The organism is Vitreoscilla sp. C1, assembly GCF_002951955.2.
GTDB lineage: Bacteria > Pseudomonadota > Gammaproteobacteria > Burkholderiales > Neisseriaceae > Vitreoscilla > Vitreoscilla stercoraria.
Map to the genome: position 1 here is coordinate 1,147,367 of NZ_CP019644.2, position 57,671 is coordinate 1,205,037.

Consider the following 57,671-nt stretch of genomic DNA (forward strand, 5'->3'; position numbering starts at 1 on the left):
AGCGTCAACCGTCCTTATGCCAATGGTGGTTTTACGCAAGTTTTCCCACACATGAACCATTATCTCACCACATGGTTGGCACATTTGACAACGCAATATTTGCCACAAGATGCGGTCATTTATGATTTGTTTGGCGGCAATGGCAATTTGAGCTTGCCTTTGGGCAAACAAACTTTGGTCGTGGATCAATATGGCGACAATACTCCTGAAAATACCGAGACTCAAACATTTGTTTCACAAAACCTGTATGCCAAAGATGCTTTAACACATTTACAGGCCGCTATTCCCACACATTTGCAGCAACCAACGTGCTTAATTATCGACCCACCACGTTCAGGCTTGAAAAACTTAAAAGACTTTGTCGCCGCATTCCAACCCAAAGCAGTGATTTTCATCGCTTGTGAGCCGACCAGTTTTGCTCGTGATATGGTGACTTGTTTGGATGAATATGAATTGGTGCAAGTGGATTTGTTTGATTTGTTTCCAGCCACGCAGCATTACGAAACAGTAGGCGTGTTGGTGCGCAAAGACATACAAGTGACAACGATATAAATTTAAGATATAAACAAGCGTCCTGTAAATGTTACAGGACGCTTGTTAACTACTTTAAAATCTCATCTAAATTTTCAAACATTATATCGATAATAATCGTCTACGTTATATCCAAGCTCTATAAGATTATTATCGTTTGTATAACCAAGCTCATGTTTTAGCGCCTCAATATTATGTATCCAAATTTTCTTATTCTTAACATATACTTCCCCATTATATCCGAGATAGTTCTCATATCTTATATAGCCATGTTTAATGGCTCGTTGTTTACTTTCTTCATACATAAAAATTTCCTCAACATTAAAAATACACTAAACCGCCGCCAAAGCCTGCTCTAAATCCGCCAGCAAATCCTCAATGTGCTCAATACCCACACTCAAACGCACCAAATCGGCACTCACGCCAGCGGCCTGTAACTCTTCATCGCTCAATTGGCGGTGTGTGGTGGTGGCAGGATGACACGCCAAAGATTTCGCATCACCAATATTGACCAAACGGGTGAACAATTGCAAAGCATCAATGAAACGTGCACCAGCTTCACGACCATCTTTCAAACCAAAACTGAGCAAGCCCGACGCTTTACCGCCAAAATCACGCTCAATCAAAGCTTTGTAAGGACTGTTATCCAAACCCGGATAATTCACCCACGCCACTTGCTCATGGTTTTGTAAGAATTGAGCCACTTTCAAAGCATTGTCACAATGGCGTTCCATGCGCAAAGCCAAAGTTTCCAAACCTTGTAAAATCAAAAATGTATTCATCGGGCTGATAGCCGCACCCATATTGCGCAGCGGCACCACACGCGCACGAGCAATAAACGCTGCTGCACCAAAATGCTCGCTGTAATTGACGCCATGATACGACGCATCAGGCGTGGTCAATTGTGGAAAACGCTCAGCATGCGCCGCCCAATCGAATTTGCCGCCATCAATGATCGCACCACCAATACTGTTACCATGACCACCAATATACTTGGTCAACGATTCCACCACAATGTCCGCACCCAATGCCAAAGCAGGACACAACAATGGCGTGGCAACGGTATTGTCCACCACCAATGGCAAGCCTTGTGCATGTGCCGCATCAGCAAAAGCAGGAATGTCCACGACATTGATGGCAGGATTGCCAATGCTTTCGCAATATACCAATTTGGTTTTGGCATCGGTCAATGCTGCGATGTCTTCAGGACGGTTAGGATCGACAAAACGAACTTCCACGCCTTGGTGTGGCAAAGTATGCGCAAACAAATTGTAAGTGCCACCGTATAAGGTTTTGGTGGCGATGATGTTGTCGCCTGCGCTGACCAAAGTTTGTACCGCATAAGTGATTGCTGCCATGCCTGAGGCCACACACAAAGCCGCAATGCCGCCTTCCAATTGCGCCAAACGCGCTTCTAAAACCGCAGTGGTCGGATTCATGATGCGGGTATAAATATTGCCCGCGACATTCAAATTGAATAAATCTGCGCCATGTTGGGTATTGTCAAAAGCATAACTGGTGGTTTGGTAAATCGGAACTGCTACGGCTTTGGTCGTTGGATCGATTTCATAACCTGCATGTAAAGCAGCGGTTTCATGACGCATTTTGTTTCTCCGTATTATGGTTTTGGTATATTTTGACGTACAAAATCTAACCATACTGAAGAATAAAAAATGTCGCAATAATAAAAAGTTATATGTTTAGACCAAGTCAATGAAATTTTATATAACCCAAGATAAATAAAAGCGTCCTGTAAATATTTACAGGACGCTTATTTCATTATGAATATGAAAAATAATTATTTGGTTGTATCGCGCGTTTGTTTGTCACCCGGTACACCTAAGCCAGACCAACGCATGATGTTGGCCACTTCAAACTCGTTCAATTCGTAAAAACTGCCACGTTTCAAACGTGCTGGCAAACCGATAGGACCAAAACGCACACGCACCAAACGGCTCACCGTCAAGCCCAAGTGTTCGAATAAACGACGTACTTCACGGTTACGGCCTTCTTTTAAGACCACGTTATACCATTTATTGGCACCTTCGCCGCCTTGTTGGAAAATGCGTTCTACTTTGGCAAAGCCGTCTTCTAATTCCACGCCTTCGGTCAATTCTTGCATTTGTTCGGTGGTCACTTCACCCAACACGCGCACAGAATACTCGCGTTCTACTTCAAACGATGGATGGGCAAAGCGGTTCACCAATGCGCCCGATGTGGTGATGATGAGCAAACCACTGGTGTTCACATCCAAGCGACCAATCGCGACCCAACGGCTAGAAGCGGCTTGTGGTAAACGGTCAAATACCGTCACACGGCCTTGTGGATCGTCACGGCTGACAATTTCGCCTTCTTGTTTGTAATACAACAAAATGCGTGGCAAACGGTCTGGCCATTTCAATTTAATATTGTTACCGCGCACTTCCACATGGTCTTGTGGACCGACTTTGTCGCCCACTTGTGCCACTTTACCGTTGATTTTCACTGAACCTTGTAAAATCCACTGTTCCATTTCGCGACGTGAACCCACACCAGAGGCTGATAAGGCTTTTTGAATGCGAACTGGCTCAATTTTTTCAAAATCCAAGCGTTTTTCACGGAAAAAACGCACTTTTTCTTGAATCTCTTGGTTTGGTTGACGCACCGCCAATTTTTTAGCACGCTCTACACGCACTTTAGGATTGCGCATTGGGCGTGGTGTTTCGCTGCGAGTGACATGGGTCGTCGTGGCATTGCCGCTTTGTGGGCGAGCTTCTGCTTTGTGATTGGCAGGTTTGCCAGTTTGTTTTTGGTCTTGGCGTTGTGCGCGTTCGTAACGCTCTACTTGTAAGCGCTCACGTTCGGCTTTGGCAGCTTTCACATAGCCGGCTTTTACAGCGGCTTTGCTGTTACTGTTATTGTTGCTGCGTTTGCTGGTAGTGCTCACGCCGTCACGCATTTGGCGCTTGGTCAAAGCTGGTTTGGCCATATTCATCTCCTAACCCTCTAATGAGGTTCTTCTGCGGCTTATTCAGCGGCAGGGTTGCTGGTTTCGGGCACAATCAAATGCCCTAATTCGGTTAAAGGCGGTAATTCGCCTAAATCTTGTAATTGTACATCCGCCAAAAATTGGCCTGTGGTTGCCCACAAAGCAGGTTTACCCAAACTGTCTTTGTGACCAATGCACTCTATCCAACCACGTTCAGTCAAAGTTTGTATGACTTGGCTAGAGACATTGACACCACGTATGGCTTCAATGTCGCCACGGGTGACAGGTTGTTGATAAGCAATGATGGCCAAAGTTTCCATGACGGCGCGGGAATATCGTGGCGGTTTTTCAGCATGCAAATGCTCCAAACGCTCTGTGACTTCTGCCACAGCATGAAAACGCCAACCTTCAGCCGTTTTCACCAATGCCAAACCACGATCACGCCAGCGTTGTTGTAAGACTGCCATAATGACATCTAATTGCTGTTGATGGAGCATCGGCTCGGTTTGCTGGCGTAATTCACGCTCTGTAATGGCTCGGTTTTGCGTCAATAGCAAAGCTTCAAGCAAACATTCTGCTTGTAAAGCCATTATTTGCGTTCAGCTTCACGACGAGCACGCTCTTCATGCAGCTTTGTCTCTGCCACACGTGCATCTGCCAACCATTTAAGCCATTCATTTGGCAATTCCAACGTGATTTTGCCCATGTAGCCACTGCGAAAATCAGTCAATACAATCTCAGAAGCTTTTTGGTAATCGATGCGACCACCACCTAAAATCGTACCACGGCGACGGGCAATGGTTTCTAACCATGTTTCCTCACGCCATGTGTCTAGCTCCGCATCGTCTTCATCAATTTTATAACGTGCTGCCAATAAGTCGCGATAATGTTTGTGTTTGCTTAAATATTTAATCAATTCCAAGCTGACTTCTTCTTCATCCAAAGCGTTGCGACCGACTGCACCACTTGCCGCAAGATTGTAGCCACCTTCAGGCACAATAATTTTAGGCCACAACATGCCTGGAGTATCGTATAACCAAAAATCATCAGCTAAAAACAGGCGTTGTTCGGCTTTGGTAATGCCTGGCTCATTGCCTGTTTTAGCCGATTTTTTGCCTATCATGCTGTTGATTAAGGTCGATTTGCCTACGTTAGGAATACCACAAATCAACACACGCAAAGGCTTGTCTAAACCATTGCGACTAGGTACCAATTGGCGGCTCGCTTGAATCACTTTGGTGACATTGCCACGTTCCGATGCATCCAAAGCAATCGATTGGGTTTGAAATTGGCTGTTGTAATAATCTAACCACAACTGCGTACGCGCATCATCCGCCAAATCTCGTTTGTTCAAAATTTTAAGCTTGGGTTTGCGAGCAGAGATGCTTTCGAGCAAAGGATTGGCACTAGAGCCAGGCAGACGGGCATCCAACACCTCAATCACCATATCAACCGACTTCATGCGGTCAATAATCGCCTTTTTGGCCTTGTTCATGTGACCGGGAAACCATTGGATAGCCATAAATCACTGCTTTCGTATCAAAACCGATTATTATACCTGAATTGGTTTGGCTTCGGCAAAAGACTATAACTGACGGTGGCGTATTAAAACTTCATTTTTACTGGCCGCTTTGAACGACAACGCCAATTGTTCTACGATATAGACAGAACGATGTTGCCCACCTGTACAGCCTATGGCAACGGTAACATAACTGCGATTCTCTTGTTCAATGCGTGGTAACCATTTATTGAGATATGCTGTGATGTCATTAATCATGTCTTGCACCACAGGGTTGGCTTTAAAATAGATGGCTACTGGCTCATCTTTCCCTGTTAAAGCGCGTAATGAGGCTTCGTAATGAGGGTTGGGTAAGCTTCTGACATCCAAAACAAAATCAGCATCGCTGGGTATGCCATATTTAAAACCAAACGATTGAAACACGATTTGCAAATTGCTTTTAGGCAAATTGACCCATGCTGTAATGTATTGGCGCAATTTAGGTGTGGACAAAGCACTGGTGTCTACAACATGCGCATGTTCACGCAAAGGATACAACCATTCTCGCTCGTATTTTAAAGCCTCGGCTAAGGTACAATTATCATGGGTTAAAGGATGACGGCGACGGGTTTCTGAAAAACGATTGAGCAGTATTTCGGTTTTGGCTTCCAAATACAATACATCAAATTGACGCACTGATTTTTTAATGGCCTCTAACATGGGTAAGAAATGTTCCTGACTCATGCCAGCGCGCATGTCCAAGCAAATGGCCAAATGTTTGGTGTCTGATTTGGATTGATACCACATCACCAAATGTGGTAATAATTCCAATGGCAAATTATCAACACAAAAAAAACCCAAATCTTCCAATGACTTTAAAGCAATGGATTTGCCAGAACCGGACAAACCACTAATCAGAATGACTCTCATCGTTCAATTGATCCTCTTTCAAGACTTGGGTATGACGCTCAATAAATTGTTTGGTGCTGTCTAAACCACGACTTTGCAAAATAAAATTGCGTACAGCCGCTTCTACCAAAACCGCCAAGTTTCGACCTGCCGCAACAGGAATGCTGACTTTGCGAATGTGGACATTCAAAATGTCTTGTTTTTCGCTTTGTATGCTCAATCTGTCCAAACTTTGCATCAACTGGTCATCGGCATTGACCAAGTTGATAATCAGTTTTAAGGGTTTTTTAGGACGAATGGCTGTTTCACCGAAAATGGCACGAATATTCAGGACGCCCAAACCACGAACTTCTAAAAAGTCTCGCAATACAGGCGGACAACGCCCTTCTAAGGTTTCAGGACCAATGCGGTACAATTCCACTGCATCGTCCGCCACCAAACCATGACCACGCGAAATCAACTCCAGTGCCAACTCACTTTTACCCAAGCCTGATTTGCCCATCAACAGCACACCGACTTCAAATACATCTAAAAACACACCATGCATGACGGTTGAAGCTGCCAAAGCGCGCTGTAAATAAATGCGCAAGACGTCCATCAAGTAGGGACTTTCTAGCTTAGATGTCAATAAAGGCACGTTGTGGGTATGGCAATAATCACGCAATAAAAAAGGTACGGGCAAATCATTGGCCACAATCACCACGGCAATGGTTCGACCAAACAATTCATTCAAACTGGTACGAACTTTACTGGCTTCCAAATCATTTAAGTAATTCACTTCAGCACTGCCCAAAACCTGCACTTGGTTTGGATGAATGAAATTCAAATGACCGACCAAAGCCAGTAAAGGTTTATCCGCCTCAATGCTGATGCGATTGTCTATGCCTGCAGTGCCTGCAGCCCATGCCAATTTTAATTTGTGTTGGTTGTCTTGATACAGGCGGCGTACTGAAATACTGGGCATAGAAATCTCGCTTATTCGGCCATCAAAATGGCTTGAATGGTTTGGGCATCTTTGGCTTGCAGCAATTGCTCACGCACGGTTTTGGATGAAAAACGGGTGGCCAAATGGGACAATACTTCTAAATGGATGCTGTTGGCACCTTCAGGCACCAATAAAGCAAAAATAAGATTAACTGGCTTGGTATCAGGTGCATCAAAACCAATTGGCTCTTGGGTACGGATAAAAGCACCAATCGGTTGGCTTAAGCCAGCATAGCGACCATGTGGGATGGCAACGCCGTGACCGAGCGCGGTAGAGCCCAGTTTTTCACGGGCAAACAAACATTCAAAAACATTGCCTCGGGCAATGTCAGCACGATTTTCAATCAACAAGCCAATTTGTTCAAACAAACGTTTTTTACTGCTAACGGGCAAATCTAACACAATGTGGTCTAGAGGTAGGATGTCACCTATCACATTCATTACCATGTTTTTTCACTTTCTTAACAATGCGGCCTGAATTCTATGCGTTTCAGGCCGTATTGACAATGTTGACTTTTAACGCAAAAGCATGCTCAAGACCAGCAGTAATGTAAAACCAAGCCAATAAAGATCATCAAACCGATGCGATTGTTTTTCAAAAACACTTCAAAACACTTTTGTCTGTCACGATGTTTAATTTGTGTGTATTGCCAATACTGATGCGCCACACACGCCATTAAAGCCAACCAATATGGCCAAGTTGCATCAATCTGAATGCCCACAATCACCATCAATAAAATGAAGATAGCATGACATAACATGACCGCAGCAACATCATAATCACCAAAAGTGATGGCTGATGTTTTGATATTTAATTTTAAATCATCTTCTTTGTCTGCCATCGCATAACACGTATCGTAAGCAATCGTCCAAATCACATTGGCGCTGAACAACAACCATGCCAAGGCAGGAACGGCATTGGTTTCCGCCGCAAACGCCATAGGAATACCAAACGAGAAAGCAAAGCCTAAATACAATTGAGGAATGGGGAAAAAGCGTTTGGTAAATGGGTAAGTGATTGCCAAAAATACCGCAGGCAAACTCATCCACCATGTCAATGTATTTAAAGGCAACAAACACAATCCTGCTATCAAACACAATGCAGCTGTCAAAAGCAAGGCTTCTTTTTGAGTCACTTGACCTTGCGCAAATGGGCGTGCCTTAGTACGTGCCACTGCGCCATCAATATCACGGTCAGCATAATCATTAATCACACAGCCAGCACTGCGCATTAAAAATGTACCCAAGGTAAAGGCGAAGACAATTAACCAATCTGGGTTTCCATCAGAGGCAATCCACAACGCCCAATAAGTCGGCCACAACAACAGCAGCGTGCCAATGGGTTTTTCCACGCGCATCAAGCGCCCATACACTTGTAACTTTTGCTTCCAAGTCAAAGCCTTTGTAGAATCATTCATAATTTTTCAAAGAAGGTAAAAAACTTTCGGTCAATAATAAAGGTGAGCCGTCCTGTAAATAAAAACACGAACGGCGTGAGACGATGGTTTGATTGCTGGGATTGGCTGGATGCTCAGGCGATAAATAAGCATATTCAAATTCAGTGCGCTTAAGCGGCAATTGGTATAAGCGCATGCCTAATGGCTGCGTGCCACATTGCACAATTTCATGCCACGGATGCGCATCGTGAGCACAGACACTGCGCGCCCACACCACAGCATGATTTTGTAAAGACAAACACACTTCGCGGCTAAAACCACGGTGGGTGCCAATGCAATCTTGTTCATCATGCCACACATCATCCACACCCAAATGCAACACTTGCACTGAAAAATCCGCATGCAGCTGTTGTAAGGCTTGGGTGAGAGGAATGGCTGGTAATAATGTGTTCAGATAAGTCATGTTATCATCAAGCTTAAAGCCTTGACATGATAACCAAATATTCAATGGGTTCATGACAAACATTATGCCTTGCACATCAATTAAAGCAAACCTTTTTGGAGCAAATATGGACTTGATTTTATGGCGACATGCCCAAGCCGTTGATGGCACACCAGACATCCGTCGCAAGCTGACCCGTAAAGGACAACAACAAGCACAAGACATGGCTGCTTATTTGGCACCTCGTTTGCCTAAAAACACCGTTGTATGGACTTCAGAAGCCGACCGCAGCATTGAAACAGCCGCTTTTTTAACCGACCATACCCATGTCAAAAGCGAGCTCAATCCTGATAGCCATTACCAAGATATTTTGCCTTTATTGCTGGCGCAACACAAAACCAATTTGCTGGTCATCGGTCATCAACCGTGGTTGGGGCAAGTGTGGGAACATTGTATGAACGGTGGCGTACAACACAATGATTATTGGACAATTAAAAAAGGCGGGTTTGTGTGGTTGCGTGTGCAGATGAATTTAGAGCGTTTGGACACCACATTGGTGGCGTCTTTAACACCTGCTTTTTTAAATCATGGATAAATTTGGACAGCAATGATGGCAAAAAAGCGTCCTGTAAAGATTACAGGACGCTTATATGGTTGATTGGCTTAAATCAATCGATTAAGCCATCAGTTCACGCCAACGGGCAATTTGTGCACGCACTTGGTTCGGTGCCGTACCACCCACATGGTCACGCGCATTCAAAGCGCCTTCTGGTGTTAAATATTCAAACACATCTTCGGCAATCAAATCACTGAATTGTGCCAATTCTTCAAACGCCAATTCGCTCAAATCCACACCTTTGCCATCGGCAAAACGCACTGCCAAAGCCACCACTTCGTGGCTGTCACGGAATGGCATGCCTTTTTTCACCAAGTAATCAGCCAAATCGGTGGCCATCGCAAAGCCTTGCATCACTGCCGCACGCATGTTGTCCGCTTTCACCGTCACACCGCGCATCATGTCAGCGTAAATGCGCAAAGTGTCGACCAAAGTGTCAACCGTATCAAACAAAGGCTCTTTGTCTTCTTGGTTGTCTTTGTTGTAGGCCAAAGGTTGCGATTTCATCAATACTATCATGCCCATCAAATGACCTACTACACGGCCTGATTTGCCACGCACCAATTCTGGCACATCTGGGTTTTTCTTTTGTGGCATGATGGATGAACCCGTACAGAAACGGTCAGCAATGTCGATGAAGCCCACGCGCGGGCTCATCCACAAAATCAATTCTTCGCTCAAACGCGACAAATGCACCATCACCAAGCTGGCAGCTGCGGTAAATTCAATCGCAAAATCACGATCTGACACCGCGTCCAATGAGTTTTGACAAATTTGCTCAAAGCCCAACAATTCAGCTGTAATCGTGCGATCGATTGGGTAAGTGGTGCCCGCCAATGCTGCCGCGCCCAAAGGCATGCGGTTCACACGTTTGCGGCAATCGACCATGCGTTCAAAGTCGCGACCTAACATTTCCACATAAGCGAGCATGTGATGACCAAAACTCACTGGTTGAGCGACCTGTAAATGCGTGAAGCCTGGCATCACCACATCCACGTTTTCTTCAGCCAAATCTAACAAAGATGTTTGCAAAGCACGAATCAAGTCTTGAATCACAGTAATTTCATCGCGCAACCACAAACGAATGTCGGTTGCCACTTGGTCATTGCGTGAGCGGCCTGTATGCAAACGTTTGCCCGCGTCACCAATTTTGTCGGTCAAGCGACGCTCAATATTCATGTGCACGTCTTCTAAATCCAAAGACCACTCGATGCGACCATTTTGGATGTCTTCTAAGATTTCAGCCATGCCTTGCTGAATATCAGCCAAATCTTGCTCAGACAAAACGCCTACTTTTTGCAACATTTGCGCATGTGCCAAAGAGCCTTGAATGTCCCAAGTGGCCAAGCGTTTGTCAAAATCAATAGAACCCGTGTATTTTTTCACCAATTCAGAGACAGGCTCGTTGAAACGACCCGACCAAGTTTTGTTATCATGCATGCTGTTATCCTGCGAAAGTTAGCCAAAATGGGCATTATACGCCAACCTGCTGTGTTGTTTGCAGTGCCTGACTTCAGAAATTTGGGTGTGATTTTAAGAATCTTTTTTTCAGTAAGCATCTTGGTCTTGCTCACACCCTTATTACGTTCTGATTTTCAACGATATTATTTTGAAAATGTCTTGTCATCGAGCTCTTGGATTGCGCCATTTGTCATCATTACCGTGACCAGTTTGGTTTTGTGTAATCGTTGGTTGATGGCCAATCGTTATGGTGTGTTTTTAACATGGGGCGTGAGTTTGTTGTCTTTTATGTTTTGCGCCAAAATTTTTGAGTTTCCACGCCAATATTGGTTGGTAGACATGCTCTTGGTGTCCATTTATATGTGGGGCTTGATGCATTACCAAGGCTTGTTAGAAAAATCGCTGTCGCCGGCTTTGAGCGAAGCGAAATTGGCGGCCTTAACAGCACGTATTCGCCCACATTTTTTGTTTAACAGCCTCAATGCCGCTATCGCTTTGGTGCGTAGCAGACCGACGGATGCTGAAATGGTCTTAGAAAATTTGGCGGATTTGTTTCGGGCGCAATTGAAAGATGCCAATCAATCGAGCACTTTGGGACGGGAAATTGAATTGGCGCAAGGCTATTTGGACATTGAAACCATACGCATGGGTGCGGAACGCTTAAAAAGCAAATGGACTGTGGATGCACCTGAACATGCTGAAGTGCCACATTTGCTATTGCAGCCTTTATTGGAAAATGCGGTTTACCACGGCATTGAAACCAGCCACAGGCCGGGTGAAATTGTCGTCAATATTCGCATGCAAAAAGATTGGATTTACATCCGCATTCACAATCCCATTCCTGAAAATCCAATTCCACACAAACGCAAAGGCAATCAGATGGCCATGGGTAATTTGGCGGAGCGTTTGCATCTGATGTATGACGCCGATGCGGTTTTGAAAACAGGCAAACAAGGCAATTTGTTTCGGGTAGATATTCGTTTACCGTATCGCAAGGCTTTGCCTCGTTATAAACCACATGAATGATAAAACCAATTGAATAAGCGTCCTGTAATATGTTTACAGGACGCTTATTTTTAATCTCATCACGTTTAACGTTTTTTCTTACGACCTGTCAGCATGGCACCGACCAAATCTGTGCGCGTCCACACACTCATCAACATCACTGCCGCAATATGCAAAACCACCAAAATTTGTAAGACAGTGACCAACCATTCGTGTAGGTCAGCTGGCCAAGAATCCAAATAAAAGGGAGACTCCATGGTTTGTGACCACCCTGTAAAGCCCAAACCCAAAACAACCGCTATTAACGCAAAAATCATCAACGCACCCATAGGATTGTGTCCTAGATGCTCATCAGCTTGCTTGTTGCGGATGGCTTGAAAATGGGCTTTGAATTTGCTTGGTGTCGGAAAAAAATCTTTAAAGCGAGCATAAGGGCTACCAATAAAGCCCCAAACAATGCGCAGCAACATCAAGATACAAGCGGCATAGCCCAAATATTGGTGCCACTGCCCACCTTCTTCCAATAAAAACAAATTACAAACCACAATCGCCACCATGCTCCAATGGAATATGCGAATGAAAATATCCCAAACCAAAACTTTTTCTGTGTGTATTTGTGTCATGTTGTGCACCTTGTTTTGTTATGACAAACATTTTAACAAGACCTGCCTGATGCGCAAACTGAAATAGCCAGCATGCAAATTCAAGATGCTGCTGCAAATATGTTAAGATGGCGCTTGTTAAGCATTAAAGGAATCACCATGGCGAATTCGCGCCTTATTTTCGGCTTTCATGCCGTCAATGCCCGTTTGTGGCAAAACCCAAAATCTGTGATTGAATTGTACGTTTTAGAAGGCAAACAAGACGCGCGCATGCGTGATGTGTTGGAAAAAGCTGGCGTTGAAAACGTGCGTGTGATTTTGGCCAATATGGACCGTTTGAACACTTTGAGCAAAGGCGCTCGCCACCAAGGTGTAGTGGGCTTTATCGATGCGTCTAAAAACCATGTTGATTTAGATGATGTATTGGAAAACTTGAACGAGCCGCCATTTTTATTGATTTTGGATGGCATTACCGATCCGCATAATTTAGGCGCGTGTTTGCGTGTGGCCGATGCGATGGGCGTGCATGCGGTGATTGCACCGAAAGACAAATCAGCTGGCTTGAATGCAACTGTCAGCAAGGTGGCGTGTGGTGCCGCTGAAGTGGTGCCCTACATCACCGTGACCAATTTGGCACGCACGATGCGCCAATTGAAAGACGAAGGCATTTGGATTGTCGGCACGGATATGGAAGGCGAAGCCGATTTGTACCATTACGATGTGCCGCAGTCGGTGGCGTGGGTAATGGGTAACGAAGGCGAAGGCATGCGCCGTTTGACGCGCGAGCATTGCGATGCTTTGGTGTCAATTCCGATGTTTGGTACGGTTGAAAGCTTGAATGTGTCGGTAAGTTCTGGCATGGTTTTGTCTGAAACCCGCCGCCAACGTGAATTGAAAAAATAAGTTAGCAATATCTAAAAGGCGTCCTGTAAATGTTTACAGGACGCCTTTTTTTAATGGATTAAAGTTGTAAAAGCTCTAAAACACAGCTTATTCGCCCACATTGAATTGTTTGCTTGGATCTGTATCTTGTTGAATCACCCAATGTCCGCCAACTCGAAACGATGCTGCCGAAGCATAGGTGTCTTCCATGAATTGGAAATACGTGATTTGACCATTTTCAACTATGGCTTTGATGGCAAAAGGTGAGGTAAAAGTGTTGTTGGCCACCACCGATGTATATGTGAATTGGCCAAATACCGCCACCAAACTGTCTTCGGCAATCATGTCTGAAACTTGAAAATCATCCACTCGCCAATATGTGCCAACATTGGAAAAAGTATCAATGTAAATTTGGCGGCCTGTTGACGTACCTGCCCATGGCTCAATTTGCTTCAGTTCTGGACTGTTAAAATTCAAAGACACGTAAGTAGCGTCTTCAGCCACCATTTGCTCGGCACCATTTTGAACCAGTTCTTTGGATGAATTGAGCAAAAATGCCAAAACCACATCTTTCGGGGCCTTGGTTTGTTGGGCTTTTTCAATGGCGGCTTGGGCTTCATTCATCATCATGACCTGTCATTTCAAATATCCAATAAGTTTTATTAGTCAACCATGGTTTACAAAAGGTTCAAATACAAATCAGATGCTTTGAAAATTTACAAATCATAATCTACGACCAAAGGTGCATGGTCAGAAAATTTTTCGTCTTTGTACACGTGGGCAGACTTGACTAAAGCGGCTAAATTTGGCGTGGTGATATGGTAGTCAATGCGCCAACCCACATCTTTGGCATATGCTTGGCCACGATTGCTCCACCATGTATAGCCTGGCTCCAATGGATACAATGTGCGCCAAGTATCGACCCAACCGACTTCATTCAAAAGTTTGGTTAACCAAGCTCGTTCTTCGGGTAAAAAACCTGAATTTTTTTGGTTGCCTTTCCAGTTTTTCAAATCAATATTGTGGTGGGCAATATTCCAATCGCCACACACAACCACATGCCGGCCTTCTACTAACATATTTTGCAAAACAGGCAAGAAAGCATCTAAAAATTGGTATTTGTATTCTTGGCGAATTTCAGCACTGGTTCCCGACGGCAAATACAAGGAAATCACACTCAAATTTTTATCATCAAAGTCAGCACGAATAAAGCGACCTTCGTTGTCAAATTGTTCGATACCCAAACCATATTGCACACGGTCTGGCGTTTGTTTGCTGTAAATGGCAACGCCGCTATAACCTGCTTTTTCGGCACAATGCCAAACGCCGTGCATTCCATTCGGATTTTTTAATTGATCGGTGAGCTTGTCCTCTTTGGCTTTCAATTCTTGTACACACACAATATCTGCATTAGTGGCTTGTATGTATTCAATAAAACCTTTAGAGGCGGCAGAGCGTATGCCGTTGACGTTGGCGCTGATGATTCTAAACACGGGCTTCCTCGGGTACAATATGCAAAATGACGGCTTTTGCCGTCTGTCTTCAGCCCTATTGTACCGATTTAAGGATTATTCATGTCAGATTTTCGCCAAGACTTTCTCAAATTTGCGTTGGAACAAGAAGTATTAAAATTCGGTGAATTCACCACCAAAGCCGGCCGTCAATCACCGTATTTTTTCAACGCGGGTTTGTTCAATGATGGCAATGGTATTTTGCAATTGGCGCGTTTTTATGCAGATGCGATTATTGCCAGTGGTGTTGAATTTGACATGTTATTCGGTCCTGCTTATAAGGGCATTATTTTGGCAGCTGCAACCAGTATGGCTTTGGCGGAGAAAGGTATCAATGTGCCAATTGCTTACAACCGCAAAGAAGCCAAAGATCACGGTGAAGGTGGCGTATTGGTGGGTTCGCCCGTTAAAGGTAAAGTTTTGATTATTGATGATGTAATTTCTGCGGGCACATCTGTACGTGAATCAGTAAAATTGATTGAAAATGAAGGTGCAATACCTGCTGGTGTCGTGATTGCATTAGATCGTATGGAAAAAGGTACAGCTGAAACTTCGGCAGTACAAGAAGTACAACATCAATATGGTTTACCAGTGGTATCAATTGCCAATTTAAAAGACTTGTTGGCAATGTTGGGTGGTGATGTATCTTTGCAGACTTATTTGGATTCTGTGCAAGATTATCGTGATCGATATGGTGTTGATTATTGATTTTTTAGTTTTTTAACCGACTTTTATAGTCGGTTTTTTTGTTTATATTTTTTAAAATGATATTTATCATATTGTCATTATGTTAAATTAAGATTTAATAAAACACTCCTTATTTAGAAAATTAATTTCACGATAATTCTCCTACTTTCAATAAAACAAAAAGTAGAATTTTCTCATATCTATTACTATGGCCAAATTTAAGAACGATATACAACAACACTGGCTGTGGTTTTACATCTCAAAGCCGCAGCCAACTAACGATGACAAGCTGCCATTAATGACTGTTTGATTCTTGCGGGAATTAGCATTGCCCTTCATGAGTACAATACAACTTAGACTTGTTAATCCCATAAAGCACCTTTTCACCAAGAAACTTTAAAAGTAACTAATAATTATATTATTTATATATGCAATATCTATATTCATAGTAATTTAGATATAAATCGTAGGCTATTATTCTAATAAAAATCTATTATAAAAATGATGATATTAGGTTTTTTTATGTTCCAATCATATTCAAATCAAGCTCATTTTTTAAAAACGCTCATACTGATATTTAAGATTGAAATATAAATATATATAAAAATTACATTATTTTTTTGATATAAAAAATAACACTAAAAGTAAAATTTTTAGTTGATTTTTTACAAATCATTCTCGTATGCTCTTACCCAAACTAAAAAGAATTTAACAGATTACAGGACGCATTTGGCTTAAGTTCAAAGCATTGCGTAATCATAAGAATTTCAAATGATAACAATACAAGGAGAGAGTAATGAGATTGAAATATTTAACCATGGTAGCAGCCATTTCAATAGGTTTGAGTGCTTGTGGTGGTGACAGTACTACTGCTAGCAATCACAAAACTGATACCAGTAATGCCAGCTCAACCAACAACTCAAGCAGTTCTCAACGAGGCTTAACCATTGCCGCTTCTGGCGGCACATTCCAAGATGCGTTACGCACCATTTATTTTGAGCCATTTGCAAAAAAAATTGGGCAGCCTGTTTTGGAAGACAATGCTGACTCGGGCAGTTATGGTATTGCACAAGCCAAAGTACAAAGTGGTAATCCAAATTGGGACATCATGCAGATGGAAGCCGAAGATTTGGCACGTTCTTGTAGTGATGGTTTATTAGAAAAAATTGATTGGGACAAACTTGGCGGCAAAGAAAAATATTTGCCTGCGGCTGTGAGTGATTGTGGCGTGGGACAAATTTTCTGGTCAACCGCATTGGTTTACGATGCTGAAAAAATCAAAGATGCACCACAATCTTGGGCGGATTTTTGGGATGTTCAAAAATACCCAGGCAAACGTACCATGCGTCGTACGGCCAAATATGCTTTGGAATTCGCGCTCTTGGCGGATGGCGTTAAAAATGAAGCGCTTTATCAAGTATTGCGTACACCAGAAGGTGTTGATAGAGCATTTAAAAAATTAGATGAATTGAAACCACATGTTGTTTGGTGGGATGCTGGTGCTCAGCCTTTGCAGTTTTTGGCTTCAAATGAAGTGGTCATGGCTGCAGCTTACAATGGTCGGATTGCCGGTTTGAATCGTGAAAACAACCGTCATTTCAAAATTGTGTGGCCTCAAAGTATTTATTCGGTAGACAGTTGGACCATTTTAAAAGGCGCATCTAACAAAGATTTGGCAATGGAATTTTTGGCCTTTGCAAGCTTGCCTGAAAACCAAGTTAAACTGCCTGATTACATGGACTATGGTATTGCCAACAAAGAGGCAGCTAGCCAAATCAAACCTGAAATAGCCGTGAATTTGCCGACCACAGAAGACAATCTCAAACAAGCTATTGAATTAGATGCTGATTTTTGGATTGATAATTCGGAAGAGTTAACACAACGCTTTAATGCTTGGGTGGGTAGCTAAGTGATCATCGCCACTTACCCCAATAGATTACATTGAAGTAAGTGGCCTTAAAATTACAATCGAATAAGGCATACACATGTTAGAACAAGATAATATTTCATTTTGGGTGAAATCAGCCGTTTCCAATGGTCATTATCAAGATGCTCAAATACCGCCACCTTTGCATGGGCAAAGTCAATTTGATGTTGCCATTATTGGAGGTGGTTTTACAGGCTTATGGTTGGCATATTATTTGAAAAAAGCCCAGCCGGAATGGAGTATTGCTATTTTTGAAGCCAATCAAATTGCATATGGAGCATCTGGACGCAATGGCGGTTGGCTTTCATCGCATATGCCGGGTTTAAGTTCTGTATTTCAAAAATCGGGATCTTCTTTGGATGATGTGCGTTTGTTTCAGAAAGAAATCACTCGAACGGTGGATGAAGTCAAACACATTTGTCAGCTAGAAGATATTGATTGTGATTTATATGAAGGCGGAATGTTAACTATGTCGACCAATCGCGCCCAAAGTTACCGTTTACGTGAAACTTACAAGCATGATTTGGATTTAGGCTTTGATACTGATGATATGGTTTTGCTCACAGGGCTACAAGTGAAGGAAAAAATCAACGTTGCCCATGCTGATTCAGGTCTATGGTATCGCAAAGGTGCTCGTATTCAACCTGCAAAATTGGCATTTGGCTTGAAAAATGTCTTGTCTCAGTTGGGCGTATTCATGTATGAAAATACTCCAGTGAGCGGTTTCAGTCCCAAGCATGTTCAAGTGGCTGGTTTTCATATTCAGGCCGACCATGTGATGTGTTGTACTGAAGGATACACTGAAGCATTGGTGCACTCTGGTAAAGTGGTGCCAATGAACTCCTCTGTCATTGCAACAGAAATCTTACCAGACTCATTTTGGCAACAAGCCAATTGGCACGGTCGTGAATTATTCAGTGATGCATCACATTTGTTTTTTTATGCGCAACGCACTGAGGATAATCGTATTGTCATCGGTGGTCGTGGCAAGCCTTATCAATATAACTCTCAGACAGTGGGTCATGGTGAATTGGATCGCCCTACTTTAGATTTTTTATATGGTCGTTTAACGCAATTGTTCCCATATTTTCCAATGAAAATTGAGCACTCTTGGCGGGGTTCATTCGGTTTAACCAGAGATTGGTGTCCAAGCGTTAGTTATGATTCTAATACCCAAATAGGCAGTGTTTATGGTTTTGGCGGCAGCGGTGTAGCAGGAACCAATTTGGCAGCAAGAACTTTGTGTTCACGCATTTTGAAACAAGATACGGCATTGAATCGTTTGCCTTGGAATAATTTCATCAATCCCAAATGGGAACCTGAGCCTTTGCGTTGGACAGGAATTCATACGATGTACAAATTATTAAAAATTGCAGATGCCAAGGAACATACTCAAAAACCTGATAAAACGACTTGGTTAGCGCGACAAGTGTATGGTTTTTGTGGCATTAAGTAAGATAGTTACACTATATCATGGGGTTACTATTTTAAAACTGCTAGGTTTTATATCAACAATCTGACTCACAAATGACCGCTTAAGCGGTCATTAATGCCGAACCAATCGTGAAATGGTTACCATCCTTAAAAATATACGAGACAGATGTTGCAGCTATCCAATCACTTCACATACGATTGGCATAGTGTGGTCAATGCAAGACTTCAACATGATCGAAACTAAATTCTTAGACAATATCAATATTGAATCATGACACGAATTTTTTTACCATGATTCTGACTTTACAAAAGAAATGACTACATCCTTAAAAAAGCATTTTGTCAGTTTTAAACCACGATATTGCTCCTTTTAATGTTTACAGGACGCTTGCTGCAATACAAAAGCCTCACTCTTATACAAAGAATGAGGCTTTTATCATCATGCTAAATCAAACCTCAGTTTGTGTTTGAGCCGTCACAGGAGATGGCACTGATACCTCTTTGGCTTTAGCACCTTTAATAAAGATGGCCAAACCTGCCAACAATGCTGGAATCATCAATAAAGTGAACATGGTTTGTAATGAATACCCTTGTGTAATCATATAACCACCAGCAAATGCACTTAAAATTGCACCGAATCGACCAATACCATTCATCCAGCTAGCACCCGTAGCACGCGCTTCGGTTGGGTAGTAATTGGTTGCCAAAGCCGACATACCCACAGAGCCGCCATTGAAACAAAAGCCCAAAATCCATGCACAAATAGATAACAATACCAAATTGTGACCAAATTGACCCAATGCATAAGTAGCTGCCGCGCCCACCAACATACCACTAATCAAAACGGCATGTGGTTTGAACTTATCCATCGCCCAACCAAAGAACAAACTACCAATAGGTCCTCCAATTTGAAAAATAGATGTCACTATTGCTGCTTGTGAAATGGTGAAATCATTCATTTTGATGATGGTTGGCAGCCAACTGCTGCACAAATAAATCAAGAACAAGGCAGTGAAATAGCTTAACCACAACATGTAAGTGCCCAAGCGGTACTCTTTAGACATCACAATACCCAACGCACTTTTTTGCTTGCTTGCAATCGGTCCAACAGTATAGGTGTGTTTTTCTGTGGCGGTATTGGGAATCATACGGTTGACAATGGAGCGGATGGTTTTAGGATTGCCTTTTTTAGCAACCAAAAAAGACAAAGACTCAGGCATTTTTAAAATCATGAATGGCAACAATACCAACGGCAAGATGCCACCTAATACAAACACACTACGCCAGCCAAACTCAGGAATCATCCATGCCGAAATAAAACCACCTCCTGCTGCACCCAATGAAAACCCTGCATAAGCGATAGTCACAAAAAAGGCTCTGCGACGCACAGGGGCATATTCAGCAGCCAAGGTAGCGGCATTGGGCGCAGCAGCACCCAAACCCAAGCCTGTTAAAAAGCGGAAAATCACCAATTGAGTCACATCTTGCGCAAAAGCCGTTACCAATGTCATCAGTCCAAAAAAGAATACACTGATAATCAAAACCCACTTGCGACCAAACCGATCAGACAAAGGTCCTGCAGTCAACGCACCGATGGCCAAACCAAATAAAGCCGCACTCAATACCGGTCCCATGTCTGTGGCAGACACACCCCATTCTTGAATGATTTGTGGCGCAGACAAGCCCATGACCACCACATCAAAACCGTCAATGGCAATGATGGCACAACAAAAAAAGACCACCAGTTTTTGTAGCCCACTGATTTTTTCGGCATTGATGACCTCACGGACATCAATCACATTCTGATTATTCATCGTTACTACTCCTTTTCTCCATTTGTAGATGCGGCTTAAATTTTGGTATTCATTGCCACTTTTTTAATGATTTGATTGTGTTGTGATACCACCAAACCTTTTGTTGCTTGCAAGTAAGTTGAAAACTCAGGATCACTGTCACGAGCCGTGCTACGGCGCTCATAATCTGCCAAACTTTCGTATTCCCAAATGTGTACAAATTGGTTTAATGTACCGATGGTGGTGGTATAAAATCCAACAGGTTGCCCCAAATGCTTCATCAATAAAGGCATCGCCAATTCATTGAAATGTTTTAAAAACTCATTCATGCCACGTGGTGCAATGTGATAAAAGCGTAAATCAACCACTGGATATTTTTGTTCGTTCATGTTTTTTTTATTCCTTATGGTTCCAATTTAAGCTTCAACAGAAGCGTCCTGTAAGTGTTGAATCTGCGCTTTATCGGCAATCACATTGCCAGTGACATAGCCATAAGTCATAATCGGCCCCAATGTAATGCCAGCACCTGGATAATTGCCACCCATCACGCTCTTACGGTCATTACCCACTGCATACAAGCCTTCAATCACTTGGTTGTCAGCATCCATCACCTCACCCACAGCCGTGGTTTCAATGCCATTAAACGTACCCAAATCGCCCATATACACTTTCACCGCATAAAACGGTCCTTGAGAAATAGGTGCCACGCATGGATTGGGCTGGTTTTCAGGATCGGCCAAATAGCGATTGAAGGAAGTAGTACCCCGATTGAACTGTGGGTCTTCACCATGAACGGCATGTAAATTGTAGTTTTCAACTGTTTGGCGTAAACCTTGTGCATCCATGCCGATGGTTTGTGCCAACGCTTCTAAAGTTGCGCCTTTAAACAAATAACCTTGTTTGATGAATTTGCCATGTGGCAAAGGTGCAGGCTTCACATAACCCAAGCCATATTTCGCCAAGGCTTTGGCATCGCAAACCAACCACATAGCGGTTTCTTTTTCACCCGCACACGCCCGCATCAAAGCCGCGCCGACATCGTGATAAGATTCAGATTCATTGCAAAAACGCTGACCATTTTTCAATACACCAATAATGCCGGGTTTGTAACGGTCCAATAAATGTGGAAACACGCCAAAGCCTCCATTTTTCATTGGCACACGCGATACAGGCATCCATGCTGAATTGTCTGCATACTCAGTGCTCACACGACCTCCCGCACTTTCAGCCAAACGCAAACCATCGCCGGTATTGCCTGTTGGCACAGGTGAGAAGTGTTCACCACCACTGGCAACATGTGGATACATTTTTTTCAGGCGTTCTTTATCATGCGAGAAACCACCGCTGGCAATCACCACACCGTGCTTGGCGAATATTTTGCGGTTTTGGCCATTTGATTTGACTTCCAAACCAACCACTTTGCCTTGTTCAATGATTAACTCTTTGGCTGCGGTATTAGTGAAAATCGGAATATTCAAATCAAATGCGGATTTGGCCAAACGAGCGGCCAAGGCATTGCCTGAAGTGACATTGGTGCCACGTTTATACAGAGCCAATTCTTTGGTGTGTATGCCCAAGCGTTTGGCAACATACACAAATGACACTGGAGATTTGGTCACATTGAAGAAATGCTTTAAATCAGCATTGGATGAATTGAACATCATGCCCATAAAGGTGATTGTTTTTAATGGTGGGCGCAAACGTGACATTTCATCACCCAATTCGCGAATATCAAACGGTGCAGCCAAAATCGAACGACCAATGTCTACACCACCTTCCACAGTAGGATGGTAGTCAGGGTATAGCGTGGGTACAAACTTCACTGAAGTTTCACGCTCAAAAAATTCAACCATTTTGGGGCCATTTTCAAAAAAAACAGCTGCCGCTTCGGCATCAAAATATTCACCCGCTTCATTTTGTAAATATTTGACTGCCGCTTCACGACTGTCATTGATACCTTGTTTTTGGGCATGTGGGTTATTGGGCACCCATAAAACGCCACCCGAAAATGCTGTGGTACCGCCATAAACCGCCTCTTTTTCTACTACAATCACATTCAAGCCACGTTTGGTAGCGGTAATAGCGGTAGACAAACCACCAGCACCCGAACCAATAATGACCAAATCACACAACGCATCCACGCCCAAAACATTGTTTTGCAATGACATTACACTCTCCTTTTGATTTTTTATTAAGCTTTAATAAGATTGTGCTAAGGTTAGGGCTAATGCTGCTCTGTGCAAATAGGGATGACTGTCGCTTTGTGCGATGTACGTCACGCGATAACGTTATTCGTGCAAAGACCAAAAAAGACCACGCCCAGCGTGGTCTTTTTGCTTGTCATCTATCTGCCTTTACTGCAAAGGTGAAACCTTAGTTGGAAATGCCATCAAAGATGCCATGTCATTGGTCAACCATTGTGGTCCACCTTTAGGTGGCCAGATGCCTTGTGCCACAGTATCAGCGCGTACTTGACAACGTTGATTCACCGATTCATACGGCCAAATATTCACAATACGAGGCTCGCCATCCAAACTGCTCATCACCACCGTTAATTTGGATACCTCAGTACGATCAGGCAATGCCGCCTCCCACGCAGCATGCACGTGTGGCAAACCACCATGCTTCATGTGGTAGGTGCGAATTTCATAAGCAGGTCCAAATGCCCCCACCTCCACTTCTGGCAAAAATGGAAAACCTTGGTAAGAATCCACACTGACATGTTCCAACCATTCTTTGGCATAAAACGGATCGGCGGCTTGTTTAAAGCGTGCTCGCTCTTGTTGCAAATCGTCTAAAGTTTTAAATTCACGCAATACCAATACCTGATTTAAAACACCAATATCGCTGTACCAAACCCCTAATAAGCGGCCTGTAAGTGCTTCATCCACAAATTTTTCTACACCCACTGCCACATCGGCAGCTTTACCCATTTGAATATCCAAAGTTGCTAATTCATAAAAATGCATTGTGATTCCCTTTATTATCAAGCGGTCAATGTGCCCGCAGCATGTTTGGCAATACGCCAGCCAAAAACCATACCAGGTCCAATTGTCGTACCAGGTCCGGGGTAAATACCTTTAAAAATCGATGCCAAATCATTGCCACACGCATACAGTCCGGTAATCACATGGCCTTGTTCATTCAACACACGCCCAAACTCATCGCCAGCCAAACCCACACTACTGGCACAATCGATTGGTTTGACTGCCAACGCATAAAACGGCGCACGCAAAATCGGACCAATACACGGATTGGGTTTCATTTTTTCATCGCCATTAAAGCGATTCATCTTGCCCATACCACGCCCAAACTCTTCATCCAAGCCTGTAATGGAATAAGCATTGTTGCGAATGACGCTTTGCTCCAACTCGCTGGCATCAACATTGATTTTTTCTGCCAACTGACGGATGGTTGGCGCTTGCACCAAATAACCTTGTTTCAAATACGCATTCAATTTTTTAGCACCCGGCATCACCAAGCCCAAACCATATTGGTGAATGAAATCATCATCACACACCAGATAAGCGGGCAAGCTTGGGGTTTTTTCATTGGCAGCCAATTGCCCAATACAAAAGTCATGGTATGAGTCTGTTTCATTCACAAAGCGTTTGCCAGACGCATTCACAGCAATCAAACCAGGTTTAGATCGATCTAAAATCAAATGCGGCCATACCGCCAATTGCCCATTTGCCTTTTGTAAGGTCGAACACGGAAACCACAACACAGGATGGGTTTCGTTGTCTAATTGGGCACCCATGCTCAAACCATGGCTCACACCATCACCCGTATTGGATTTGGGTGCCAACGAATAATCTCTTGTGCCGATAGGAAAGTATTTTTGGCGCAATTTCTGATTCCACGCCACCCCACCAGTTGCCAAAACCACCCCTTTTCTCGCCATGACACGCTGGATACCGTCTTGGGTATCCATTAAAGCACCAACGACTTTGCCATTCTCCATTAACAATTCTTTCAAAGGCGATTCATACCATATTTCGGTTTGGTATTTTTTCAAGCTGTATAACAATCGTCCGACCAAAGCATTGCCCATGACCAAACGTGTACCGCGTTTGTATTTCAAACGGTCTTTTAAATACGGAACCACCACTTTCAACGTGGTTTTGGCATTGCCAAATGAGCTTACAGGACGCAATAAAGCCGTTAATTCATTGCGATTGACCATCATGCCACCCAAACCCATAAATTCAGGACGCGGTGGCAACACGCGGTCAAAATCCTCACCTAACACTCGCGCATCAAATGCCACAGGTGCCAAAGCACGCCCGCCATACGCTTCACCAGGTTGGTTTTTAATATAATCTGGGTGTGCCAAGGCTGCTGCAAATTTCACCTCGGTTTTGCTGTCCAATTCAGACACCATAGCGGGACCCGAGCGCAAAAATGCCTCACGCAAATGTTCACCACCACGCTCGCCCATCACGGCTTTTAAAAATGTGCGTGCGTCTTCCACTTTATCAGGTACACCTGCCTTCACACTCAGATGTGTACCTGGCACCCAAGTCGTTCCACCAGAAGTGGCAGTGAGTCCACCTACTTGGGTTTGCTTTTCGCACAACAACACATCTAAGCCTTCCATGCGACCCGTTAATGCTGCAGTCATCCCTGCTGCACCAGCACCGATTACCAACAAATCTACTGTTTTGTGTTCCATTTTTTATCCTTAAGCTTGGGCTACAATGTGATTTGCCGCCACAAAGCCAAATGTCATTCCCGGTCCTAAAGTAATCCCACCACTGGGATAATGCCCACCCATCACACTGTTCATGTCATTACCCACCGCATATAAACCTTGAATCGCACGACCTTGAATATCTAAAACTTGTGCATATTGATTGGTTTTCAAACCAGCAAACGTCCCCAAACTGCCAGGGACAATTTCCACAGCATAAAAAGGACCTTGAGCAATGCTTGCCAAACAAGGATTAGGGCCAACCGAGGCATCACCTTGTGCACGTTGATACAAATTACTACCACGCCCAAACTCTGGGTCTTGACCAAATTGCACATGCTGGTTATAAGTGCGCATAGTCGCTTCAAATTGCATGGACTCTATGCCACATTGGTGCGCCAAACTCGCTCAAGCTGTTCGCACGCTTTAAATAACCGTTTTGCAACCAAGGTTTTAGTGAAAGTGGGAATGGTTTCACCGCGCCCAAACCATATCGACGGATAAAGACATGGTCACAAACCAACCATGCCACTGCACGCTGATGAGGCTCAATCGCTGCCAACATGTCTTGGATAAAAGTGTGATACGGTCCGCTTTCATTGGTAAAACGTTTGCCTTGTGCATTGACCGCAATCAAACCAGGTTTGCCTCGCTCGACCAAATGCGGAAAACGTCCCCAACTGCCATCTGCCTGTGGTACCAAAGAAACCGGAGCCCAAGCACCTGCTGCAGCTTGAGTGTCATCGACACTGCCACCTCTGATTTCACCCAAACGCAAACCGTCTCCAGTATTACTCAGTGGCGCAGCAGAATGGTGCGGCGTGCCATTTTTCACATGCTTAAACAATTGCGCTTGGCGCGCCTTATCATGCGCAAAGCCACCTGCGGCCAACACCACAGCTTTGCGAGCGCGAACAGTGACTTGCCCTTGTGTTGTGGCGTTTGAAATCTAACAGTTTGAGATAAGCCGTCCTGTAATGCCTCGATGGCACACGCTTGAGCATTGCGTAAAAACCGCACATTCACACGCAAAGCCGATTCCAATAAACGTGCCACCAAAGCGTTGCCATTGACCAATTGCTGACTGCGACCATGCCGCAGCCAATCCTGCCCATATTGACCCAAACGTTTGCCGACATAGTAAAACGACTTCACCGAACGAAAGCTGTTAAGAAAATGCTTCATGTCCACACCAGAGGCGATACCCATACCCCACAATGTGGTTTCATAAATAGGACGACGCAACCAAGCCAAATTTTGACCCAATTGGCGCGCATCATATGGCGCTGCGACCACCGAACGCCAACCGTTTTTCGCACCTGACAACTCACCAAAAAAATCAGGCACTGCATTGCCTGGCAAAAATTTGACCGCAGTATGTTGTTCAAAAAATGCCAACATTTTCGGCGCTTCTACCAAGTAATGCGACAACATGTCTTTTTGATAACGTTCACCCAAAACCGCTTGCAAATAAGCTGTGACATCAGCTTCGTTGTCACCTGTGTTTTGACCTTGGGCATGTGGCGCAAATGGAATCCACAACCAACCGCCTGAGTAAGCACTGGTGCCACCCAAAACATTGGTTTTTTCTGCCACCAACACTTTTAAACCCGCATGAGCTGCGGTCACTGCTGCTGCCAAACCGCTGGCACCTGAGCCAATCACAATCACATCAACCTCTTGCGGCATTGGTGAATTCAGGGCGGTTACCATCATGATGCCCCTATCGTCGATTCGGTTAACAACATTCGCGCCTGATGAATCGCCATTTGTGCTCGCTCTAAAGCAGAGTATTGCTGCAGCAATTGCGCATTGGGAATTTCCAAACCTATGGTTTTGCTTGGGTCAATGGCTTGCACCAAACCCAGCAAATCCAATTGACCATTGCTGGGCAATAAGCGACCTGTACGCGCCACAGACATCAAACCCTCATCGCTGGCATCGTATTGAGCCAAAGCATCACACAACTGAATATAATGAATGTATTGATTAGGCAAAGCGGTCACTTCTACCAAAGCGCTATTGGAGCGAGCCAGATGCAAAGCATCAATCAAGATGCCAGCATTGTCAGCTTGGCTGTACTCGACTATTTCACGCGCTTGCGCTAAATTTTTCACCGCAGTCCACGGCATGAATTCCAAGTCAGCGGTCAATTGATGTGATGCGGCCAAAGCACAAAACTGAGCATAATGGTCTTTTAAGCGTCCTGTATCGGTATCGTCCCCTGCAACCAAAATATGCACCGCTCCCAAAGCTTGAGCACGTTCCAAAAATGGCTTAAATGTTTCATCGGCATAGTTGTCTTTCAAACGCACAATTTCCACATCAGACACTTTAATGCCTGTGTCTTTTAATGCCGCTTGCACTTCTTTCAGGACGCTTGCATCATCATAAATGGGATAATGTGGCTCACCTGCGGCAGCAGGCAACAATCGCAAACCCACAAAATCGTAACCTGCCTGAGCGGCAATGTTCACCGCCTCCACAGCACTGGCTTCTTGTATGGTCAAAAATGATAACGAGAAAGAACGGTTCATATATTGGCCTCTTCTTGCTGCAACAAAAATTGCACCATCAAATCGCGCACTTCTGCAAACATGTCCAAACCAATCATATTGTTACAACCAATAGCGCGCGCCGCTTCAATAAAGGGCGACACTTCAGGCTGGGTAATCACATCGCCTGCGAACATGCCAGATTGCAATTTGTCCACTTGAAATGGCAACGCATCGCCTGCTTTAATACCAGTTGGCGTGGCATTGATCACCACATCAAAACCACTTGGGTCCTCGCTACCGACAACGACTTCGGCCAAATTCAGGCTTTGCAAACGCAAAATCAAGTCATCACGGCGATGAACATCTTGTTCATGAATCGCCAATTTGGTCACCCCTGCTTTAAGCAATGAATAAGCAATCGCACTGCCTGCACCCCCTGCGCCTGCCAACAACACATTTTTGTCTTGAAGTTCACCGCCTTTTTTCAAAATGGCCGTCACATAGCCTTGCCCATCAAACATATCGCCATGCCAACCGTTTTCAGTTTTGCGTATGGTGTTGACCGCTCCTAAAAATGCGGCTTCTTCAGACACCGTATCGCACCAATTTTTGTAAGCAATTTTGTGTGGCACCGTCACAATCACCCCATCAATGTTTTGTACTGTTTTGACATGCTTTACAAAGTCTTCCAAGTCACTCGGTGCCACGTGAGCAGGAATACATGCGCCATTAAAGCCTTGTTGTTGCATCCATTCGGTCACACCTTGCGGGGACTTCACTTGTGCAATCGGATCTCCCACCACATAATACAAACGCGTTGCACCATTTAATTTGATTGCCATGATTTCTCCTCTACTCGCCTAAGCGGTTTTATTTTGTAATTAGGTTTCTCATTCAAATGCTGTATTGCCATAACACAATACTTTGCTAGCAATACACAAACTTGCCATCAAAGCAGGCTCCATGAAGCTTAGAAAGATATCGTCAAAGTGCCAAACATCACTTCCAACCTCATCAAAACAAGGTCAAAACAGATTAAAATAGCAACACCACTTTTCATAGGTGAGCACAATCAAATAAATCCGATATTCGGATGGGTGTTACCCAGTTCGCACATTCTGTGATTGGGATGATTGGCATCCAACATCCAGCTCATTTTTTCAGTTATTGCAAAACATATTCAAAAAATGACCAAACACGCTGTCAATATGGTTACAGACCGCCTGAAATCAGGCTGATTCAAAGCATAAAAAAACCACTACCGAAGTAGTGGCAAAACTGCCATCAATGACAGAAGAGATCTAGACCATGGTATAACCACCATCAATCGGCACCAAAGCACCATTCATAAATTTGGCTTCATCTGAGGCCAAGAAAATCGCCAAATCCACCACTTCATGTGCTTCACCAAATCGATCCAATGGAATTTTATTCGTTGGTCGGGTTTCCAACATTTTAGCCGTCATAGGTGTGCGAATGGTGCCTGGACAAATAGCATTAATTTTAATGCCCTCTTTGCCATAAATTGCCGCCAAATGTTTGGTGTAGCCAGAAACAGCGTGTTTGGAAGCGGTATAAGCAGCGCCGCCCATTTGCGCCACAATGCCCGCCACCGAAGAAATGTTCACAATGGCACCTTGTTGGCGCTCTAACATGTGTGGCAATACCAAATTGCTCAATTGGTAAATAGATTTCACATTCACCGCAAAAATTTTGTCCCACAACTCTTCAGAAGTTTCCAAACTGTTGGTGTAATAATCAAAAATGCCCGCATTATTGACCAATATATCAATACGACCATAAGTTTTTACCGTGGTATCCACCAATTGTTGTAAATCTTCAAATTGGGTCACATCCACCACAACCGCAATGGCATCACCGCCTTCGGCTTGAATGGCTTCAACCGTCGCTGTTGCAGCTTCTAGATTCATATCAGCCACCACCACTTTGGCACCTTGTTGGGCAAACCCAATGGCTTCCGCTTGTCCCATACCCGCACCTGCACCTGTAATAATCGCTACTTTTTGATTCAATCGCATGCCTATTCTCCAATGAATGCACCATCTGGCTCGATGATGCTGTTTTCTTATAACTGTTATAACCCATTACTGATTTTTAAAGAATGCTGTAATACTTAAGCTAAAAAAGCTCAGATTCAAGCATTCATTGTCATCTGTGTAGATACTAAGTAAATCATCACAACAAACCAACATGCAGTTATCATTGGCTGTCCGATATCCGCACATTTGTTGCCGATATCGTGCATAGCGCCACCAAAATAAATATAAAAAAATCAATATAGGAAAATCACAGATGAGAAATATGGAATTAAAACATAAGCATACTCACGAAACCATTCGCCACGATGACTTTATTGCAGGTTTGGCCAAGGGCTTGGAAATATTGGAATGTTTTGGCTATGACCGCCAACGTTTAAATGTCACACAAGTCGCAGAAAAAACCTCATTGACTCGAACAGCCGTCAGACGACACTTAAAAACCTTAAAATATTTAGGTTATTTGGACACAGATGGTACTTTTTTCTGGCTCACGCCACGGGTGATGAAGTTTTCAGGTGCTTATTTGCGTTCTGCTCATTTACCCAAAATTGCAGAGCCACTGCTGCATTCATTGTCAGCACAAACCAGCATGTGCCATGCAGTAGTGATTTTAGACCAAAGTGATGTCATTACTTTGGCATGCAGCTATTTGGCCAGTGCTGAAAAAAACCGCGTTTTGCCTTATGGCATTCACAATGGCAACCGCATTCCAGCCCATACCGCGTCCAATGGCAAAGTCATTTTGGCTCATATGCCTGAGGCTGAATTAAACGAGTGGCTGTCTAAATCAGAATTCAGTCGTTTGACCAAATACACCATCACCGATATAGAACAATTCAAAGAAAATTTACGTGAAGTACACGATCAAGGTTGGGCTTTGGCAGTAGAAGAACATGAAGTGGGCTTTATTGGTTTTTCAATCCCGGTGTTTGATTCAACAGGCAAAGTCATAGCAGGCTTAAATACAGTGGCTCGCAAAGAACAATACACCATTGAAGAAGTGATGCATCGCAGTTTGATGCCGATGCAAGAAGTCGCCAAGCAATTGCGCCATTTTTTATAATCGCTACACTCATACACCAAAGCGTCCTGTAAACTTTACAGGACGCTTGCTTAACTGACACGACATTATTGTCTATAAAGACCAAGGATATTCTGCAATGACGCGAATTTCATCCATATTGCCATAACGATAGCCTGCTGAGCCACGCAAAGTCGCTTGGCGAATACGCAAATTCAAGCCTTTGGCTTTGCCATGTTGAAATTCATACCGCAATTCCAAATCTCGCTCCCAATGGCTGTCACCGTCTTTGTAGGTGTAGCCACGCAAAGCGTTTCGATACATCGCGTTTTGGCTGTCACGATTGTCCATATCAAAACCTTTGATATAGCGTCCTGTAAAAGTCAATCCCGGCACACCCAAGGTTTTGAAATTCAAGTCATAGCGCAGCTGCCATGATTTTTCATTGGCTTCATTGAAAATGGCCACGTTGCCTGCATTGGCAAAATTGGCATTGCCACCTATGGTACGAAAACCCACCACATCCAAAGGTTCATCACCAAACACTTGCTGATAACCCGCTGTAATCGAATGCAACGCATTGCCATAAGTGACATTCGCTCCCAATAATCGACTGTCAATGTCGCCCGCGAGCGCTTGACCCGTTGATCGATTCCAATAACCCACGCCATTGACTTTCAAAAACTGACCATGATTCAAACGCCACGTGTGATTGCCTTGCAAATAATATTGATGCCATACGTCTTTCAATTGACCGTAATACGCGCTGGCTTGGGTATCGGGGGTGAATTTGTATGTTGCACCCAAATAACCCGCCCGTTTGGCGTGGATACCCAAACCATATTCAGTATTAAAACGGTCATCGTGATTGGTGCTGTCGATGGCATTGACATGTGTAAACCAACCCGCTTGTAGGTTCAATTGATCAATATCGTTACTCTCCAACGACACGCCATTGCTTGTCGCAGGCAGTAAACGGGCATTGTGTACCGACAATACGGGTGTATTGGGCATTTGCGTACCGTATTTGACCACTGTTTCACCCACTTTGGCTTTGACAGCACCGCTGACTTCACTCCATGTGTCGCTCGGTTGTCCATCTTTTCCCACCGGAATCAAACCAGTACCTGTTTTGGCACCAGAGCTGTCTAAACGAATACCTATTAATGCTTGTGCATCCACACCCAAGCCCACCACCCCCGATGTATAACCAGATTGAGCGTCTACGACCAAACCATGAGCCCATTCATCACGATAACCATGGCGTTGATTGATGGGAATAAATTGATTGGTACCCGATGGATTAGCACCACCATCACGAAAATCACGATTAAAATAATAATGTCGATTCAAAACCGACACTTTGGCATCCGAAAAAAAAGGATTTTCTCCAATCAATGTATTATTTACAGCTTGTGTAGTATCCACATTGTTGGATTCTTGACCCTGCGCAGTATAAGACACTGCCAATAAAATCCATAATGGTATCCATGCGGTCATTGGTTGTTTCAAAGTTTCTGTCCTCGTAGATTGGCTGAATCTGTTATGTTTCATCTTGATGGTTTTTTATTTTGAAAAGCAAAAAAGAACTCCTAAAATATTGATATCGAGTCTCAATGAATTTCAGGTCAGCCAATGTACTCTTGATGACGTTGACAAAAACAGTTAGCTAAAAAGCAATTTGCCCGATAATTGCATGATCATTGCAATTATCGGGCAAGATATGATTGGGCAAGCCCCATATTTTTCATGAGAGCCATACCTTAAAAGTGGATAAAAATGTGAAAACGCTTCAATAAAGTCATCTCATTGCATTTGTCCAATACCAAATTTAATCTTTTTAAATATGGTATTGGACAAATGAATATTGTTAACTTCAAAAGCGTCCTGTCACTATTTACAGGACGCCACCTGAACCGACCCGAGTATTTCGGAGACAGTTTATCTTGAGTCATGCCACTTTGGCTGACTCTTCCAATTGGCGATAATACGCCATTTCAAATTCGGCTGGTGGAACATAACCTATCGAGCTTAACAAACGTCGATGATTGAACCAATCCACCCAGTTTAGTGTTGCTAATTCAACATCAATCATCCGCCTCCATGGTTTTTGATGATGGATGACCTCAGTTTTGTACAAACCATTCACCGTTTCAGCCAAAGCATTGTCATACGAATCACCCGTTGTTCCGACCGAAGCCTTCACTTGAGCGGCCTGTAAACGTTCGGTGTAGCGAATGGACAGATATTGGCTGCCTCGGTCACTGTGGTGAATGAGGTGTTTGGGTTTGTTTCTGGCATGCAAAGCCTGTTCCAATGCATCCATCACCAAGTCGGTATCCATCCGTTTTGCCACCTTCCAACCGACAATGCGTCGAGCAAACACATCAATGATGAAGGCCGTATACACAAAGCCTTGATGGGTAGATACATAAGTGAAATCTGCTACCCACAATTGATTTGGCCGACTGGCAGTAAATTGCCGATTCACCAAATCATCAGCCCGTTTCAGCTCTGGGTCATACACTGTGGTGCGTTTGCCTTTACCCCGCCAAACCCCTTGTATGCTGTGTTTGCGCATCAATCTGGCAACTGTACAGCGAGCAACTTGAACGCCTTCACGTTGTAAATGGTGCCAGACTTTGCGGTAACCATAAACCTACAAGCTGTCTTCCCAAACAGTGTTGATTTGAGCCAATAAACATTTATCCGACACGCACCGTTTGGCTCGCAATTCAGGCTGTTTCAATCTTTGCGCATGTCGATAATAAGTGGATGGCGCAATCGGCAATACTCGGCAAATTGACTCGACCCCATACACCATTTTGTGTTCATGAATAAAATCCAACAAATCGCCTATTTGCGGTCGAGCTCCGCCTGGGCGAAAAAAGCGGCAGCTTTGCGCAGAATTTCATTGGCGCGTTGCAGCTCTTTATTGTCTCTTTCGAGCTGTTTAATGCGTTGAGCTTGATCAGCCGCTGCCCCATTATCGGCCAGATCAGCTTCAAACTTCTTAATCCAAGTGCGCAGTGTTTCTGGTGTACAGCCAAACTTGCTGGCAATGGACACTGTGGCGGCCCACTGAGTTGGATATTCACTGCGCTGTTCTTGATAAAGGCGAACCGCTCGTTGACGGATTTCAGGTGAGTAAGTATTTTTCATTCGGATATTCTCTCAGAAAGTTAGGTCTCCGAGAAACCCGGGGCGGTTCATTAATTGGATTTAATACTTCTAAAATAAATTCGACTATAAGTGAACCAGGTTGAGCTGGAGTAGAAACATATAAATGCATACTATTTGAATTGCCATGAATAATCTTATCCGCTTTTTCAATCAATATAGCCATACTTTCAATAGATTTGCCCAAAGTCTTGGCATCTATGCGATGTACGTTTAAATCTCTATCACTAGCATCGTAGGAAATAGCAAAGGTATATTTTTCAGTTTCAAACAATTCGGTGGTCATGAGTATATTTAGTGGCTTGAATTAAAAACTGCTATGTTAAAGACATATTATACAATTGCGTTATTTTTTATCAAAAATACTCGTTTTATAATAAAAAATATTACAAAAAGGGAAATTGGTTAGATGGACAAGCAAAAAGTACTCTCCAAAATCAAAAAATGTTTAGCGTTGGCCAAGTCATCGAATGAACATGAAGCTGCACAGGCTTTGAAGCAAGCCCAAGCTTTAATGCGAGATTTTGAGCTGACCGAGCATGATGTGGATTGCGCTCAAGTAAACGAGCAACACAAGCCATTTACCTACAGACCAAGCCCTTGGCAGGCACTGTTGGTACAGATGTGTGGCAAGGCTTTTGGATGCCGTTATTACATTGATAAAGCTTGGTGCTTCAAAATCCATCAATCTAAATCTAGGGTTCATTTTGTAGGTTTGGGAGAGCGTTCTGAATTGGCAAGCTATGCTTTTGATGTCTTATCACGCCAATTGCGTGCCGCACGCAGCGAGTACAAAAACACTGCATTAAAGCGTGTTCGTGTGCAAAAAAACCTGATGTATCGGCTTGATGAATTCAGTTTAGGCTGGGTACAAGGCGTTAATCATTTGATCACAAGCTTTGCAGGTACGGTACAAGAGCAGGAAACGCTGGATTTGTACATGAGGCAAAAATACCCAAACCTCAAATCGAAAGCACCAACAGCCAAAAACGCCACCGCTCAAATCAAAGAGCAAGCAGAACGTGATTTCTATAATGGTTTAAACGAAGGTGAAAGCGCCCAATTGTATCAGGCCGTACAAGGTGCAAGGCAACAGCCATTACAGAGTTTGTGCAATATGAATTAAACGGGTATTAAAAGTGATTTAAAAGCTGAATATTAGAGATGGTATAAACAGTATTTGAGTGAAAATAATGCTGATTTGGAGTAATCGTTTTGTCACACGGCTAGATTTTAGAGTGACAAAACGATTGCACTAAGTGTGACAAGACGATTTTCCGTTTACAATAGTAGCCATATTTATCTTTCACAATGCTAAAAAAATTAAAATTGCTGATGCAAAACCTGATGCAAATTTGATGCAACCGAATAACAAAAGAGAACAAATTAAAACAAAAAATACCTAAAATGGCATTAATTTCAGAGATTGCCTAAACATCTGATTTATTGATTATACTATTGATTTTAAAAGATAAAACAAAAATGCACTCAGTTTTAAGTGAGTGCATTTTTAAGTTTTTGGTGCGGATGGAGAGACTCGAACTCTCACACCAAAGGCGCTGGAACCTAAATCCAGTGCGTCTACCAATTTCGCCACATCCGCAGAAGAGAGAAGCATTATAGGTAAGGTTTTTACAAATGTAAAGTATTACGAACGCATTTAATCAAATAAACCTTGCTGCGGACTGCCACGAGTCACTTGAGCGGCGGCATCACTGCTGTGGAACACAATATCAATGTGTTGACCAAACTTCAAATCATCAGCAGAAGTAATGACTTTGCCACGACGATTTTTAATCACAGAAAAACCACGCTCTAAGACTTGTTGCGGCGACAATGCTTCTAGTAAAACTTGCTGGCGTTTCAAGCGTTGGTGCTGGTTTTGCCATTGTTGTTGCCATGCTTGTTGTAACAATTGTTGTTGCTGTTGCAAAGTTTGCTGCCACTGCTTAATGCTAGGAGCAGCGGCCTGTAATTGAGCTTGTTGCCATTGCAAGTATTGTGTGCGTTGGCGCAGCAAATTTTGCATGCTGTAATCCAATTGTTGCTGCTGTTGGCGCAGTTGTTGGCGCTGGGTCGCGATGCGTTCATTGGGATGTTTGACTTGGCGCGCATACCAATCAATGCGTTGGCTCAAATCTTGGTAACGGCGTTGCAAAGCGGTATGCATCACATTGTGTAAAGACGCAATGTATTGGCGCCATGCTTGCGCATCTGGGCTGACCATTTCTGCCGCACCTGTGGGCGTAGGTGCACGCACATCGGCTGCAAAATCACTCAAAGTGACATCGGTTTCGTGCCCGACACCTGAAATCACCGGAATCGAACACTCAGCAATCGCACGCAAAACCACTTCTTCATTAAATGCCCACAAATCTTCAATGCTGCCACCACCACGACACACAATCAACACATCCACTTCTTGGCGCGCATCGGCTGTGGCGATGGCTTGGGCGATTTGATAATGGCTGCTTTTGCCCTGTACTGGTGTGGGATACACGATGATGTTCAAGGCACTCATGCGGCGATTCAAAGTCGCCACCACATCGCGCAAAGCCGCTGTCGCAGTACTGGTCACAATACCAATGGTTTGTGGATGCGCAGGCAATTCTTGTTTGCGTGCCTCGTCAAATAAGCCTTCTTGCGCCAATTGCTGTTTCAAACGCTCATACGCTTCAAACAAAGTGCCCATACCCGAAGACCGCAGCTGAGTGACATTGATTTGAAACTCGCCACGGGCTTCGTATAAAGTGATTTTACCTGTCAATTCGATGTGCTCGCCCTCACGCAAAGGTGTGGTCAAGCGATCGGCATAGCTTTTAAACAAAGCGCAACGCACTTGTGCTTGTTGGTCTTTGAGCGAAAAATAATAATGCCCGCTGCTGGCATGGTTCAAATTGGAAATTTCACCACTGACCCAAACATTGGCCAGATTTTGTTCTAATAATTGGCGTGCCAAAGCGTTCAATTGTGAAACGGCAAGCGGTGGCGGGCTAAACAAATGATCGGACATGAGAAAACATTCAGACTTTACAGGCCGCAATTATAGCCCAATCGGTGCTTGGTATGAGCATGTTTTTAGCATGTCAAAAAGCATCAGCGTCCTGTAAAGTTTACAGGACGCTGATGACTTCTGTGATGACACATCTTGAATCAAGATGAATGTTAAGGCAAAACCTTCCCAACATTAAACAAATTCTTACTGTCCAAACTTTGTTTCATGGTTTGCATCAATGCCAATTCTTGAGCGGTGCGCATATAAGGCATCCATTGGGTTTTAAGTTGGCCAATACCATGTTCTGCCGCCACCGTACCGCCAACGGCAAACACTTGTTCGTATACCAAAGCATTGATGTCGGTTTCATATTGATAAACTTCATTGCTCAAAATATCGGCCATGAAAACATTGTAATGCAAAGAACCATCGCCCAAATGCCCAAATACCACCAAAGTCGCCTGTGGATAAGCGGCCTGTAAAACTTGCTCACATTGGTGGATAAAGGTTGCCACTTGCCCAATGGGCATCGCAATGTCGTGTTTGATGCTGGCACCTAAATGGCGTTGCGCTTCAGAAATGTGTTCACGCAAAGACCACAATTGTTCACGCTGTTGTTCCGACTCTGCCACCACCGCTTCGGCAAATTCAGCATCCCACAACACTTGCATCAATTGCTCTTGCAGCAAAGAATTATCGGTGCTATCAGTCAACTCTAAAAGCACATGCCACGGCGCTTGTAACGGCTGTTGCAATTGTAATAATTGAGAAGACAAATCCAAAGCAAATGCGCTGATCAATTCAAAACTGCTCAAACGCTCGGCAAAATGTTGTTGCATGGTTTGCAATAACAATACCGCCGCCTCAATATTATTCACCCCCACCCAAGCGGTCACATGGGTTTTGACAGGCGCAAACAGTTTTAAGGTCGCCGCAGTGATGATGCCTAAAGTACCTTCGGAGCCTATCAGCAATTGTTTGAAATCAAAGCCTGTGGTATTTTTGTGTAAAGGCGTGAGCTGTTCGACCAAATCGCCATTGGGCAACACCACCTCCAAACCCATGACCAAGTCGCGCATCGGGCCATAACGCACCACATTCACACCACCTGCATTGCACGCAATATTGCCGCCAATTTGGCACGAGCCTTCCGATGCCAAACTCAATGGAAACATGCGCCCTGCCGCTGCGGCATCGGCCTGTACTTGCTGCAAGATGCGCCCTGCTTCTACGGTAATGCAATTGTCCGCCACATTCACGCCGCGCACACGGTTCAATTTGCTTAAAGACACAATAATACCCAAACCTGCCACCGCATCAGATGGTGTAGCGCCACCACACATGCTGGTATTGCCACCTTGTGGCGTGATGGGAATGGCATGTTCAAAACAATATTTCACCACAGCTTGCACACTGGCAACCGAAGTCGGTTGCACCACTGCCCACACTTTGCCTTGGTAACGACGGCGCTGATCTAGGCAAAACGCTGCCATGTCTTGCTCATCTACAATCAATTCATTGGCTGCCAGCATTTTTTTTAAAGCTTGAATGTGTACGGATGTGTCTGCCATTGTGGTTGTCATGTGTGGTTCACCGTTTTAATCTTGGTATAAAAATTTGATGCCATCTAAAGTCGCGCGAAACATGGCACCAGTATGGGTTTCGCCTGCATAACGCTCTTGCTCTAATTGCAAATGAGCGGCCTGTAAGTTTTGCAAACGCATGCCCATGTCTTCAACCTTATTGACCATTTGCTTTTGTGCCAAAATTTGCGCCCGCTCTCCATTGGCATCCACATGTGGCGATGGCGCTTGTTCGTATTCACCAACAGTCATGCGCACTTTTTTCAACTGTTTGGCTTTCAATAAAAGTTGAAAATAACCATCAGGCAAATGTTGTAAACTGCCCTCATTCCACCACATCGAAGGACTGGAAACAATATAATGGCTGAACATTTCAGGACGCTGCATCAAAGCATACAAAGCCAAAACGCCACCATAAGAATGCCCCAAAATCGCTGATTTTTGTGAATTGATGCGGTATTTTTGCTGTAATTGCGGTATCAACTCTTGTTCTATCATGTTCAAAAACAAATCTGCTTCGCCTTTTGGTGGCAAGCTCGGCACAATTTTGCCTTTGGCTTGCATCGGTGGCGTATAGTCAAGTGAACGCATCGGGATATCAAGCAACTGTCCATTGTCATAACCAATACCCACAACCAACAAAGGCTTGGCACCATTGTCACGGGCGTGATTCAAATAAGTATAAGCAGCAGTGGATGCTGTAGGAAACATCATTTCGCCATCCAACACAAATACAGTTTGATAACCTTGTGCAGGAGCTTCCCCAACAGCCAAGGTTTGAATGCGGTAAGTGCGGCCTGTTTGCTTAGATGGCAATAAGATTTGCTGAGCTTGTGGCATGGTCGCCGCTTGCCAAGTCACGGCAGCCTGATTGGAAACGAGTTTAGGTTGTGCTTGCGCTGCCAAAGGCGCACAAAAGAGTGCCGCCAATGAGCTGGCAGCTAAAAAATCAATTAATTTCATGGTTTTCACATCAAAAAAAACCATCTTCACTCAAGATGGTGGTTTAACGATTGCGGTGGCGTTTGTTTGCCAACATGGCCGTTGCGTAACTGCATGAGCTGCTGAGCTTGATGCTTTTGCCTAATGTGTATTGAAAAATGGCTTCAACCAAACGTTTGGCAAAACCTCGCCCTTGAAAAAAAGGCTCCACTTCCACATAGCGAATGCGCCAATGCTCATCATTGGTCACAGCATAATTCAATTCACCCACAATGTGCCGTGCCGCATCCAAAAGCACCCAACGGTGTTCGCCCGAACGGTGTTCAATTTGCAGTTCCATTACCTTCACCTTTTCAAGTATGGGCAGCGGCACGACGCATTATCAGAATTACTTCTCCAAAATCATAGAACCTACGCCCGAGTCTGTAAACAACTCCAACAACAAAGCATGTGGCACACGACCATCGATGATGATGGTGGCTTTCACACCATTGGTGGCTGCATCCAAAGCTGATGCAATTTTAGGCAACATTCCACCGCTTAAGGTTCCATCTGCAATCAATTCATCGACCAAAGCTGGGGTTAAATCGGTTAACAATTCGCCGTTTTTGTCTAAAATCCCGGGCGTATTGGTCATCATAATCAAACGCTCTGCTGCCAACTCCTTAGCCAAGCGTCCTGCAACCAAATCGGCATTGATATTAAATGCTTCGCCCAGTCGACCCACACCAATCGGTGCAATCACAGGAATATAGCCTTTTTCTGCCAAGCCGCTGATTAGAGTCCCATCAATGGTGTCAATCGTGCCCACTTGACCGATGTCGACGCCATTTTTATCTGGTGTGTTGATAAACAGTTTTTTGGCCTTCATAAAATGACCATCTTTGCCCGTCAAACCCACGGCTTTACCGCCATATTGGTTAATCAAAGACACGATTTCTTTGTTCACCGAACCGCCCAAAACCATCTCCACCACATTCATGGTTTCGGCATCGGTCACGCGCATACCTTGTACAAATTCACCATGCTTGCCGACTTTTTCCAACATCTGATTGATTTGCGGGCCACCACCATGCACCACTATCGGATTCATGCCACACAGTTTTAACAACACGATGTCTTTGGCAAAGCCTTCTTTAAGCTTTTCATCGGTCATGGCATTGCCACCGTATTTGACTACAATGGTCGCGCCAGCATATTTGCGGATATATGGCAGGGCTTCTGCCAAGATTTCTGCACGTTCTTGTGCGTTTTCAATATTCATTTAGATGATTGCTTTCGTTGACAAGCTGGGTATAACAGCAATTGTGCAACGGACGACAGATTATTTCAATCATTATGATTTTCAAACTGACAAAACGCACACTGTTGGCATCCATTTAAAAGTTTGCAATAAAATGCTTTTCAAAGCCGATACCGATACCGCACACCCATTATTCAAATACAGGCACCAATATTTTCTCGTAGCCTGATGAACACCACTTAAATACACAAGCGCCATACAACTATTCAAATTTCATGTTTTGCAGCATATAATTTTGCCTTCTTAAAACCATGACCACTGTTGTGATTGAAACCATGAACCCGATTGCCGACAATATGATTGACTCCAACAAATCCCAACCTCGCTCCGATGGGTTTTGGGCCAGTAAATTCAAAGCCGCAGGCATCCACTTATTGATTTGCATATTGATTGCCACCACCATTTTTGTGTTGATGACCCAAATGTGGTATCCAGATGGTTTACTCACTTTGGCAGGTGGCTTACGCTTTTTCACGGTATTGGTCTGTTGTGATGTGATTTTGGGTCCCATCATCACCTTGATTGTCTATTCTATTAAAAAATCCAAACGCGAACGCTTTTGGGATTTTGCCATCATAGGCACAGTGCAAGTGGCGGCTTTGAGCATTGGTTTGCACGCCATTATTGATGGTCGTCCTGCGTTTGCAGTTTTCACCGGCAAAAAAATTGAAATCATCAATGCCGTACACATGCAAGAACATGAATTGGCTTTGGGCAAACAAGCCCCATTTCAGCACGTTTCATGGCAAGGTCCTGTCGCAGCGATAGCCCAATATCCTGAACAAGATGCCAAACTACAAAGCGCCATCATGGACAGCGCTGGCGCAGGTTTTGGCTTTGCGTATATGCCACGTTTTTATGAAACTTTAGCGCAGCCACAATTGCAAGTTTTACAAAACGCCATCAAACCCATAGCCCAATTAAAACAACTGGCACCCACGCGTGTTAATGACATCGACCAAGCTTTACAAAATGCAGGTTTGAACGAACAAAATGCAGGCTGGTTAGATGTTGAAACCAACAACGGTTTTGGTGTTGCCATCGTAGAACGTGCCACAGGCAAAACGCATCATTATTTGGACATTGATGCATAACATCTTTGTTTCAAAATGATTTCATTCACTAAGCGTCCTGTAAACATTTACAGGACGCTTATTCATTCACAAAACAACAATGTTAAAATAAGCCCTTTTTTCAGACCATTCATCGCCTTATTTTGAATGTCTCACACAGGTTATCCATGTTATCGCAACTCAAAACCCATTGGTTTTCCAACATCCGCGCCGATGTTTTATCAGGCTTGGTGGTCGGTCTGGCACTGATTCCCGAATCCATCGCTTTTTCCATCATCGCAGGCGTTGACCCGAAAGTTGGCTTGTACGCCTCCATTTGCATCGCCATCACATTGGCTTTTGCAGGCGGCCGCCCTGCCATGATTTCTGCTGCCACAGGTGCTGTGGCGCTTCTTGTGGTCGGTTTGGTCAAAGACTATGGCTTGCAATACTTGCTTGCAGCCACCGTTTTGGCAGGCATATTGCAAATTGTCATCGGTTATTTGAAATTGGCCAAATGGATACGTTTTGTCTCCAAATCAGTAGTGACAGGCTTTTTGAATGCTTTGTCCATTTTGATTTTCATGGCGCAATTGCCGCATTTTGTCGGTGCTGATGCCAGCATGTATGTGTTGGTGGTGTTGGGCTTATTGATGGTATATGGATTTGCTTATTTACCCAAAATCGGTAAGCTTTTGCCCGCGCCATTGGTGTCTATTGTCTTGTTAAGCATTTTGGTGTTTGCATTGGGTATAGAAACCAAAACCGTTGGTGACATGGGCAGTTTGCCCGACACTTTGCCTGTGTTTTTGTTACCCAACATTCCCTTCAATTGGGAAACTTTCATGATAATTTTGCCCTATTCGTTGGCGATGGCGGTGGTAGGTTTGCTTGAATCGATGATGACGGCAACCGTTTTGGACGACATCACCCAAAGCCCAAGCGACAAATTTCGCGAATGCAAAGGTCAAGGCATGGGCAACATCGTCAGCGGTATGATGGGCGGCATGGCAGGTTGTGCGATGATTGGGCAATCGTTGATGAACGTCCAATCAGGCGCACGCACACGTTTGTCAACTTTCAGCGCAGGCGTGTTTTTATTGGTGTTGGTGGTGTTTTTGGGCGATGTGATTGCCCTCATTCCCATGGCGGCTTTGGTGGCAGTGATGTTCATGGTGGCGTTTTCGTCATTTGATTGGGCATCCATCACCCAAATGCACCAACGCCCTTTGAGTAGCAATATCGTGATGGTGGCAACGGTTTTGGCGGTTTTGGCCACACACAATTTGGCGGTGGGTGTGTTGTTGGGCGTAGTGTTGTCAGCGCTGTTTTTAATGAACAAACTAGAGCGACAATTGCACATTTCAGCAACCAGCAATGCCCAAGGACACAGCGTTTACAGCGTTGAAGGCGCGGTATTTTTCAGCTCCGTCCCACAAATAGTGGCGTTTGTTGCCAATCAAATGCACCAATCAACCGTCGTTTTGGATTTCACCCACGCCCACATTCATGATTTAACCAGTGTGCAAGCGATGGATGACATGCTCAAAAAATGGCGCAGCAGTGGCAAACAAGTGAGCTTAACCGGCTTAAACCCACACAGTTTGGCGTTGTTTGAGCAACACGCCACCGAAAAACTGCATCAATCTTAAACACAAGCATTCAAACCAAAACAAAGCGTCCTGTAAGTTTACAGGACGCTTTGACATTCAAAACGCATTTGCCATGCATGAATAGGTTGCTGTCGATGTTTTAAGACTCTGCTTTGCGCTCTACCAATTCCATCGCGCCATTTTCAAAAAACGTCATCAAAATCGCTTGGGCGGCCACTTGGTCTAAATAGGCTTTTTGTTTTCGACCAAACACATTCGCCTCGGCAAGCAGGCTTTCAGCATAGACTGACGACATACGCTCATCGACCAAATACACAGGCAAACCAAAACGCCCATTCAAGCGTTGCGCAAATTTGCGGCACAAAGCCGAGGTTTCATGCTCCACGCCATCCATGTGTGCAGGCAAACCCACCACCAATTGTTTGGGACGCCATTCTTTGATCAAAGCTTCCACTGCTGCAAACTTTTTGCTGTTTTCCGTTTCGCTGATGGTGACAATCGGATGCGCCATTGCCACTTCGGCATCGCCTTGCGCCACACCAATGCGCGCAGCACCAAAATCAAAACCCAAAGTCGTCCCGCGTGGTGCTTCAAGCATGTCCTGCCCCTTGTACTAAATTGGCAGGATTGATACCAAGCAATTGCAAAGCAGCGTTGTAACGCTCCGCAACAGGCAAATCAAACATGATGTGTTGGTCTGCTTTGACCGTCAGCCAAGCATTTTTCGCCAACTCGTCTTCAAGCTGGTTTTTTTTCCAACCTGCATAACCAATGGTGGCCAAAGTTTTGGCTTCTGTGTTTTGAGTATTGTGTGCCAAGTCCTCAATAATATCGCGTGAAGTGGTAAAAGCGATGTCTTCGCTGACCAAAACACTGCTTTCCCAATCTCCCACAGGCGTGTGCAATAAAAAGCCTCTATCGACTTGTACAGGACCGCCCATCAAGACCGCTTGTTCATCGTATTGCAATGGCGTGCGCTGTTGTATGGCTTCAAACAATTGGTTCATGGTTAATGGTGATGGTTTGTTAATCACCACGCCCATCGCACCGTCTTCATTGTGTTCACAAATGTACACCACGCTGCCACTGAAAAATGTATCGTCCATATTGGGCATGGCAATCAGAAAATAATTGGCCAAATTTTCTATTTTTTGGTTGGTTTTGGTCATGATGACACCTCTTTAATGTGTTCAATTGCAGTTACAATTGACTGTCTATATGGTGCTGTCGTTGAATTTGACAAGTCTTACAACGTATAATTGCGCTCTCAATTGAAAAACTGCGTGCACGCAGTGCTCATTTTACTGTGTCTGTATAAAGGTCTGTGACGTGAATATTACCAAACCCATCGTTTTGCTCATCTTAGACGGCTTCGGCTATCGTACTGAAATCGAAGACAATGCCATCGCTGCGGCAAACACCCCGCGCTTGGACGCTTTGATGAAAGACTACGCTTTTGGCACCATTGATGCCTCTGAACGCATGGTCGGCTTGCCGCGTGGTCAATTTGGTAATTCTGAAGTCGGTCACTTGAATATTGGCGCAGGTCGCATTGTTGAGCAAGACATCACCCGCATTGATATGGCGGTGGAAGAAAATACTTTGAAAGACAACGCAGCTTTACAGGACGCTTTCAAATACGCCAATGGCAAAAAATTGCATTTGATAGGTTTATTGTCTGACGGTGGCGTTCACAGTCATATCAGCCATTTCTTTGCTGTATTGGATGCTGCGGTGGCAGCTGGCGTGGCAACGATTGTGGTGCACCCATTTTTAGATGGTCGTGACACACCACCGCAAAGCGCCGAAGCGTATTTAGCCCAATTACAAGACTATACCAAAGCACACCCACAAGTGCATATTGGTACGGTTGTGGGTCGCTTTTTTGCAATGGATCGTGACAACCGTTGGGAGCGTGTGCAAACCGCTTATGACGCTTTGGTAGGCGTTGCTGCACCATTCAGTGCCAATTCAGCCGTTCAAGCCTTACAGGACGCTTATGCGCGCGGTGAAAACGACGAATTTGTACAAGCGACATTGATTGATTCGAACATGGTGATTGAAGACGGCGATGTGGTCATCAATATGAATTTCCGTGCCGACCGTGCGCGCGAAATCACCCAAGCCTTGCTCAATGCAGATTTTGATGGTTTTGAACGTGCCAAACAGCCAAAAATCGCTTACTACACCAGCTTAACCAGCTACGGCAAACAATACACCCACCCTGTAATGTTTGCACCACAATCAATCAGCAATGGTTTGGGCGAATTTGTATCCTCTCAAGGTTTGACGCAATTGCGCATTGCCGAAACCGAAAAATACCCGCATGTGACGTATTTCTTCAGCGGCGGTCGTGAAGAACCGTATGCAGGCGAAGAGCGTATTTTGGTGCCGTCTCCAAAAGTGAAAACTTATGACATGCAGCCTGAAATGAATGCGCCTGTGGTGACACAACACATCGTAGAAGCAGTACAAAACAACCGTTTTGACTTCATCATGTGCAATTTTGCCAATGGCGACATGGTCGGACACACTGGCGTATTTGAAGCGGCAGTCAAAGCGGTGGAAGCATTGGATACCTGTGTCGGTCAAGTGGTCGATGCGGTGATTGCCGCAGGTGGCGAAGTGTTGATTACGGCAGACCATGGCAATTGTGAAAACATGTTTGACCACGGCAATGGCCAAGCACACACACAACACACCACCCAACCTGTGCCATTCATTTACGTGGGTCGTCCTGCAACGATTCAAACAGGCGGTGCGTTAAAAGACATCGCGCCGACTTTGTTGGCGATGGCAGGTTTGACGCCACCTGCTGAGATGAGCGGTCAAAACTTGATTCAATTTGCTTAAACCTTAACCTGAGGTAATGCGCCGCATGAAATGGATTCCATTATTTGGTTCTGTGTTTGCTCTGAGTGCCAGCATGGCATTGTGGGCAAACACGGCGGCGCCATCGGCGCAAAATCTTGAGGCCAGTCAAGATGTTCAAGCCGTACAGCAAGAGCTCAAACAAGCTGAGCAAACCCTCAGCGAACACAAACAAGAGCAGAAAAAACTCAACACCGACATTCAAAAAACCCAAACCGCCCTGCAAGCGGCAAGCCATGAATTGGCGCAACTGACGCTCAAGCAACGCCAATCAGCAGAAGTATTGTCACAACTGCAATTGCAATTATCCCAATTGCAAACCCAAAACCAACACAACAAAGCCCAAGCACAACGCTTGCTCAATAGCCAATACAAAAACAAGCAGCCTGAAGCGGTGGTTTTATTGCTCAAAAACAGCAATCCCAACCAAAAAGGTCGCCATATTGCCTATTTGCGTTATTTGCACCAAGCCAATGAACAGGTTTTGCGCGATTTGAAGCAACACATGGTGCAAATCGACGCTCAACAGACAAAAATTGCCGCAGAACATGCCAAACTGCAACAATTGCAACAACAAAGCACTAAAGTACATCAACGCTTACAAAGCCAACGTCAAGGTCAAGCCAAACAACACACTGTTTTGCAAAACAATATTGCCAAACAACAAGCCCACATTCAAGATTTAAAACAAGACGAAAAACGCTTGCAAACTTTGCTCGCTCGCCTGAACCGACAGCAAGCAGCCAAACCCAAAGTTATCAAAAAAACACTGCCTAAAGTTGTCAGCAATCAAGCTGTTACCACCAAACCCAAAACTTTACCCAAATTAAATACTCCCAATACTCAGCACAGCTTGACTGCCGAAGACATGGCTTTGGATGCAAACGCTTTTATCCAAACGGCTGCCAGTGCGCCTAGCCATCGCTTTAGCCAAATGCAAGGACGTATGGCCTTGCCTGCTACGGGAATGATTACAGGACGCTTTGGCAGCGCACGTCCTTCAGGCGGCACTTGGAAAGGCATTTTCATCCAAAATCAAGGTGCAAGCGTACACACCGTAGCCGAAGGCGAAGTAGTATATGCCGCAACGCTGCAAGGCTATGGCAGTACGGTGATTGTCGATCACGATGGTGGTTACATGACAGTGTATTCTGGTTTGGCATCCATACAAGTGAGTACAGGTGAACAACTTACCTCGCGCGCACGAATAGGCAGCAGTGGTCGCTTGCCTAGCGGTGAGCAAGGCACATATTTTGAAGTGCGCTACCAAACCCGTGCGATGAACCCTTTATCGTGGGTGGGTTAAAAACATTGTTTAGCAAACATTTACTGCGCTGTGGTTGTTTGTTATGGCAAAAGTGAATATGCTAATGCCCTGAATGAGTTTGTTGAAGAATGGTAAAAATTTAATGACAAAGCAAAAAAATACTGCGAAAAAACTCGCCATCTATGGTTTTGGCACTCTAACAGGCATTGTCTTGAGCTTGAGTGTGCAAAGCTTTGCCAACGAACAAGACAAAAACAGTTTGCCAGTTCAAGGCATCCGTACTTGGGCTGAGGCTTATGGTCAAATTAAGGCCAATTATGTTGAAGTCACCGATGATGAAAAATTGCTAGAAAGTGCCATCCAAGGCATGGTTTCCAGTTTGGACCCTCACTCTGATTACATGTCGCCTAAAGATTTTGTCGATTTAAAAGAAAATACGAGCGGCGAATTTGGTGGTTTGGGCATGGAAATCGGCTCTGAAGATGGCTTTATCAAAGTCATTGCGCCTATTGAAGATACGCCTGCTGAACGTGCGGGTGTCAGAAGTGGCGACTATATTACCAAAATCAACGAAACCTCTACCCGTGGCATGTCGACGACTGAAGCGGTGAAATTGATGCGAGGCAAGCCTGATACCAAAATCACCTTGACCTTGTCACGCAAAGATGCCACTCAACCAATTGTCGTGAATTTAACCCGTGCCGTCATCAAAGTACGCAGCGTGCGCAGTCATTTGCTTGAACCGGGCATTGGTTATGTGCGCATTACTCAATTCCAACAACCGACTGTTGCCTTGCTCAATGAAAATATTCAAAAATTGGTCAAAGAAAACAAAGGCAATCTCAAAGGTTTGATTTTGGATTTGCGTGATGACCCTGGTGGTTTGCTCACAGGTGCGGTAGGCGTATCGGCAGCATTCTTGCCTGAAGGCAGTAAAATTGTCAGCACCAAAGGTCGCGATGGCAAAGAAGGCATGAAACTCAAAGCCACCCAAGACGATTATGCTATGGGTGAAAGCAAAGACCCATTAGCGGGTTTGCCTGCCAATTTAAAAGACATTCCAATCACGATTTTGATTAATTCAGGCTCAGCTTCTGCCTCTGAAATCGTTGCAGGTGCTTTGCAAGACCACAAACGCGCGGTTTTGGTCGGCACACCATCGTTTGGCAAAGGCTCGGTGCAATCGGTATTACCGTTGTCCAATGGCGGTGGCATCAAATTGACCACGTCTTTGTATTACACGCCTAACGACCGTTCGATTCAAGCGCAAGGTATTTTGCCCGATGTCGAAGTCAAAGACAAAACCCGTACTGTTGAATACCGTGAAGCCGATTACCGTGGTCACATTGCCAATCCAAATGGTGGTGAAGAAAACAAAGGCGGCATTGTCGTATACGATGAAGAACCTGTAAAAGCGGCCAGTGACACATCCAGCGTCACGCCAGCTGACAAAGACGATAAAAACAAATCCAAAGACAAGAAAAACAGTACCGAAGATATTTTAAGTTCACGCATTCCCAACCCTGCCAAAGACGAGCAATTGGCCAAAGCTTTGTCTTTGCTCAAAGACCCTAGCGCGTATCAAGAAGCCATGGGTAAAGGCATGGACAAGAAAAAATTGGACGAAGCCAAGAAAGAAAAAGACAAAAACAACACTGAAGATTGATATCCATCGGATGATTATCTTAACCACTGCCCGCGTTGCTGCGGGCAGTTTTATTAGCAGGACGCTTATTTGAATACCTCCCTCAGTACGCCACCTTTAAGTCCCTCGGTGGTGCAACGCTTACACACATTAAACCTTCACACGGTCGACGATTTGCAGCAAATGGGTGCAGCCACAGCCTTTGCACAGCTCAAAGCCTCAGGTTTAACCGTGACTTCTACCGTGTTATGGCAATTGGGTGCATTGTGCCACGGTGTGCCTGTGCAGCAATTGGACAGTGACGCCAAACAAGCTTTACAGGACGCTTATAAAGCCTTACCGCCCATACGTTTACCGCCACCCTTAGTCGAACAAAAAAGCCATATGCAACATGCCTTAAGGCAAGCGCAACGGGCTTTTGATATGGGCGAAATTCCAATTGGTGCCGTCGTGGTGCATGATGGAAAAATCATTGCCGCTGCACACAATGAATGCATACAGCAGCATTTTGTGGGCGCACATGCCGAAATGCTGGCTTTGCAACGAGCAGGACAAATTTTGGGTACGTATCGTTTGTCTGAGTGTGATTTGTATGTCACGGTTGAACCTTGCACCATGTGTTGTGGCGCTTTATTGCAATCTCGAATCCAACGGGTGTTTTATGGCATTGCCGAAGCCAAAATGGGGGCTGTGCAGAGCCAATTACAATTGCAAAATCACAAATCACTCAATCACCACAGCGCATTTTTCAGCGGCATTTTGGCGAACGATTGTCGACTTTTAATGCAAAATTTCTTCAAATCCAAGCGTTAAATTTTACCAAATTTTTTATCTTAGCCCTTTCTGCCAAAATATTGCTAAATCAAGGCTTTTTATCTTTATTCAAAGTAGTTTTGTATTTATTTTTTAGCATAATCCATATAAAACTGCCTGTAAAAACGGCATCATCTGTTAAAACGAGCTGAAATATAAAAGTGAGTATTTTTAAATATTTAGCTTAGACATTTGATAGCAATGACAATTTTGAGACAGTTCCGCAGTGCAAAAAACCTTTGACGCACAGCAACATTTTTCTGTATGTTTATAAACCCAAGTTTAAAAACAACAACCTCCTCATCGACACCAGACCAGCGTCAGAAAGGTCGCAGAAATTATGTTGCACGATCGCTCCTTAGTAAAAGAAAACTGTGGCTTCGGCCTGATTGCACACTTAGAAGGCCAGCCTAGCCACAAAGTAGTGCGTACAGCCATTTTAGGCTTATCCCGTATGCAACATCGCGGAGCCATACTCTCAGATGGAAAAACAGGTGATGGTTGCGGTCTATTATTACAACTACCAAAAACCTTCTTCCAAACCGTAGCCGAAGAAAATCATGTCCACTTAGCAAAACAATTTGCAGTCGGCATGATTTTTTTTCCCCAAGACGACGCTTTAGAGCAAGAATTCAAAAATATTATTGAAGACGAATTTTTGCAAGAAACCTTACAGGTCGCTTGGTGGCGTGATGTGCCTGTCAACGAAAGCATCTTGGGTTCGATTGCCGCATCCAGCATGCCACGCATCCGCCAAGTGTTTGTCAATGCCCCAGCTGGCTGGCGTGAAAAAGACATGGAACGCCGCATGTTCATCACGCGCCGCCGCATTGAAAAGCGCATCAGCCACGAAGATTTTTACGTTTGCAGCTTGTCTAATCAAGTTACCATTTACAAAGGCTTGTGCATGCCTAAAGACTTGCCTAAGTTTTATTTGGACTTGGGTGATTTGCGCATGCAATCGTCAATTTGCTTGTTTCACCAACGTTTCTCAACCAACACCTTGCCACAATGGAAATTGGCTCAGCCATTCCGTTATTTGGCACACAATGGCGAAATCAACACCATTTCCGCCAACCGAGCTTGGGCACAAGCACGTGCTTACAAATACCGCACCCCATTGATTCCCGATTTACAAACGGCAGCGCCATTTGTGAACAACTCAGGTTCAGATTCTAGTTCTTTGGACAATATGTTGGAATTGTTTGTCAACGGCGGCATGGACTTGTTCCGCGCGATGCGCTTGCTCGTGCCACCTGCATGGCAAAACAACCCAGATATGGACGCTGATTTGCGTTCATTCTACGATTTTAATTCCATGCACATGGAACCGTGGGATGGTCCTGCGGGCATCGTATTGTCCGATGGTCGTTATGCGGCCTGTACCTTGGACCGCAATGGTTTGCGCCCTGCTCGCTATGTGATTACCAAAGACAAATTGATTACCATCGCATCCGAAGTGGGTATTTGGGATTATGCACCTGACGAAGTATTGGACAAAGGCCGCGTCGGTCCGGGTCAATTGTTGGTGATTGATACCCGTACTGGCAAAATGTTGCACTCACACGAAATCGACAACGAGCTCAAAGCACGCCATCCGTACAAAGATTGGTTGCAAAAAAATGTCTTGCGCTTGGTGCCATTTGAGCAAATGCCTGAAGACGAAGTCGGTGATGCGTCTTTGAATCAAGATGAGTTAACCATTTATCAAAAACAATTCGGTTACAACCAAGAAGAATTGGAAACTGTGTTGCGGGTGATGGGTGAAAACGGTCAAGAAGCCGTCGGTTCTATGGGTGATGACGCGCCGTTTGCGGTCTTCTCTGAGCGTCCACGTTTGGTTTATGACTATTTCCGCCAATATTTTGCCCAAGTGACCAACCCGCCTATTGACCCATTGCGTGAAGCACACGTGATGAGTTTAGCCACTTCCATTGGGCGTGAAATGTCGGTGTTTTTTGAAGCCGAAGGCATGTCCAGCCGCGTGAATTTCAAATCCCCAATTTTATTGTATTCAGACATGCAACAATTGTTGCGTTTGCCAGCGAAAGACTACCAACACCAAGTCTTGAAAGCCGTTTACAACCCTAACACCACGACTTTACAAGACGCTATCAAACAGTTGTGCGATGAAGCGGTTGCAGCGGTTCAAAACGGTGCGGTTTTGCTCGTGATTTCAGACCGTGAGATTGGCAAAGATTTGATTCAAATTCCAGCGCCGCTGTCTGTTGGTGCAGTGCAACAGCGCTTGGTGGAAACCAATTTGCGTTGTGATGCCAATATTGTGGTGGAAACGGGCTCAGCGCGTGACCCACACCATTTTGCGGTCTTAATCGGTTTGGGTGCGACTGCCGTGTATCCATATTTGGCATATGAATCTTTGGCGTATATGGTCTCTTGCGGTGCGATTGCCAAACCTTTGCGTGTGGTGACAGCGAACTTCCGCAACAGCATCAACAAAGGCTTGTACAAAATCATGTCGAAAATGGGTATTTCGACTGTGTCATCTTACCGTTGTGCACGCTTGTTTGAATTGGTCGGCATCGGCAATGAAGTGGTGAATGAGTGCTTCAAAGGCATGGTCAGCCGCATCAATGGCGCGGGCTTCCCTGAGTTAGAAGGCGATTTGAAAAAATGGCACAAAGACGCGTGGCGTCAAAGCAAAACTTTGGATGCAGGCGGTTTGCTCAAATACAAACCGCAAGGTGAGTACCATATGTACAACCCTGATGTGGTCAATACTTTGCAAAAAGCAGTCAATTCAGGCGATTACCAAGACTATTTGGCGTATCGCGATGTGGTCAACCATCGCCCAGCTTCCACCATTCGCGATTTGTTGCGCATCAAAACCGAAGCCGCCACAGCCATCGACATTGCCGAAGTCGAGCCTGCAACCAACTTGTACCAACGCTTTGACTCAGCCGCGATGTCTATTGGCGCATTAAGCCCAGAAGCACACGAAGCTTTGGCCATTGCGATGAACCGTTTGGGTGGTTTTTCCAACTCAGGCGAAGGTGGTGAAGACCCAAAACGCTACGGCACGGAAAAAGTATCCCGCATCAAACAAGTCGCTTCAGGACGCTTTGGTGTGACACCTGCGTATTTGATGAGCGCGGATGTGATTCAAATCAAAGTCGCACAAGGTGCCAAACCTGGTGAAGGCGGTCAGTTGCCGGGCGATAAAGTCACGCCTTACATCGCCGAATTGCGCTATGCCGTACCGGGTTCAACCTTGATTTCTCCGCCTCCGCACCATGATATTTATTCTATCGAAGACTTGGCACAATTGATTTTTGACTTGAAACAAGTCAATCCTAAAGCTTTGATTTCAGTAAAATTAGTGTCTTTGCCAGGCGTAGGTACGATTGCCACAGGCGTGGCCAAAGCCTATGCCGATTTGATTACCATTTCAGGCTATGACGGCGGTACAGGCGCTTCGCCTTTGACATCGGTGAAATACGCAGGCAGCCCATGGGAATTGGGTTTGGCCGAAGCGCAGCAAGCATTGGTTGAAAACAATTTGCGCCACAAAGTGCGTTTGCAAGTTGATGGCGGCCTGAAAACAGGTTTGGACATTGTCAAAGCCGCGATTTTGGGTGCAGAAAGCTTTGGTTTTGGTACAGGTCCGATGGTGGCTTTGGGTTGTCGCTATTTGCGCATTTGCCATTTGAACAATTGCGCCACAGGCGTGGCTACCCAAGACGATACATTGCGCCGCAAACATTTCCATGGTTTGCCTGAAAAAGCGATGCATTACTTCCAATTCATTGCGCAAGATGTGCGTGAAATTTTGGCATCTTTGGGCGTGGCAAAATTAACCGATTTGATTGGTCGCACCGACTTATTGGAATTGATCGAAGGCAAAACCAACAAGCAAAAAGGTTTGGATTTATCGGCATTGTTGTACGCACCTGTCGTTCCTGAAGGTTCGGCACGCTTTTGCACCCAAACCAATCCGCCATTTGACAAAGGCGAATTGAACCGTGCGATTGTGGAAGCCACGACCGATGCTTTGGCCAACCACAAAAACGTACAACAACACTTTGATATCTGCAACCTTGACCGCTCAGTTGGTGCCACGGTTTCGGGTTTGATTGCCGCACAATTTGGCAATCGTGGTCGCATCGAACACAGCATTGATTTGCATTTTAACGGCACCGCTGGCCAAAGTTTTGGCGTGTGGCTCGCAGGCTCGGTGAATTTGTATTTGACGGGAGACGCCAACGATTATGTTGGTAAAGGCATGGCAGGCGGACAAATTGTCATTCGCCCTCATGGCGGTACTGCTTTCAAAGCAGAAGACGCTACCATCGCGGGCAATACTTGTTTGTACGGTGCCACAGGTGGTGCATTGTTCGCATCAGGCCGTGTTGGTGAGCGTTTTGGTGTGCGCAACTCAGGTGCAACTGCCGTGGTGGAAGGCATCGGCGACAACGGTTGTGAATACATGACAGGCGGCGTGGTGACGGTATTGGGCAAAACGGGTATCAACTTTGGCGCAGGCATGACCGGTGGTTTTGCCTACATTTTGGATGTGGATGGTGGTTTTACAGGCCGCATCAATGGCGAAATGGTCGAAGGTTTGTCGATTGCGGATTTGCCGATGCACCAAGAACATTTGCGCGGCTTGATTGCGCGCCATGTGGAATACACCCACAGTGCGGTGGGCGAACGCATTTTGGCCAATTGGGAAAATTATATCGACCAATTTGTGTTGGTCAAACCCAAAGCCAATGACGTCAATGCCTTGCTCGGTCACAAACGCCGCAGCGTGACCGAATTGCGTGCCGTTACCCAATAAAAACCTGAACAAGCGTCCTGTAAACGTTTACAGGACGCCCATAAAAACATTAGGAACACCTTATGTCACAACAAGAAAATGTCTATCAATTTATTGACTTACCCCGTGTAGATCCACCTAAAAAACCTTTGGGCGCACGCACATCCACTTTCGTAGAAATTTACCAAAGCTTCACCGCCACGCAAGCGGCAGCACAGTCTGACCGTTGTTTGGGCTGCGGCAACCCATATTGCCAACACAAATGCCCATTGCACAACAACATTCCCAATTGGCTGCGTTTGGCATATGAAGGTCGCATCATTGAAGCAGCAGAATTGGCACACCAAACCAACAGTTTGCCAGAAGTATGTGGTCGCGTGTGTCCACAAGACCGTTTGTGCGAAGGCGCATGTACTTTGAACGAAGAGTTTGGCGCCGTAACCATCGGCAGCGTGGAAAAATACATCACCGAAACGGCTTTTGCACAAGGTTGGCGGCCAAGTGTGGCACCATTACAAGCCGATGCAAAACGGGTAGCGATTGTCGGTTCAGGTCCTGCGGGCTTGGGTTGCGCGGATGTGTTGCGCCGTAATGGTGTGGCTGTAACGGTGTATGAACGCGCTCAAGAAATTGGCGGCTTGCTCACTTTTGGCATCCCATCATTCAAATTGGAAAAAGAAGTCTTGATACGCCGTCGTGAAATTTTCACCGATATGGGCATCGAATTCAAATTGGGTGTCAATGTTGGCGTAGATGTCACATTAGACCAATTGGTAGCCGATTACGATGCGGTGTTTTTGGGCGTTGGTACTTACCAAAGCATGCAAGCTAATTTGCCTAATGAAGACGCGCAAGGCGTGTATTCAGCCTTGCCATTTTTAATTGGCAATACCGAACACCAAATGGGTTTGACTGATGCCAATTTTGTGTCGATGCAAGGCAAACGCGTGGTGGTTTTGGGCGGTGGCGACACGGCGATGGACTGCGTACGCACATCTATTCGTCAAGAAGCTGCTGAAGTGATTTGCGCCTATCGCCGCGATGCCGAAAACATGCCAGGCTCGAAAAAAGAATTTCAAAACGCCAAAGAAGAAGGCGTACAATTCCAGTTCAATGTGCAACCTGTCGCCATCGAAGTCAATGAAGACGGTCAAGTCAACGGCTTGCGTGTGGTCAAAACCCAAATGGGTGCGCCTGACGCACAAGGCCGCCGTCGTGCTGAAACAGTAGCAGGCTCCGAAACCGTGATTGCGTGTGATGCAGTGATTGTGGCATTTGGCTTTGCCCCACATTCCATGCCTTGGCTCACGAATTTGGGCGTGAATATCGACGCCAAAGGTCGCATTCAATCCGAAGGCGGCCTGAAACAACAAACCGCCAATGCCAAAATCTTCGCAGGCGGCGATGTCACACGCGGCTCGGATTTGGTCGTGACTGCGGTTGCCGAAGGTCGCGATGCCGCACACAGCATTTTGGAATATTTGGATATTTGATTTCTGAATATTAAAACCAGTCAATGCAAGTAAAAGCGTCCTGTAAGAAAGTTTACAGGACGCTTTTTAGCCATTTGATTTGATCATCTCATCTTGATGTTCAATGAGTTTTTAATATCAATGTCATCATGGCTGAACCACAAGTTCACCCAATTGTTTGACTTTCTCCCAATCCGTAAACTCCATTTCTTGCACATCTGAGCTGACATTTTTATTGAAACTCATCACCAATTTCATCAAATATTTGTCCACAATATGGTATTTTCGATAAGCCAATTCGCCTGCAAAAATGGCAATGTGTTGGGGTTGCCATGAACAGTTTGCGAATAATTTTTGAGTATAAGGATGGGTTGCAAACGTGGATTTTTCAGCTTTGGCTGCGAGAATGCTGACACTGTAAAAATACGAGGGTTTTTGGTTTAATATTTCGGTATGGGTGTCGATAAAGCGGTGTACGGCTTTGGCATAATGCCCGTAACGAATAGACGCACCGATGACAATCACATCATAAGCATCCCAATCAAGCGTGGGCGTTTGTTCAATATTGAACAAATCTACCTTACAGGACGCTTGTTGCCATTGGCTTTGCAAAGCGTGGGCGATTTTTAAAGTTTGACCGAAACGGCTAGAATACAAGACAACAATGTTCATTTTTCAGCTCTAACAATACAATAAATGGGCTTAACTTCAATCTCGGCATGTGCCAAACAAACAGCCATATTCTGCTTAATGCGCACGCTGCTCTCGCTTAATCGCCTGTATCACGCGGTCTAAACCAGACAAAAATTTAGAACGGTCGCGCGGTGAAAATGGGGCAGGACCGCCGCTGACTTGCCCTGCTTCACGCAATTCTTTCATCAATTCTCGGGTTGCCAAAGCATTGCCTATCATATTGTCAGTAAACTCATCACCACGCACATCCAAAACACGGGCTTGCTTTTTTAAGCAGCGATCAGCCAAAGGAATATCGGCGGTAATACAAATATCGTGTGCTTCAATATGTTCGACAATCCAATCATCCGCCACATCCAATCCCGATGGCACGACCACCATTTGTATCAGTGCGTGCATGGGAATATTGAAGCCTTTATTGGCCACCACTTTGACAGGTAATTGATAACGATTGGCCACTTTATACACTTCGTCTTTGACAGGACAACCATCGGCATCAATGTAAATTGTTAACATCTGTTTTCCAAAAATCATTTACAGCAG

General features: G+C 44.7%; 53 protein-coding genes, 1 tRNA gene, 1 pseudogene and 1 other annotated feature (1 of these 56 cut by a window edge). Of the genes and pseudogenes, 17 read left to right on the forward strand and 38 right to left on the reverse strand.

Annotated elements, in window-relative coordinates:
• A protein-coding gene (locus ADP71_RS05605; protein ID WP_171460963.1) for a class I SAM-dependent RNA methyltransferase crosses the window boundary here: on the forward strand, positions 1-552 show its 3' portion. The gene continues 570 nt to the left of window position 1, outside the view; 552 of the gene's 1,122 nt are visible here — the last part of the coding sequence; the start codon falls outside the window, past its left edge; its stop codon occupies positions 550-552.
• Between the two features lie 74 nt (positions 553-626).
• On the opposite strand, the gene ADP71_RS05610 is transcribed toward ADP71_RS05605, so the two are convergent.
• From ADP71_RS05610 to ADP71_RS05655, 10 genes are all read right to left on the reverse strand, one after another.
• Positions 627-836, reverse strand: a complete 210-nt coding sequence (locus ADP71_RS05610) for a hypothetical protein (protein ID WP_019957852.1) — start codon at positions 834-836, stop codon at positions 627-629.
• Between the two features lie 27 nt (positions 837-863).
• A complete protein-coding gene (locus ADP71_RS05615) occupies positions 864-2,135 on the reverse strand; it encodes an O-acetylhomoserine aminocarboxypropyltransferase/cysteine synthase family protein (protein ID WP_019957851.1) in 1,272 nt (423 codons plus the stop codon).
• 194 nt (positions 2,136-2,329) lie between these two features.
• Positions 2,330-3,499: a pseudouridine synthase gene (locus ADP71_RS05620; protein WP_019957850.1), complete on the reverse strand. Its 1,170-nt coding sequence runs from the start codon at positions 3,497-3,499 to the stop codon at positions 2,330-2,332.
• A gap of 38 nt (positions 3,500-3,537) precedes the next feature.
• Positions 3,538-4,089 carry an SMC-Scp complex subunit ScpB gene (scpB, locus tag ADP71_RS05625; RefSeq protein ID WP_019957849.1) on the reverse strand — a complete coding sequence of 184 codons (552 nt, stop codon included), beginning with the start codon at positions 4,087-4,089 and terminating at the stop codon, positions 3,538-3,540.
• Positions 4,089-5,021: a ribosome biogenesis GTPase YlqF gene (gene ylqF / locus ADP71_RS05630; RefSeq protein WP_019957848.1), complete on the reverse strand. Its 933-nt coding sequence runs from the start codon at positions 5,019-5,021 to the stop codon at positions 4,089-4,091. Before ylqF ends, scpB begins: the two co-directional genes overlap by 1 nt.
• 63 nt (positions 5,022-5,084) lie before the next feature.
• Positions 5,085-5,927 (reverse strand): RNase adapter RapZ, encoded by an 843-nt coding sequence (gene rapZ, locus ADP71_RS05635; protein ID WP_171460964.1) that lies wholly within the window; start codon positions 5,925-5,927, stop codon positions 5,085-5,087.
• Positions 5,908-6,870, reverse strand: coding sequence for an HPr(Ser) kinase/phosphatase (gene hprK, locus ADP71_RS05640; protein WP_019957846.1), 963 nt, complete (start codon positions 6,868-6,870; stop codon positions 5,908-5,910). The genes rapZ and hprK overlap by 20 nt, the downstream gene beginning before the upstream one ends.
• A gap of 11 nt (positions 6,871-6,881) precedes the next feature.
• A complete protein-coding gene (gene ptsN / locus ADP71_RS05645) occupies positions 6,882-7,331 on the reverse strand; it encodes a PTS IIA-like nitrogen regulatory protein PtsN (RefSeq protein ID WP_104932378.1) in 450 nt (149 codons plus the stop codon).
• Between the two features lie 92 nt (positions 7,332-7,423).
• Positions 7,424-8,308, reverse strand: coding sequence for a 4-hydroxybenzoate octaprenyltransferase (ubiA, locus tag ADP71_RS05650; RefSeq protein WP_019957844.1), 885 nt, complete (start codon positions 8,306-8,308; stop codon positions 7,424-7,426).
• On the reverse strand, positions 8,301-8,750 hold the full coding sequence (locus ADP71_RS05655; RefSeq protein WP_158667142.1) for a chorismate--pyruvate lyase family protein: 450 nt from the start codon (positions 8,748-8,750) through the stop codon (positions 8,301-8,303). The genes ubiA and ADP71_RS05655 overlap by 8 nt, the downstream gene beginning before the upstream one ends.
• Before the next feature lie 106 nt (positions 8,751-8,856).
• Here ADP71_RS05655 and ADP71_RS05660 point away from each other — a divergent pair, with 106 nt between their 5' ends.
• Positions 8,857-9,324 (forward strand): SixA phosphatase family protein, encoded by a 468-nt coding sequence (locus tag ADP71_RS05660; protein ID WP_019957842.1) that lies wholly within the window; start codon positions 8,857-8,859, stop codon positions 9,322-9,324.
• An 81-nt stretch (positions 9,325-9,405) separates the two neighbouring features.
• Here the strand turns inward: ADP71_RS05660 and argH are convergent, their stop codons facing one another.
• Positions 9,406-10,785, reverse strand: coding sequence for an argininosuccinate lyase (argH, locus tag ADP71_RS05665; RefSeq protein WP_019957841.1), 1,380 nt, complete (start codon positions 10,783-10,785; stop codon positions 9,406-9,408).
• 27 nt (positions 10,786-10,812) lie between these two features.
• Between argH and ADP71_RS05670 the strand changes: the two genes are divergently transcribed.
• Positions 10,813-11,832 carry a sensor histidine kinase gene (locus ADP71_RS05670; protein ID WP_237343045.1) on the forward strand — a complete coding sequence of 340 codons (1,020 nt, stop codon included), beginning with the start codon at positions 10,813-10,815 and terminating at the stop codon, positions 11,830-11,832.
• 65 nt (positions 11,833-11,897) lie between these two features.
• Here the strand turns inward: ADP71_RS05670 and ADP71_RS05675 are convergent, their stop codons facing one another.
• Positions 11,898-12,434, reverse strand: coding sequence for a cytochrome b/b6 domain-containing protein (locus ADP71_RS05675; protein WP_019957839.1), 537 nt, complete (start codon positions 12,432-12,434; stop codon positions 11,898-11,900).
• Positions 12,435-12,572: 138 nt separating this feature from the next.
• Here ADP71_RS05675 and rlmB point away from each other — a divergent pair, with 138 nt between their 5' ends.
• Positions 12,573-13,316, forward strand: a complete 744-nt coding sequence (gene rlmB / locus ADP71_RS05680; protein ID WP_026353467.1) for a 23S rRNA (guanosine(2251)-2'-O)-methyltransferase RlmB — start codon at positions 12,573-12,575, stop codon at positions 13,314-13,316.
• An 87-nt stretch (positions 13,317-13,403) separates the two neighbouring features.
• Here rlmB and ADP71_RS05685 read toward each other — a convergent pair whose 3' ends face one another.
• Both ADP71_RS05685 and ADP71_RS05690 read right to left on the reverse strand, forming a co-directional pair.
• Positions 13,404-13,925: a nuclear transport factor 2 family protein gene (locus ADP71_RS05685; protein ID WP_019957837.1), complete on the reverse strand. Its 522-nt coding sequence runs from the start codon at positions 13,923-13,925 to the stop codon at positions 13,404-13,406.
• 86 nt (positions 13,926-14,011) lie between these two features.
• Positions 14,012-14,788, reverse strand: coding sequence for an exodeoxyribonuclease III (locus ADP71_RS05690; RefSeq protein WP_019957836.1), 777 nt, complete (start codon positions 14,786-14,788; stop codon positions 14,012-14,014).
• Positions 14,789-14,869: 81 nt separating this feature from the next.
• On the opposite strand from ADP71_RS05690, the gene pyrE reads away from it, so the two are divergent.
• From pyrE to ADP71_RS05705, 3 genes are all read left to right on the forward strand, one after another.
• Entirely contained in the window at positions 14,870-15,514 is a 645-nt protein-coding gene (pyrE, locus tag ADP71_RS05695; RefSeq protein WP_019957835.1) for an orotate phosphoribosyltransferase, read from the forward strand.
• A gap of 775 nt (positions 15,515-16,289) precedes the next feature.
• A complete protein-coding gene (locus ADP71_RS05700; RefSeq protein ID WP_171460966.1) occupies positions 16,290-17,402 on the forward strand; it encodes an ABC transporter substrate-binding protein in 1,113 nt (370 codons plus the stop codon).
• 76 nt (positions 17,403-17,478) lie between these two features.
• Positions 17,479-18,876: an NAD(P)/FAD-dependent oxidoreductase gene (locus ADP71_RS05705; RefSeq protein ID WP_171460967.1), complete on the forward strand. Its 1,398-nt coding sequence runs from the start codon at positions 17,479-17,481 to the stop codon at positions 18,874-18,876.
• Positions 18,877-19,303: 427 nt separating this feature from the next.
• On the opposite strand, the gene ADP71_RS05710 is transcribed toward ADP71_RS05705, so the two are convergent.
• The 11 genes from ADP71_RS05710 to ADP71_RS05750 form a co-directional block, all read right to left on the reverse strand.
• Positions 19,304-20,668 carry an MFS transporter gene (locus ADP71_RS05710; protein ID WP_019957832.1) on the reverse strand — a complete coding sequence of 455 codons (1,365 nt, stop codon included), beginning with the start codon at positions 20,666-20,668 and terminating at the stop codon, positions 19,304-19,306.
• Positions 20,669-20,703: 35 nt separating this feature from the next.
• Complete coding sequence (locus ADP71_RS05715) at positions 20,704-21,036, reverse strand: NIPSNAP family protein (RefSeq protein ID WP_019957831.1); 333 nt, start codon at positions 21,034-21,036, stop codon at positions 20,704-20,706.
• Between the two features lie 27 nt (positions 21,037-21,063).
• Entirely contained in the window at positions 21,064-22,815 is a 1,752-nt protein-coding gene (locus ADP71_RS05720; protein WP_171460968.1) for an FAD-dependent oxidoreductase, read from the reverse strand.
• Positions 22,816-23,001: 186 nt separating this feature from the next.
• Positions 23,002-23,616, reverse strand: a complete 615-nt coding sequence (locus ADP71_RS05725) for an NIPSNAP family protein (RefSeq protein ID WP_171460969.1) — start codon at positions 23,614-23,616, stop codon at positions 23,002-23,004.
• Between the two features lie 17 nt (positions 23,617-23,633).
• Entirely contained in the window at positions 23,634-25,322 is a 1,689-nt protein-coding gene (locus ADP71_RS05730; RefSeq protein ID WP_171460970.1) for an FAD-dependent oxidoreductase, read from the reverse strand.
• Positions 25,323-25,331: 9 nt separating this feature from the next.
• Positions 25,332-25,697, reverse strand: coding sequence for an FAD-binding protein (locus ADP71_RS12950; protein WP_216604045.1), 366 nt, complete (start codon positions 25,695-25,697; stop codon positions 25,332-25,334).
• Between the two features lie 7 nt (positions 25,698-25,704).
• Positions 25,705-26,238, reverse strand: a complete 534-nt coding sequence (locus tag ADP71_RS13095; protein WP_216604047.1) for an FAD-binding protein — start codon at positions 26,236-26,238, stop codon at positions 25,705-25,707.
• The gene (locus ADP71_RS13100; protein WP_216604049.1) at positions 26,172-27,056 is read right to left on the reverse strand and encodes an FAD-dependent oxidoreductase; all 885 of its coding nucleotides are present in this window, start codon (positions 27,054-27,056) and stop codon (positions 26,172-26,174) included. The genes ADP71_RS13095 and ADP71_RS13100 overlap by 67 nt, the downstream gene beginning before the upstream one ends.
• Entirely contained in the window at positions 27,053-27,877 is an 825-nt protein-coding gene (locus ADP71_RS05740; RefSeq protein ID WP_104931703.1) for a sugar phosphate isomerase/epimerase family protein, read from the reverse strand. The genes ADP71_RS13100 and ADP71_RS05740 overlap by 4 nt, the downstream gene beginning before the upstream one ends.
• A complete protein-coding gene (locus ADP71_RS05745) occupies positions 27,874-28,680 on the reverse strand; it encodes a shikimate dehydrogenase family protein (RefSeq protein WP_019957825.1) in 807 nt (268 codons plus the stop codon). Before ADP71_RS05745 ends, ADP71_RS05740 begins: the two co-directional genes overlap by 4 nt.
• Before the next feature lie 459 nt (positions 28,681-29,139).
• Positions 29,140-29,877, reverse strand: coding sequence for an SDR family NAD(P)-dependent oxidoreductase (locus ADP71_RS05750; RefSeq protein ID WP_019957824.1), 738 nt, complete (start codon positions 29,875-29,877; stop codon positions 29,140-29,142).
• Between the two features lie 283 nt (positions 29,878-30,160).
• Here ADP71_RS05750 and ADP71_RS05755 point away from each other — a divergent pair, with 283 nt between their 5' ends.
• Positions 30,161-30,961, forward strand: a complete 801-nt coding sequence (locus ADP71_RS05755) for an IclR family transcriptional regulator domain-containing protein (protein ID WP_019957823.1) — start codon at positions 30,161-30,163, stop codon at positions 30,959-30,961.
• 72 nt (positions 30,962-31,033) lie between these two features.
• Here the strand turns inward: ADP71_RS05755 and ADP71_RS05760 are convergent, their stop codons facing one another.
• From ADP71_RS05760 to ADP71_RS05770, 3 genes and pseudogenes are all read right to left on the reverse strand, one after another.
• Entirely contained in the window at positions 31,034-32,431 is a 1,398-nt protein-coding gene (locus tag ADP71_RS05760; protein WP_171460971.1) for an OprD family porin, read from the reverse strand.
• Between the two features lie 439 nt (positions 32,432-32,870).
• Positions 32,871-34,081, reverse strand: a pseudogene (locus ADP71_RS05765) (IS3 family transposase).
• Positions 33,696-33,812, reverse strand: a sequence feature (AL1L pseudoknot). It overlaps the preceding pseudogene by 117 nt.
• On the reverse strand, positions 34,059-34,385 hold the full coding sequence (locus tag ADP71_RS05770) for a hypothetical protein (RefSeq protein WP_104931706.1): 327 nt from the start codon (positions 34,383-34,385) through the stop codon (positions 34,059-34,061). Before ADP71_RS05770 ends, ADP71_RS05765 begins: the two are co-directional and overlap by 23 nt.
• 123 nt (positions 34,386-34,508) lie before the next feature.
• On the opposite strand from ADP71_RS05770, the gene ADP71_RS05775 reads away from it, so the two are divergent.
• Complete coding sequence (locus ADP71_RS05775; RefSeq protein WP_104931707.1) at positions 34,509-35,225, forward strand: DUF2786 domain-containing protein; 717 nt, start codon at positions 34,509-34,511, stop codon at positions 35,223-35,225.
• Positions 35,226-35,618: 393 nt separating this feature from the next.
• On the opposite strand, the gene ADP71_RS05780 is transcribed toward ADP71_RS05775, so the two are convergent.
• The 6 genes from ADP71_RS05780 to argB form a co-directional block, all read right to left on the reverse strand.
• A tRNA-Leu gene (locus tag ADP71_RS05780) sits at positions 35,619-35,702 on the reverse strand.
• Positions 35,703-35,759: 57 nt separating this feature from the next.
• The gene (gene xseA, locus ADP71_RS05785; protein WP_019957760.1) at positions 35,760-37,112 is read right to left on the reverse strand and encodes an exodeoxyribonuclease VII large subunit; all 1,353 of its coding nucleotides are present in this window, start codon (positions 37,110-37,112) and stop codon (positions 35,760-35,762) included.
• Positions 37,113-37,264: 152 nt separating this feature from the next.
• Entirely contained in the window at positions 37,265-38,626 is a 1,362-nt protein-coding gene (locus tag ADP71_RS05790) for an FAD-binding oxidoreductase (RefSeq protein WP_104931708.1), read from the reverse strand.
• 66 nt (positions 38,627-38,692) lie between these two features.
• A complete protein-coding gene (locus ADP71_RS05795; RefSeq protein WP_171460972.1) occupies positions 38,693-39,640 on the reverse strand; it encodes an alpha/beta hydrolase in 948 nt (315 codons plus the stop codon).
• 43 nt (positions 39,641-39,683) lie between these two features.
• Positions 39,684-39,959 carry a GNAT family N-acetyltransferase gene (locus tag ADP71_RS05800; protein ID WP_019957757.1) on the reverse strand — a complete coding sequence of 92 codons (276 nt, stop codon included), beginning with the start codon at positions 39,957-39,959 and terminating at the stop codon, positions 39,684-39,686.
• Positions 39,960-40,007: 48 nt separating this feature from the next.
• On the reverse strand, positions 40,008-40,883 hold the full coding sequence (gene argB / locus ADP71_RS05805) for an acetylglutamate kinase (protein WP_019957756.1): 876 nt from the start codon (positions 40,881-40,883) through the stop codon (positions 40,008-40,010).
• A gap of 290 nt (positions 40,884-41,173) precedes the next feature.
• Between argB and ADP71_RS05810 the strand changes: the two genes are divergently transcribed.
• The gene (locus tag ADP71_RS05810; RefSeq protein ID WP_171460973.1) at positions 41,174-42,016 is read left to right on the forward strand and encodes a hypothetical protein; all 843 of its coding nucleotides are present in this window, start codon (positions 41,174-41,176) and stop codon (positions 42,014-42,016) included.
• Positions 42,017-42,162: 146 nt separating this feature from the next.
• The gene (locus ADP71_RS05815) at positions 42,163-43,626 is read left to right on the forward strand and encodes a SulP family inorganic anion transporter (RefSeq protein ID WP_104931712.1); all 1,464 of its coding nucleotides are present in this window, start codon (positions 42,163-42,165) and stop codon (positions 43,624-43,626) included.
• Positions 43,627-43,726: 100 nt separating this feature from the next.
• Here the strand turns inward: ADP71_RS05815 and ruvX are convergent, their stop codons facing one another.
• Positions 43,727-44,185 (reverse strand): Holliday junction resolvase RuvX, encoded by a 459-nt coding sequence (gene ruvX, locus ADP71_RS05820; protein WP_104931713.1) that lies wholly within the window; start codon positions 44,183-44,185, stop codon positions 43,727-43,729.
• On the reverse strand, positions 44,178-44,756 hold the full coding sequence (locus tag ADP71_RS05825) for a YqgE/AlgH family protein (protein ID WP_019957752.1): 579 nt from the start codon (positions 44,754-44,756) through the stop codon (positions 44,178-44,180). The genes ruvX and ADP71_RS05825 overlap by 8 nt, the downstream gene beginning before the upstream one ends.
• 160 nt (positions 44,757-44,916) lie before the next feature.
• Between ADP71_RS05825 and gpmI the strand changes: the two genes are divergently transcribed.
• The 6 genes from gpmI to ADP71_RS05855 all read left to right on the forward strand — a co-directional run bounded on the left by gpmI (position 44,917) and on the right by ADP71_RS05855 (position 56,456).
• The gene (gene gpmI, locus ADP71_RS05830; RefSeq protein ID WP_019957751.1) at positions 44,917-46,440 is read left to right on the forward strand and encodes a 2,3-bisphosphoglycerate-independent phosphoglycerate mutase; all 1,524 of its coding nucleotides are present in this window, start codon (positions 44,917-44,919) and stop codon (positions 46,438-46,440) included.
• Between the two features lie 25 nt (positions 46,441-46,465).
• Positions 46,466-47,764 carry a murein hydrolase activator EnvC family protein gene (locus ADP71_RS05835; RefSeq protein WP_171460974.1) on the forward strand — a complete coding sequence of 433 codons (1,299 nt, stop codon included), beginning with the start codon at positions 46,466-46,468 and terminating at the stop codon, positions 47,762-47,764.
• A gap of 103 nt (positions 47,765-47,867) precedes the next feature.
• On the forward strand, positions 47,868-49,391 hold the full coding sequence (locus ADP71_RS05840; RefSeq protein ID WP_237343046.1) for a S41 family peptidase: 1,524 nt from the start codon (positions 47,868-47,870) through the stop codon (positions 49,389-49,391).
• A gap of 69 nt (positions 49,392-49,460) precedes the next feature.
• Complete coding sequence (tadA, locus tag ADP71_RS05845) at positions 49,461-50,183, forward strand: tRNA adenosine(34) deaminase TadA (RefSeq protein ID WP_237343047.1); 723 nt, start codon at positions 49,461-49,463, stop codon at positions 50,181-50,183.
• Between the two features lie 340 nt (positions 50,184-50,523).
• Positions 50,524-54,984 (forward strand): glutamate synthase large subunit, encoded by a 4,461-nt coding sequence (gene gltB / locus ADP71_RS05850; protein ID WP_171460976.1) that lies wholly within the window; start codon positions 50,524-50,526, stop codon positions 54,982-54,984.
• Between the two features lie 62 nt (positions 54,985-55,046).
• Entirely contained in the window at positions 55,047-56,456 is a 1,410-nt protein-coding gene (locus ADP71_RS05855) for an FAD-dependent oxidoreductase (protein ID WP_019957746.1), read from the forward strand.
• A gap of 126 nt (positions 56,457-56,582) precedes the next feature.
• On the opposite strand, the gene hemG is transcribed toward ADP71_RS05855, so the two are convergent.
• Together hemG and ADP71_RS05865 are read right to left on the reverse strand one after the other, a co-directional pair.
• A complete protein-coding gene (gene hemG, locus ADP71_RS05860; protein ID WP_019957745.1) occupies positions 56,583-57,107 on the reverse strand; it encodes a menaquinone-dependent protoporphyrinogen IX dehydrogenase in 525 nt (174 codons plus the stop codon).
• 75 nt (positions 57,108-57,182) lie between these two features.
• A complete protein-coding gene (locus ADP71_RS05865; protein WP_019957744.1) occupies positions 57,183-57,644 on the reverse strand; it encodes a YaiI/YqxD family protein in 462 nt (153 codons plus the stop codon).
• Positions 57,645-57,671: the final 27 nt, after the last annotated feature.

Excerpts from the sequence above, each read along its gene's own strand:
- ADP71_RS05610 (WP_019957852.1), bottom strand. The coding sequence starts at position 836 with ATGTATGAAGAAAGTAAACAACGAGCCATTAAACATGGCTATATAAGA.
- ADP71_RS05615 (WP_019957851.1), bottom strand. The coding sequence starts at position 2,135 with ATGCGTCATGAAACCGCTGCTTTACATGCAGGTTATGAAATCGATCCA.
- ADP71_RS05620 (WP_019957850.1), bottom strand. The coding sequence starts at position 3,499 with ATGGCCAAACCAGCTTTGACCAAGCGCCAAATGCGTGACGGCGTGAGC.
- scpB (WP_019957849.1), bottom strand. The coding sequence starts at position 4,089 with ATGGCTTTACAAGCAGAATGTTTGCTTGAAGCTTTGCTATTGACGCAA.
- ylqF (WP_019957848.1), bottom strand. The coding sequence starts at position 5,021 with ATGGCTATCCAATGGTTTCCCGGTCACATGAACAAGGCCAAAAAGGCG.
- rapZ (WP_171460964.1), bottom strand. The coding sequence starts at position 5,927 with ATGAGAGTCATTCTGATTAGTGGTTTGTCCGGTTCTGGCAAATCCATT.
- hprK (WP_019957846.1), bottom strand. The coding sequence starts at position 6,870 with ATGCCCAGTATTTCAGTACGCCGCCTGTATCAAGACAACCAACACAAA.
- ptsN (WP_104932378.1), bottom strand. The coding sequence starts at position 7,331 with ATGAATGTGATAGGTGACATCCTACCTCTAGACCACATTGTGTTAGAT.
- ubiA (WP_019957844.1), bottom strand. The coding sequence starts at position 8,308 with ATGAATGATTCTACAAAGGCTTTGACTTGGAAGCAAAAGTTACAAGTG.
- ADP71_RS05655 (WP_158667142.1), bottom strand. The coding sequence starts at position 8,750 with ATGACTTATCTGAACACATTATTACCAGCCATTCCTCTCACCCAAGCC.
- ADP71_RS05660 (WP_019957842.1), top strand. The coding sequence starts at position 8,857 with ATGGACTTGATTTTATGGCGACATGCCCAAGCCGTTGATGGCACACCA.
- argH (WP_019957841.1), bottom strand. The coding sequence starts at position 10,785 with ATGCATGATAACAAAACTTGGTCGGGTCGTTTCAACGAGCCTGTCTCT.
- ADP71_RS05670 (WP_237343045.1), top strand. The coding sequence starts at position 10,813 with ATGGGCATTATACGCCAACCTGCTGTGTTGTTTGCAGTGCCTGACTTC.
- ADP71_RS05675 (WP_019957839.1), bottom strand. The coding sequence starts at position 12,434 with ATGACACAAATACACACAGAAAAAGTTTTGGTTTGGGATATTTTCATT.
- rlmB (WP_026353467.1), top strand. The coding sequence starts at position 12,573 with ATGGCGAATTCGCGCCTTATTTTCGGCTTTCATGCCGTCAATGCCCGT.
- ADP71_RS05685 (WP_019957837.1), bottom strand. The coding sequence starts at position 13,925 with ATGATGATGAATGAAGCCCAAGCCGCCATTGAAAAAGCCCAACAAACC.
- pyrE (WP_019957835.1), top strand. The coding sequence starts at position 14,870 with ATGTCAGATTTTCGCCAAGACTTTCTCAAATTTGCGTTGGAACAAGAA.
- ADP71_RS05700 (WP_171460966.1), top strand. The coding sequence starts at position 16,290 with ATGAGATTGAAATATTTAACCATGGTAGCAGCCATTTCAATAGGTTTG.
- ADP71_RS05705 (WP_171460967.1), top strand. The coding sequence starts at position 17,479 with ATGTTAGAACAAGATAATATTTCATTTTGGGTGAAATCAGCCGTTTCC.
- ADP71_RS05710 (WP_019957832.1), bottom strand. The coding sequence starts at position 20,668 with ATGAATAATCAGAATGTGATTGATGTCCGTGAGGTCATCAATGCCGAA.
- ADP71_RS05715 (WP_019957831.1), bottom strand. The coding sequence starts at position 21,036 with ATGAACGAACAAAAATATCCAGTGGTTGATTTACGCTTTTATCACATT.
- ADP71_RS05720 (WP_171460968.1), bottom strand. The coding sequence starts at position 22,815 with ATGTCATTGCAAAACAATGTTTTGGGCGTGGATGCGTTGTGTGATTTG.
- ADP71_RS05725 (WP_171460969.1), bottom strand. The coding sequence starts at position 23,616 with ATGCATTTTTATGAATTAGCAACTTTGGATATTCAAATGGGTAAAGCT.
- ADP71_RS05730 (WP_171460970.1), bottom strand. The coding sequence starts at position 25,322 with ATGGAACACAAAACAGTAGATTTGTTGGTAATCGGTGCTGGTGCAGCA.
- ADP71_RS12950 (WP_216604045.1), bottom strand. The coding sequence starts at position 25,697 with ATGCGCACTTATAACCAGCATGTGCAATTTGGTCAAGACCCAGAGTTT.
- ADP71_RS13100 (WP_216604049.1), bottom strand. The coding sequence starts at position 27,056 with ATGATGGTAACCGCCCTGAATTCACCAATGCCGCAAGAGGTTGATGTG.
- ADP71_RS05740 (WP_104931703.1), bottom strand. The coding sequence starts at position 27,877 with ATGAACCGTTCTTTCTCGTTATCATTTTTGACCATACAAGAAGCCAGT.
- ADP71_RS05745 (WP_019957825.1), bottom strand. The coding sequence starts at position 28,680 with ATGGCAATCAAATTAAATGGTGCAACGCGTTTGTATTATGTGGTGGGA.
- ADP71_RS05750 (WP_019957824.1), bottom strand. The coding sequence starts at position 29,877 with ATGCGATTGAATCAAAAAGTAGCGATTATTACAGGTGCAGGTGCGGGT.
- ADP71_RS05755 (WP_019957823.1), top strand. The coding sequence starts at position 30,161 with ATGGAATTAAAACATAAGCATACTCACGAAACCATTCGCCACGATGAC.
- ADP71_RS05770 (WP_104931706.1), bottom strand. The coding sequence starts at position 34,385 with ATGACCACCGAATTGTTTGAAACTGAAAAATATACCTTTGCTATTTCC.
- ADP71_RS05775 (WP_104931707.1), top strand. The coding sequence starts at position 34,509 with ATGGACAAGCAAAAAGTACTCTCCAAAATCAAAAAATGTTTAGCGTTG.
- xseA (WP_019957760.1), bottom strand. The coding sequence starts at position 37,112 with ATGTCCGATCATTTGTTTAGCCCGCCACCGCTTGCCGTTTCACAATTG.
- ADP71_RS05790 (WP_104931708.1), bottom strand. The coding sequence starts at position 38,626 with ATGCTGGCAGCCAATGAATTGATTGTAGATGAGCAAGACATGGCAGCG.
- ADP71_RS05795 (WP_171460972.1), bottom strand. The coding sequence starts at position 39,640 with ATGAAATTAATTGATTTTTTAGCTGCCAGCTCATTGGCGGCACTCTTT.
- ADP71_RS05800 (WP_019957757.1), bottom strand. The coding sequence starts at position 39,959 with ATGGAACTGCAAATTGAACACCGTTCGGGCGAACACCGTTGGGTGCTT.
- argB (WP_019957756.1), bottom strand. The coding sequence starts at position 40,883 with ATGAATATTGAAAACGCACAAGAACGTGCAGAAATCTTGGCAGAAGCC.
- ADP71_RS05810 (WP_171460973.1), top strand. The coding sequence starts at position 41,174 with ATGACCACTGTTGTGATTGAAACCATGAACCCGATTGCCGACAATATG.
- ADP71_RS05815 (WP_104931712.1), top strand. The coding sequence starts at position 42,163 with ATGTTATCGCAACTCAAAACCCATTGGTTTTCCAACATCCGCGCCGAT.
- ruvX (WP_104931713.1), bottom strand. The coding sequence starts at position 44,185 with ATGCTTGAAGCACCACGCGGGACGACTTTGGGTTTTGATTTTGGTGCT.
- ADP71_RS05825 (WP_019957752.1), bottom strand. The coding sequence starts at position 44,756 with ATGACCAAAACCAACCAAAAAATAGAAAATTTGGCCAATTATTTTCTG.
- ADP71_RS05835 (WP_171460974.1), top strand. The coding sequence starts at position 46,466 with ATGAAATGGATTCCATTATTTGGTTCTGTGTTTGCTCTGAGTGCCAGC.
- ADP71_RS05840 (WP_237343046.1), top strand. The coding sequence starts at position 47,868 with ATGACAAAGCAAAAAAATACTGCGAAAAAACTCGCCATCTATGGTTTT.
- gltB (WP_171460976.1), top strand. The coding sequence starts at position 50,524 with ATGTTGCACGATCGCTCCTTAGTAAAAGAAAACTGTGGCTTCGGCCTG.
- ADP71_RS05855 (WP_019957746.1), top strand. The coding sequence starts at position 55,047 with ATGTCACAACAAGAAAATGTCTATCAATTTATTGACTTACCCCGTGTA.
- hemG (WP_019957745.1), bottom strand. The coding sequence starts at position 57,107 with ATGAACATTGTTGTCTTGTATTCTAGCCGTTTCGGTCAAACTTTAAAA.
- ADP71_RS05865 (WP_019957744.1), bottom strand. The coding sequence starts at position 57,644 with ATGTTAACAATTTACATTGATGCCGATGGTTGTCCTGTCAAAGACGAA.